Annotated in this window: 49 protein-coding genes and 2 pseudogenes (2 of these 51 only partly in view); 22 read left to right on the top strand and 29 right to left on the bottom strand. The window is 70.5% G+C overall.

Going from position 1 to position 57,216, the window contains the following annotated elements:
- The 4 genes from ACIRHA_RS05170 to ACIRHA_RS05185 form a co-directional block, all read left to right on the top strand.
- Positions 1–141 carry the final stretch of a DUF3289 family protein gene (locus tag ACIRHA_RS05170; RefSeq protein WP_403839989.1) on the top strand. Its footprint begins 2,334 nt before the window's first position, so only the last 141 of its 2,475 coding nucleotides appear in the window; the start codon falls outside the window, past its left edge; its stop codon occupies positions 139–141.
- On the top strand, positions 128–730 hold the full coding sequence (locus ACIRHA_RS05175) for a hypothetical protein (RefSeq protein ID WP_403839991.1): 603 nt from the start codon (positions 128–130) through the stop codon (positions 728–730). The genes ACIRHA_RS05170 and ACIRHA_RS05175 overlap by 14 nt, the downstream gene beginning before the upstream one ends.
- A gap of 320 nt (positions 731–1,050) precedes the next feature.
- A complete protein-coding gene (locus tag ACIRHA_RS05180; protein ID WP_403839994.1) occupies positions 1,051–4,023 on the top strand; it encodes a glycosyl hydrolase in 2,973 nt (990 codons plus the stop codon).
- A gap of 199 nt (positions 4,024–4,222) precedes the next feature.
- Positions 4,223–4,855, top strand: a complete 633-nt coding sequence (locus ACIRHA_RS05185; RefSeq protein ID WP_403839997.1) for a hypothetical protein — start codon at positions 4,223–4,225, stop codon at positions 4,853–4,855.
- Between the two features lie 469 nt (positions 4,856–5,324).
- On the opposite strand, the pseudogene ACIRHA_RS05190 reads toward ACIRHA_RS05185, so the two are convergent.
- A pseudogene (locus tag ACIRHA_RS05190) lies at positions 5,325–5,465 on the bottom strand (ectoine/hydroxyectoine ABC transporter ATP-binding protein EhuA); the annotation flags it as partial.
- A 191-nt stretch (positions 5,466–5,656) separates the two neighbouring features.
- A complete protein-coding gene (locus ACIRHA_RS05195; protein ID WP_403839998.1) occupies positions 5,657–6,682 on the bottom strand; it encodes a LacI family DNA-binding transcriptional regulator in 1,026 nt (341 codons plus the stop codon).
- A 177-nt stretch (positions 6,683–6,859) separates the two neighbouring features.
- Between ACIRHA_RS05195 and ACIRHA_RS05200 the strand changes: the two genes are divergently transcribed.
- The 4 genes from ACIRHA_RS05200 (at position 6,860) to ACIRHA_RS05215 (ending at position 12,701) form a co-directional block, all read left to right on the top strand.
- A complete protein-coding gene (locus ACIRHA_RS05200) occupies positions 6,860–9,934 on the top strand; it encodes a glycoside hydrolase family 2 TIM barrel-domain containing protein (RefSeq protein WP_403840000.1) in 3,075 nt (1,024 codons plus the stop codon).
- Entirely contained in the window at positions 9,931–10,380 is a 450-nt protein-coding gene (locus ACIRHA_RS05205) for a hypothetical protein (protein WP_403840003.1), read from the top strand. Before ACIRHA_RS05200 ends, ACIRHA_RS05205 begins: the two co-directional genes overlap by 4 nt.
- 42 nt (positions 10,381–10,422) lie before the next feature.
- On the top strand, positions 10,423–11,937 hold the full coding sequence (locus ACIRHA_RS05210) for an amino acid permease (protein WP_403840005.1): 1,515 nt from the start codon (positions 10,423–10,425) through the stop codon (positions 11,935–11,937).
- Positions 11,938–12,089: 152 nt separating this feature from the next.
- Positions 12,090–12,701, top strand: coding sequence for a dihydrofolate reductase family protein (locus tag ACIRHA_RS05215; RefSeq protein ID WP_403840007.1), 612 nt, complete (start codon positions 12,090–12,092; stop codon positions 12,699–12,701).
- A 61-nt stretch (positions 12,702–12,762) separates the two neighbouring features.
- On the opposite strand, the gene ACIRHA_RS05220 is transcribed toward ACIRHA_RS05215, so the two are convergent.
- Together ACIRHA_RS05220 and ACIRHA_RS05225 are read right to left on the bottom strand one after the other, a co-directional pair.
- Positions 12,763–13,506, bottom strand: coding sequence for a GntR family transcriptional regulator (locus ACIRHA_RS05220; RefSeq protein WP_403840009.1), 744 nt, complete (start codon positions 13,504–13,506; stop codon positions 12,763–12,765).
- 56 nt (positions 13,507–13,562) lie between these two features.
- The gene (locus ACIRHA_RS05225; protein ID WP_403840011.1) at positions 13,563–15,041 is read right to left on the bottom strand and encodes an MFS transporter; all 1,479 of its coding nucleotides are present in this window, start codon (positions 15,039–15,041) and stop codon (positions 13,563–13,565) included.
- Between the two features lie 157 nt (positions 15,042–15,198).
- Between ACIRHA_RS05225 and ACIRHA_RS05230 the strand changes: the two genes are divergently transcribed.
- The 3 genes from ACIRHA_RS05230 to ACIRHA_RS05240 all read left to right on the top strand — a co-directional run bounded on the left by ACIRHA_RS05230 (position 15,199) and on the right by ACIRHA_RS05240 (position 19,519).
- Positions 15,199–16,716 carry a sulfatase-like hydrolase/transferase gene (locus ACIRHA_RS05230; RefSeq protein WP_403840013.1) on the top strand — a complete coding sequence of 506 codons (1,518 nt, stop codon included), beginning with the start codon at positions 15,199–15,201 and terminating at the stop codon, positions 16,714–16,716.
- On the top strand, positions 16,703–18,904 hold the full coding sequence (locus ACIRHA_RS05235; protein ID WP_403840015.1) for an arylsulfatase: 2,202 nt from the start codon (positions 16,703–16,705) through the stop codon (positions 18,902–18,904). The genes ACIRHA_RS05230 and ACIRHA_RS05235 overlap by 14 nt, the downstream gene beginning before the upstream one ends.
- A gap of 216 nt (positions 18,905–19,120) precedes the next feature.
- Positions 19,121–19,519 (top strand): hypothetical protein, encoded by a 399-nt coding sequence (locus tag ACIRHA_RS05240; protein WP_403840018.1) that lies wholly within the window; start codon positions 19,121–19,123, stop codon positions 19,517–19,519.
- Between the two features lie 379 nt (positions 19,520–19,898).
- On the opposite strand, the gene ACIRHA_RS05245 is transcribed toward ACIRHA_RS05240, so the two are convergent.
- Together ACIRHA_RS05245 and ACIRHA_RS05250 are read right to left on the bottom strand one after the other, a co-directional pair.
- Positions 19,899–20,336 (bottom strand): cytidine deaminase family protein, encoded by a 438-nt coding sequence (locus ACIRHA_RS05245; protein WP_403840021.1) that lies wholly within the window; start codon positions 20,334–20,336, stop codon positions 19,899–19,901.
- A 21-nt stretch (positions 20,337–20,357) separates the two neighbouring features.
- Positions 20,358–21,491, bottom strand: a complete 1,134-nt coding sequence (locus ACIRHA_RS05250; RefSeq protein ID WP_403840023.1) for an IS630 family transposase — start codon at positions 21,489–21,491, stop codon at positions 20,358–20,360.
- A 165-nt stretch (positions 21,492–21,656) separates the two neighbouring features.
- Here ACIRHA_RS05250 and ACIRHA_RS05255 point away from each other — a divergent pair, with 165 nt between their 5' ends.
- Entirely contained in the window at positions 21,657–22,283 is a 627-nt protein-coding gene (locus ACIRHA_RS05255; RefSeq protein ID WP_403840025.1) for a hypothetical protein, read from the top strand.
- 163 nt (positions 22,284–22,446) lie between these two features.
- Here the strand turns inward: ACIRHA_RS05255 and ACIRHA_RS05260 are convergent, their stop codons facing one another.
- Entirely contained in the window at positions 22,447–23,181 is a 735-nt protein-coding gene (locus tag ACIRHA_RS05260; protein ID WP_403840027.1) for a family 16 glycosylhydrolase, read from the bottom strand.
- 587 nt (positions 23,182–23,768) lie between these two features.
- On the opposite strand from ACIRHA_RS05260, the gene ACIRHA_RS05265 reads away from it, so the two are divergent.
- Positions 23,769–25,133 (top strand): MFS transporter, encoded by a 1,365-nt coding sequence (locus ACIRHA_RS05265; RefSeq protein WP_403840030.1) that lies wholly within the window; start codon positions 23,769–23,771, stop codon positions 25,131–25,133.
- 495 nt (positions 25,134–25,628) lie between these two features.
- Positions 25,629–27,551 carry a sulfatase-like hydrolase/transferase gene (locus tag ACIRHA_RS05270; RefSeq protein WP_403840033.1) on the top strand — a complete coding sequence of 641 codons (1,923 nt, stop codon included), beginning with the start codon at positions 25,629–25,631 and terminating at the stop codon, positions 27,549–27,551.
- A gap of 1 nt (position 27,552) precedes the next feature.
- Here ACIRHA_RS05270 and ACIRHA_RS05275 read toward each other — a convergent pair.
- From ACIRHA_RS05275 to ACIRHA_RS05315, 9 genes and pseudogenes are all read right to left on the bottom strand, one after another.
- Positions 27,553–27,722: pseudogene (locus tag ACIRHA_RS05275) on the bottom strand (ABC transporter ATP-binding protein); the annotation flags it as partial.
- A gap of 241 nt (positions 27,723–27,963) precedes the next feature.
- The gene (locus ACIRHA_RS05280) at positions 27,964–30,279 is read right to left on the bottom strand and encodes a protein kinase (protein ID WP_403840035.1); all 2,316 of its coding nucleotides are present in this window, start codon (positions 30,277–30,279) and stop codon (positions 27,964–27,966) included.
- Between the two features lie 430 nt (positions 30,280–30,709).
- Entirely contained in the window at positions 30,710–31,555 is an 846-nt protein-coding gene (locus ACIRHA_RS05285) for a M23 family metallopeptidase (RefSeq protein WP_403840038.1), read from the bottom strand.
- A 20-nt stretch (positions 31,556–31,575) separates the two neighbouring features.
- Complete coding sequence (locus tag ACIRHA_RS05290; protein WP_403840041.1) at positions 31,576–32,082, bottom strand: ArsR/SmtB family transcription factor; 507 nt, start codon at positions 32,080–32,082, stop codon at positions 31,576–31,578.
- A 110-nt stretch (positions 32,083–32,192) separates the two neighbouring features.
- A complete protein-coding gene (locus ACIRHA_RS05295) occupies positions 32,193–32,540 on the bottom strand; it encodes a GntR family transcriptional regulator (RefSeq protein WP_403840044.1) in 348 nt (115 codons plus the stop codon).
- Positions 32,541–32,542: 2 nt separating this feature from the next.
- On the bottom strand, positions 32,543–33,514 hold the full coding sequence (locus ACIRHA_RS05300) for a DUF1648 domain-containing protein (protein ID WP_403840047.1): 972 nt from the start codon (positions 33,512–33,514) through the stop codon (positions 32,543–32,545).
- A 128-nt stretch (positions 33,515–33,642) separates the two neighbouring features.
- Positions 33,643–34,530 (bottom strand): GNAT family N-acetyltransferase, encoded by an 888-nt coding sequence (locus ACIRHA_RS05305; protein ID WP_403840049.1) that lies wholly within the window; start codon positions 34,528–34,530, stop codon positions 33,643–33,645.
- A 242-nt stretch (positions 34,531–34,772) separates the two neighbouring features.
- On the bottom strand, positions 34,773–36,263 hold the full coding sequence (locus tag ACIRHA_RS05310) for a carboxylesterase/lipase family protein (protein WP_403840052.1): 1,491 nt from the start codon (positions 36,261–36,263) through the stop codon (positions 34,773–34,775).
- Positions 36,260–37,222 (bottom strand): MBL fold metallo-hydrolase, encoded by a 963-nt coding sequence (locus ACIRHA_RS05315; RefSeq protein ID WP_403842110.1) that lies wholly within the window; start codon positions 37,220–37,222, stop codon positions 36,260–36,262. Before ACIRHA_RS05315 ends, ACIRHA_RS05310 begins: the two co-directional genes overlap by 4 nt.
- Before the next feature lie 203 nt (positions 37,223–37,425).
- Here ACIRHA_RS05315 and ACIRHA_RS05320 point away from each other — a divergent pair, with 203 nt between their 5' ends.
- On the top strand, positions 37,426–40,212 hold the full coding sequence (locus ACIRHA_RS05320; protein ID WP_403840055.1) for an AAA family ATPase: 2,787 nt from the start codon (positions 37,426–37,428) through the stop codon (positions 40,210–40,212).
- A gap of 55 nt (positions 40,213–40,267) precedes the next feature.
- On the opposite strand, the gene ACIRHA_RS05325 is transcribed toward ACIRHA_RS05320, so the two are convergent.
- On the bottom strand, positions 40,268–41,107 hold the full coding sequence (locus tag ACIRHA_RS05325) for an SDR family oxidoreductase (RefSeq protein WP_403840058.1): 840 nt from the start codon (positions 41,105–41,107) through the stop codon (positions 40,268–40,270).
- Positions 41,108–41,205: 98 nt separating this feature from the next.
- On the opposite strand from ACIRHA_RS05325, the gene ACIRHA_RS05330 reads away from it, so the two are divergent.
- Positions 41,206–41,577 (top strand): winged helix-turn-helix transcriptional regulator, encoded by a 372-nt coding sequence (locus ACIRHA_RS05330; RefSeq protein ID WP_403840061.1) that lies wholly within the window; start codon positions 41,206–41,208, stop codon positions 41,575–41,577.
- Positions 41,578–41,721: 144 nt separating this feature from the next.
- Entirely contained in the window at positions 41,722–42,699 is a 978-nt protein-coding gene (locus tag ACIRHA_RS05335; RefSeq protein WP_403840063.1) for a TIGR01777 family oxidoreductase, read from the top strand.
- A gap of 58 nt (positions 42,700–42,757) precedes the next feature.
- On the opposite strand, the gene ssuE is transcribed toward ACIRHA_RS05335, so the two are convergent.
- From ssuE to ACIRHA_RS05385, 10 genes are all read right to left on the bottom strand, one after another.
- A complete protein-coding gene (ssuE, locus tag ACIRHA_RS05340; RefSeq protein WP_403840066.1) occupies positions 42,758–43,312 on the bottom strand; it encodes an NADPH-dependent FMN reductase in 555 nt (184 codons plus the stop codon).
- 11 nt (positions 43,313–43,323) lie between these two features.
- Positions 43,324–44,709, bottom strand: a complete 1,386-nt coding sequence (locus ACIRHA_RS05345; protein WP_403840069.1) for an FAD-binding oxidoreductase — start codon at positions 44,707–44,709, stop codon at positions 43,324–43,326.
- A complete protein-coding gene (locus tag ACIRHA_RS05350) occupies positions 44,706–45,869 on the bottom strand; it encodes an acyl-CoA dehydrogenase family protein (protein ID WP_403840072.1) in 1,164 nt (387 codons plus the stop codon). Before ACIRHA_RS05350 ends, ACIRHA_RS05345 begins: the two co-directional genes overlap by 4 nt.
- Positions 45,866–46,864: an ABC transporter substrate-binding protein gene (locus tag ACIRHA_RS05355; protein ID WP_403840074.1), complete on the bottom strand. Its 999-nt coding sequence runs from the start codon at positions 46,862–46,864 to the stop codon at positions 45,866–45,868. The genes ACIRHA_RS05350 and ACIRHA_RS05355 overlap by 4 nt, the downstream gene beginning before the upstream one ends.
- Positions 46,861–47,964: an LLM class flavin-dependent oxidoreductase gene (locus tag ACIRHA_RS05360; RefSeq protein WP_403840077.1), complete on the bottom strand. Its 1,104-nt coding sequence runs from the start codon at positions 47,962–47,964 to the stop codon at positions 46,861–46,863. Before ACIRHA_RS05360 ends, ACIRHA_RS05355 begins: the two co-directional genes overlap by 4 nt.
- Before the next feature lie 8 nt (positions 47,965–47,972).
- The gene (locus ACIRHA_RS05365; protein ID WP_403840080.1) at positions 47,973–48,971 is read right to left on the bottom strand and encodes an ABC transporter substrate-binding protein; all 999 of its coding nucleotides are present in this window, start codon (positions 48,969–48,971) and stop codon (positions 47,973–47,975) included.
- Positions 48,968–49,705, bottom strand: coding sequence for an ABC transporter ATP-binding protein (locus tag ACIRHA_RS05370; protein WP_403840082.1), 738 nt, complete (start codon positions 49,703–49,705; stop codon positions 48,968–48,970). Before ACIRHA_RS05370 ends, ACIRHA_RS05365 begins: the two co-directional genes overlap by 4 nt.
- A complete protein-coding gene (locus ACIRHA_RS05375) occupies positions 49,702–50,607 on the bottom strand; it encodes an ABC transporter permease (RefSeq protein ID WP_403840085.1) in 906 nt (301 codons plus the stop codon). Before ACIRHA_RS05375 ends, ACIRHA_RS05370 begins: the two co-directional genes overlap by 4 nt.
- Before the next feature lie 78 nt (positions 50,608–50,685).
- On the bottom strand, positions 50,686–51,537 hold the full coding sequence (locus ACIRHA_RS05380; RefSeq protein WP_403840088.1) for a sulfurtransferase: 852 nt from the start codon (positions 51,535–51,537) through the stop codon (positions 50,686–50,688).
- A complete protein-coding gene (locus ACIRHA_RS05385; RefSeq protein ID WP_403840091.1) occupies positions 51,534–52,265 on the bottom strand; it encodes an alpha/beta hydrolase in 732 nt (243 codons plus the stop codon). Before ACIRHA_RS05385 ends, ACIRHA_RS05380 begins: the two co-directional genes overlap by 4 nt.
- Positions 52,266–52,704: 439 nt before the next feature.
- On the opposite strand from ACIRHA_RS05385, the gene ACIRHA_RS05390 reads away from it, so the two are divergent.
- The 4 genes from ACIRHA_RS05390 (at position 52,705) to ACIRHA_RS05405 (ending at position 55,493) form a co-directional block, all read left to right on the top strand.
- Complete coding sequence (locus ACIRHA_RS05390) at positions 52,705–53,583, top strand: LysR family transcriptional regulator (RefSeq protein WP_403840093.1); 879 nt, start codon at positions 52,705–52,707, stop codon at positions 53,581–53,583.
- A gap of 654 nt (positions 53,584–54,237) precedes the next feature.
- Complete coding sequence (locus ACIRHA_RS05395; RefSeq protein ID WP_403840095.1) at positions 54,238–54,552, top strand: LysR substrate-binding domain-containing protein; 315 nt, start codon at positions 54,238–54,240, stop codon at positions 54,550–54,552.
- 88 nt (positions 54,553–54,640) lie between these two features.
- On the top strand, positions 54,641–55,171 hold the full coding sequence (locus ACIRHA_RS05400) for a hypothetical protein (protein ID WP_403840097.1): 531 nt from the start codon (positions 54,641–54,643) through the stop codon (positions 55,169–55,171).
- On the top strand, positions 55,158–55,493 hold the full coding sequence (locus tag ACIRHA_RS05405; protein WP_403840100.1) for a winged helix-turn-helix domain-containing protein: 336 nt from the start codon (positions 55,158–55,160) through the stop codon (positions 55,491–55,493). The genes ACIRHA_RS05400 and ACIRHA_RS05405 overlap by 14 nt, the downstream gene beginning before the upstream one ends.
- 58 nt (positions 55,494–55,551) lie before the next feature.
- Here ACIRHA_RS05405 and ACIRHA_RS05410 read toward each other — a convergent pair whose 3' ends face one another.
- Positions 55,552–56,004, bottom strand: coding sequence for a Rid family hydrolase (locus ACIRHA_RS05410; protein WP_403840102.1), 453 nt, complete (start codon positions 56,002–56,004; stop codon positions 55,552–55,554).
- Positions 56,005–56,055: 51 nt separating this feature from the next.
- Complete coding sequence (locus ACIRHA_RS05415; RefSeq protein WP_403840105.1) at positions 56,056–56,733, bottom strand: HD domain-containing protein; 678 nt, start codon at positions 56,731–56,733, stop codon at positions 56,056–56,058.
- Positions 56,734–56,804: 71 nt separating this feature from the next.
- Between ACIRHA_RS05415 and ACIRHA_RS05420 the strand changes: the two genes are divergently transcribed.
- A protein-coding gene (locus ACIRHA_RS05420; RefSeq protein WP_403840107.1) for a GlxA family transcriptional regulator crosses the window boundary here: on the top strand, positions 56,805–57,216 show its 5' portion. 539 nt of this gene lie beyond the right edge of the window; only the first 412 of its 951 coding nucleotides appear in the window; it begins with the start codon at positions 56,805–56,807; the stop codon falls past the right edge of the window.

The following is a 57,216-nucleotide window of genomic DNA, read 5'->3' on the forward strand; positions in this document are numbered from 1 at the left end:
GGTCTCGACCCGGACGACGAGATCACCACGTACGGCTTCATCGACTGGTTTACGCTGCAGCACTACGACAGGTTCGACGGGAAGTACACCCCGCCGATCGCCCAGGCAGACGTCGAGGTGCCCATCAGTGGGTCGTTCTGACGCCCTCGAGCTAGAGCGGCGCGCCAGGCGGCGCTCGCCGGGCCGGATCCTGCTCGTCACACTGATCGTCGTGGCGGCAGCAGTCCTGGCCTGGCGGGTCGCCGTCTTCGGCATGCTGGGGTGGCACTTCGGCAGCGGTTTCGACGAGCGGCGCTTCGACAAGCTGGAGCAGCAGATCGACCACCGGCAGTCCGCCTTCGCCAAGGCCGACGCCCGGATGCGACAGCTGGCGGCCGCCCATCCGAAGGCCGAAGTGATCACCTGGATCCAGGCCCGCATCTGTGTCCGTGAGGCCGGACGCCCCGAGGAGTGCGACCCGACGTCTCGGAAGGACAAGGCCACGTACGACGCCCTCTGGGGCACCGACGTGATCCTGCATCAGTCACACGACAAGAACCGCGTCTTCTTCCGCTTCTACGGAAACGACCCCCCGATCTACACCCTCATGCACGCCCCCGCCGACACCGATACCGAGTCGTACGCGGACGCCCACGGCTTTCGCACCAGCCGCTCCCTCGACCCCGGCTGGACCCTCCTGGGCCCCATCCCCGACCTGGATCAAGAGAACAGGCAGTGGCAGTACGACTGAGCCGGACGCCCATGGCGGCACGGCCGTCCATGCCGGATCGCTCGGCGCGGGTGGCGACGCCGAGCGAGGGGTGGTCATATACGTGATCCGTCTTCACGGCATCGAACCTTGAAGGCGGTGGGCGGCAGGCGGATGCGGCGTGTGGAGAAGTCAACTCGCCCTGGTCATTGGCCTCCTGTACGTATCGGAGGTCACTCCGCGGCGACATGCCGCGGCCGATGAAGCGGCCGTGCGTTCACGTTCATGGCCGAGCCGACGGCTGCACGACCATTGTGGCCGCCGGGCCGGGTCTGCGAACATCTGCGGGCGATCTTCGATCCGTGGCCGCGCCGGCGAGCCGGCCCGGACGGTACGACGGCCCGCGCGCCCCGGCGCGGCCGACCTTCGTCGAGGAGGACGAGCACATGATGCGCCGAAGAGATGTCCTGCGTGGCACCGTCGCCCTGGGAGCGTCCGCGGTCGCACTGCGTGCCACCTCGGCGGCCGCGGCCCTGCCGATCGAGTCCGCCCCCACCGCCGGGAACGGCCTCGACTGGCCGCGGTTCGCCCGTGAGACACGCCCCTGGACCCGCTGGTGGTGGCTCGGCAGCGCCGTCACCGAGGCGGGCCTCGCGCGCCACCTGGAACAGTTCCGGCAGGTCGGATTCGGCGGCGTCGAGATCCAGCCCATCTACGAGGCCCAGGGGTACGAGGACCACGACCTCGCCTACCTCGGCCAGGGCTGGCTCGCCGCGCTCGACGCCACCACCCGGCACGCCCGCCGACTCGACCTCGGCGTGGACCTCACCACAGGCTCCGGCTGGACCTTCGGCGGACCGTGGATCAAGCCCGAACAGAGCGCGGGCAAAGTCCTCGTGGAGCACTGGGAGTTGGGGCACGGCGAGCGGCTCGGCGTCCCGGTGCGCACCACGCAGCCGCCGCACCCCGGCCTCGTCGACGAGGAGAAGCTCGCCCGGCCCGACCTGCGCCCGCCCATGGACCCGCTGCCCGAGCCGCCGCTCGCTGCCCTGGTCGCCCGGGAGGCGGACAGCGGCGACACCGTCGACCTCACCGCGCGCGTGCACCCGGACGGCACCCTCGACTGGACCGCACCGGAAGGGAGTTGGCAACTCACGGGTGTGTTCAGCGGCCTGGTACTCAAGCGGGTCGAGCGGGCGGGCCCCGGCGGCAAGGGCCTGATGGTCGACTACTTCGACGGCGATGCCGTGCGCCACCATCTCGACCACTTCGGCAAAGCCATCGGCTCAGGACGCGGGATACGCGCCCTGTTCCACGACTCGTTCGAGCTGGAGGCGACGGACTGGACACACCGGGCCGTCGCCGAGTTCACCCGGCTGAGGGGCTACGACCTCGTCCCGCGCCTGCCCGAGGTGTTCACCGACGCCGGCACGCCCGAGGTGCGCTCGCGTGTCCTGTCCGACGTCCGCGAGACACTCTCCGACCTCTTCCTCGAGCAGTTCGCCGAGCCGTGGGACGCCTGGAGCGCCGAGCGCGGCTGGCTCACCCGCAACCAGGCGCACGGCTCGCCCGCCCACCTGCTCGACATCTACGGCGCGGCGGACATCCCGGAGACCGAGTACGCGGGCGCCGAACTGATCCCGATCCCGGGCCTGCGCCAGGGCGCGGGGACCGCCCACGCACCCAAGTCCCTTGTCTGGCGCTTCGCTTCGTCGCCGGCCCATGTGCTGGGCAAGCCCCTCGCCTCGGCCGAGACACTCACCTGGCGCGACGAGCACTTCCACGTGGCGCTGTCGCAGGCGAAGCCCACCGTGGACCTGCTGTTCGCCGCCGGCATCAACCATCTCGTCTTCCACGGCACGGCGTACTCGCCCGAGGAGTCCCGGGACATCCCCTGGCCCGGCTTCTCCTTCTACGCGGCCGCCGAACTCCAGCCCGCCAACACCCTCTGGGGCGACCTGCCCGAACTCACCGGCTACATCACCCGATGCCAGTCGGTGCTGCAGTCCGGAGAGCACGGCAACGACGTCCTCGTCCACTTCCCCCAGCACGATCTGTGGGCCCTGCCCGACGGCGGGGTCGGCGACGGCGCCGAGGACATCGAGCTGTCCCCGGACTACAAGTGGGAGGGCACCGACTGGATGTACGGCCACCCCAGCGGTGTCGGTGACATCGCGACGGGCCTGGAGGCGCGCGGCTGGCAGTTCGACTGGGTCTCCGACCGGCAGCTCGCCGACTTCCGCGGCTCCGCCGCCGGTGTGTCCAACGGCCACAGCAGGTACGCGGTGGTCCTCGTGCCGAACGCGCGGCTCATCCCCTTGGAGACCGCCCGCAAGCTCCGCGACCTCGCTGCGGCGGGAGCGACCGTGGTCTTCGTCGGCGAGCTGCCCGAGGATGTGCCGGGGCTGGCCGAACTCGACCGCCGCCGGGCCGAGTTCAAGCGGATCATCGCCGAACTGCATGGTCAGCGGGTGGGGCGCGGCCGCGTCGTACTCACCGATCGCGGGGCAGGACTCGACGCGGCCCTCGCCGCGGCGGGCGCGGTACGCGAGCCGGTCGCCGACTCGGGTCTCCGCGTGCTGCGCCGCCGCCACACCGAGGGCAGCCACCTGTTCGTCACCAACGTCACCGCGCAGCGCATCGACGGCTGGTGGCCACTCGGCTCGGACGCGGCATCCGTGGGGGTCCTCGACCCGTTGCACGACACCCGGGGGCTCGCGGAGACACGGCGCGGCGGTGCGACGGTTGAAGTGCGGCTGAGGCTCGAACCCGGCGAGTCCCGCATCCTGCGCACCTTCACCAAGCGCGCACTCCCCGCGGCACCCGCTCCCACCTCGGCGCCCACGGGCCGCGAGCGCGACCTGACCGGGCCATGGACGCTGACGTTCCGCGAGGGCGGCCCCGACCTGCCGCCGTCCAGGACACTGGACAAGCTGGTGTCCTGGACCGAACTGGGCGACCGGGAGGCGGAGTTCTCCGGATCGGCCCGCTACACGCTCCGATTCACCGTCTCCGAAACGGAGCGTGCGCGCGACTGGCTGCTCGACCTCGGCGACGTACGCGAGAGCGCCCGGGTGCGGTTGAACGGCCGTGCCGTGGCCACAGCCTGGGCGCTCCCGTTCCATGTGCCGCTGGGGCGCGCGCTGCGCGAGGGGGAGAACGTCCTGGAACTCGACATCACCAACCTCGCGGCGAACCGCGTCCGTGCCCTCGCGCGACGCGGTGAACTGACCCTGCACCACTACATGCAGTGGCGCTCGACCCCGCCGCAGGACTGGGACCCGATGCCGTCCGGTCTGCTCGGGCCGGTTCGACTGGTGGAAATGGGGCGCTGAGCCGACCGGGCTGGATCAAGTCCGGCCGTAGCGGGTTCCGGCCTTGCCGGTTGGTCAGGCCTTCGCCGGGAACGTGGCGCGGCAAGGCAATCGCCGTCGCGTGTGTCCCGTGTGAGTGAACTGTGCGCTCGTTGCCGGTGGTTGGCCTGCGTACGATGGGAGGAGCGGGGTGATGTCGTAGGGGAGCAGGGGCGGCCGCATGCAGTACGTGATCATCGGGCTGGGCAGCTTCCTGCTGACAGCGCTCGTGATGGCGGGGGTGCTCGCCCGTCGCTTGCGGCGTCGGAAGGCCGCGCGCGGGACGAGCGCTGCGGAGGCCGTCGCGCCGGTGTCGGCGGGGGACGCGTACGCCACCGATGCTGCCGAACGCTGGGCCGGACCGACACCGTACGACTACAGCAGCACGGCGACGGCTGCCGTTGTGCCGCGTCGTGTCCGGCTGGTGTTGGTGCTGGCCTCCGGGGGCGTGGTCGTGGTCGTCGGGGGTGCCGTGCTGTGGGCCTCGGGGGCGTCGGAGGACCGTCCCGGTGGCCAGTTCCCCACCGCTTCCGCGACTCCCTCCACCCGGCCCACGGAATCGGGCCACGGCCGCACCCCGCCGCCCAGCGGCGACGGCAAGAGCAGCTCCGGTGGCACGGGCGCCACGGGCGGAGGTGACGGCGACGGATACCTGCCCCTGTTGTCCGCGGACAACCTCGCGGCCTTCGGCTCGGCGATCGGTGGCATGGCCGCCGCTGCCGCGGTGTGCGTGAGCATGTATCAGATGCGGCTGAGCCGGAGCACGGCGGAGGCTCCGCCGAACGAGCCTCCGCCGAGCGACGGTTATCTGTGACCGGCAGCCGATCACGCTCACACCTGCGCGCGAAGTAGCCGGGAGTGTCCGCGCCGTCGAGCAGCTGCCCCACCGACGTCCGTGCGGCCAGCGGACCCACCAGGTTGCCCGAGCCCGAGCAGCCGCCCACCGCCATGACACCGTCGTGCACGGGTACGCACAGCGCCCGCTGGTCGGGGGTGTAGCCGACCGACGCCGCCCAGCAGTGGGTGACCCGCACGGGTTCGCCCGCGGCACGTTCGGCCTGCTGGTCGATCCAGCGCTGGACCGGGGCCGTGGGGTGGTCGTCGAGGGTGTTCTCCGCGGACTCGTACTGGTCGCGGCCGCCCCCGATGAACAGGCGTCCTCCGGCGTCCTGCTGCATCCACTCGAAGCCGTCCCGGCAGCCGAGCGGGCCGTCGTAGCTGCCGTCGTGGCTGCTGGCGCCGCTGTCATGTGTCACCACTGCTCCCGCCTGCTCAGACGTGGTCTACAGCACCTTCGAGAAGAAGGCGCGGGTGCGTTCGTGTCGAGGGTTGTCGAGGACCGCTGATGGTGTGTTCTGCTCGACCACCCTGCCGTCGTCCATGAAGACCATGCGGTCGCCCACCTCGCGCGCGAAGCCGACCTCGAAGCGCAGAGTTGCTTAGCCTGGCGAGCGCTTGCGCCGCCGCTGCGTTTCGCGGGCCGAACCGCCGGCCCCCGTCCCACGAGCACGTCGAGGGCATCAGGGGGGAAGGGGCGTTCGCGTGGGCAAAAGTGGCCGTTCACGACGACCGATCCCACCATGGCCGGGCGCGCGGCGTACGTGGTTCGCGGCTGTCAGGCGGACACGCGGGACACCAGGCTCATCTCGAGCACTTCGGTGCGTGGCGCCGCGCCGCCGATCATGTCGAGGGCGAGGCGGGCCGCGACGTGGCCCTCCTCCACGAGGGGCTGCGCGACCGTGGTCAGCGGTGGGTTGGAGTTCTCGGCGATGGCGTGGCCGTCGAAGCCGACCACGGCGACGTCCTCGGGGACCTGCCGCCCGGCGGCGCGCAGGGCCGCGAGCGAACCGACGGCGATGCGGTCGGAGCCCGCGAGGATCGCGTCGATGTCGGGGTGCGACTCCAGGAGGCGGGCCGTCGCGGCGCGGCCGGCCTCGGTGTCCCAGCCGGTGTGCACGACGAGCGCCTCGTCGAGGCGGGACCCGAGCACCTCCGCGTAGCCGCGCCTGCGGTCGACGGTCGCCGGGTTGTCCGCGGGGCCGAGGACGACGGCCACCCGCTCGCACCCGTCGGCGAGTACCCGCTCGGCGGCGAGGCGGGCGCCGCGCACGTCGTCGGAGTAGACGGTCGAGAAGATCCCCTCGTACGGCGAGTCGTCGAGCTGCCCGCACAGGACTACGGGAAGCCCGGTGCCCGCGAGGGATTCCAGCAGGTCACTGCCCCGGTACGGGGTGAGGTGGACGACCGCGTCGACCGAGCGGCGGCCGAAGCTGCGCAGCGCGAGCGCGCGCTCCGACTCGCTGGACGCCTGGATGATCACCGGCAGGAAGCCGCTGCCCGTCAGGCCCGCCGCGACGCCGCGCAGCACCCTGCCGTACGTCGGGTCGTCGAAGAGCTCGTCCAGCGGCTCGGTGACCAGGACGCCCACGGTCTCCGCGCGCCCGGTGGCCAGGGCACGGCCCCGCGCGTTCATCACGAAGCCGGTGCGCTCGATCGCCTCCTGCACGGCGCGCTTCGTCTCGGCCGTGACGAGGTCCGAGTCGTTGATCGCGCGGGAGGCGGTCGCACGGGAGACCCCTGCCTCGCGGGCGACATCGGCGATCGTCACGGAGCGCGGGGCGCCGGGCTTGCCTCGAGGCATCGGTGACCTTTCCGCACGGGCCAGAGGCCCGTGACCAGGACGAACGGTGAAGTGCGGTGTTCAGTATCGCCCAGGTGACTCGTTGTCAGGGCGCCGCGGGCAGGCGTGCGAGGTGAGACCTAGGTCACGTTTGGGCAGTGTTGTGGCACAGGAATGTAACCGGTTACATTCCGGAACATGACTCTCCACCTCACGGACCCGGCCGACCGGGACCCCGCCGATCGGGACCCCGCCGACCGGGACCCGGCGGACTGGGAGAACCCCGCCCTCACCGGGCGGGGCCGGCTGCCGGCGCGGGCGTACTTCTTCGGTTACGACTCGGCCGAGCTCGCCCGCACCATGGACCGCCGCCGCTCGCGCGGGTTCGTCGACCTCACCGGCGACTGGCGGTTCCGGCTCTTCGACCACCCGGCGCGCGTCCCGGCCGCCGCGCTCGCCGAGGAGTCCGAGGGCTGGGACACCGTGCGCGTACCGCACCTGTGGCAGATCGACGGGTACGGGCGGCTGCAGTACACCGACGAGGGCTACCCGTTCCCGGTCGACCCGCCCCGCGTGCCCGCCGACGACCCGACCGGCGTGTACCAGCGCACCGTCGTGCTGCCCGAGTCACCGGCAGGGGAGCGCACCGTGCTCCGGTTCGACGGGGTCGAGAGCTACGCCGAGATCTACTGGGACGGCGCCTACGTCGGCATGACCAAGGGCTCGCGGCTCAGCGCCGAGTTCGACGTCACCGACGTGGCACACCCCGGCACCAACCACCTCGTCGTCAAGGTGCTCCAGTTCTCGGACGGCACATACCTCGAGGACCAGGACATGTGGTGGGCGTCCGGGATCTTCCGCGACTGCTACCTGCTGAGCCGGCCCGCCGCACACCTCGCCGACTTCTTCGTACGCGCCCACCGCCTCGCGGACGGCCGCGCCGAGGTCACGCTGACCACCAGCGCCGCCGGGCGCCCAGACGTCACCTGGGAGGTGTACGACGGCGAGCGCCTCGTCGCCTCGTGCGCCGTCACGCCGGGCACCGACGCCACGCTGGTCGTCGAGGGCGCGCGGTTCTGGAACCCCGAGGACCCGTACCTGTACGACATGCGCCTGATCGTGCGTGGCGCCGACGGAGGTGTCGAGCACGTGCCGCACCGCCTCGGCCTGGCGGAGGTGACCATCGTCGACGGCCGACTGCTGCTCAACGGCACGCCGTTCACTATGCACGGCGTCAACCGGCACGACCACGACGACCGGCACGGGCGCGCCGTGGGCATGGCCCGCGTCGAGCGCGACCTGCACCTGATGAAGCAGCACAACATCAACGCGGTGCGCACCGCGCACTACCCGAACGACCCCCGCTTCTACGAACTGTGCGACCGCATCGGCCTGTTCGTCCTCGCGGAGACGGACCTGGAGACGCACGGCTTCGCCAACGTCGGCGACCTCTCCCGGATCACGGACGACGCGGCGTGGCAGACCGCGTACGTCGACCGGATCGAGCGGCATGTGCTCGCGCAGCGCAACCACGCCTCCATCGTCATGTGGTCCCTGGGCAACGAGTCCGGGTACGGGTGCAACATCCCCGCCATGTACCGGCGTTGCAAGGATCTCGACCCGACACGGCCGGTGCACTACGAGGAGGACCGGGACGCCGAGGTCGTCGATGTCATCTCCACGATGTACTCGCGTGTCTCGCAGATGAACGACATGGGGGAGCACCCGCACCCCAAGCCGCGCATCATCTGCGAGTACGGGCACGCCATGGGCAACGGACCCGGCGGACTCGCCGAGTACCAGCGGGTCTTCGAGGCCTGGGACAGCATCCAGGGGCACTTCCTGTGGGAGTGGTGCGACCACGGCCTCGTCGACACCACGGACGAAGGACGCGAGTACCACTCCTACGGCGGCGACCACGGGGACTTCCCGAACAACGGCAGCTTCTGCGTCGACGGCCTGGTCTTCCCGTGGCAGGAGCCGAGCCCGGGCCTCGTCGAGTACAAGCACGTCATCTGCCCCGTGCGCGTCGACTACGCGGACGGTGTGTGCACAGTGACGAACGGGCGCTGGTTCACCGACCTGTCCGACGTGGTCGTCGTCCTCGAAACGCTGCACGACGGGCGCGTGGTCGGATCGCGCACGCTCACCCCGGGACCCGTGCCGCCCGGCAAGGCGTGGAGCGAGGTCGTGCACCCGGACGTCGCGGCGCACGGCGAGACACATGTCACCGCCCGCGTCCTGTCCACCGCGGCGCACGAATGGGCCGAGCCCATGCGCGAGTTGGGCCGCTACCAGACACTGGTCGCCGACCGCCCGCGCCGGACCGAGGCGGCCGTGCCCCGCGCGTCCGTCGTCGCCGTATCCCGCGCGTCCGTCGCCGCCGAGGCCGATGGCACCTCGCTCGTCGTCACCACCCCGGCCGCCGACCGGTACACGGTCGACCTGCTCACCGGCGACCTGTCGTGGCGCAGCCGCGGGCGCGAACTCCTTCAGGAACCGCCCCGCGTCGGCTTCTGGAAGCCGCTCGTCGACAACCACCAGCAGGAGAACGACGAGCTGTGGGCGCCCCGGTTCCTCTCGCTCATGCAGACCTCGACGCGTGAGGTGGCGTGGCGGGAGCAGGACGGCGCCGTCGTCGTGGAGGTGTCCTCGCGCGTCGCGCCGCCCACCCTCGACATCGCCATGAAGGTCGCCCTGACCTGGACCCTCGCGCACGACGGCGTACACCTCGCCGTCGCGGGCGAACCCGTCGGCGACTACCGCGACATCGTGCCCCGCATCGGCCTGTCCTTCGCGGTCCCGCGCGAGCTGCGCTCCGTCGACTGGTACGGCCTCGGGCCCGGCGAGAACTACCCGGACTCCCGCGCCGCCGCCACCCTCGGCCGCTGGCACAGCACCGTCGACGACATGTTCACCCCGTACGTCGTGCCCCAGGACTGCGCCAACCGCGGCGACGTGCGCTGGGCGGCCCTCACCGATGCGCACGGCGACGGACTCGCCGTGCGCGCGGCGGACTCGGGCCCCTTCGCGTTCTCGGCGTGGCCGTACTCCGCAGCGGCCATCGACGCCGCCCGGCACCGCACCGACCTGGCGCCGGAGGACCGCGTGACCGTCAACGTCAACCACCGCGTGCTCGGCCTCGGGTCCAACTCGTGGGGCAGCGAGGTGCTCGACACCTACCGGGTGCGCTTCGAGCCGTTCCGCTTCGCGCTCGACCTGCGCTCCGTGTCCGCGGCCGCGCCCCACCACGACGAAGGGATCGCCTCGTGAGGATCTTCCGCGACCACGCCCACCTCGAAGAGGTCCTCGGCGGCGTCACCAAGTGGCAGCGGACGCTCCAGGCGCTGCGCGCCGAGGGACGCCCCCTCGGCGTCATGTACTCGGTCGGCGACTCGCTCACGACGATGCGCGAGCACACCGACGCGCTCGCCACGGACGACCTCGTCGCCCGGCGCCGATACCTGTACGTGCTGTCGCCGGTGGACGGTGACGCCGAGATCGAGACGGCGCCAGTGGCCACGCTCGACGAGGCAACGCCGTACAGCGACCTGACCGACCGTCAGCACTGGCGCGGCGAGGGGGAGCGGCACACGCTCGCGCGCGGCGCCGTCCTCGTGGCCGGACCCGACGAGGCGGTCCGGATCCTGCCCGCACCCAGGACGACGGCGGTTGTCGCCCACGTGACCGTGGAGGGCGCCACCTTCCACAACAAGTAGCCGCACCAGCCCCACCCCTTCCCGACATCAACGGAGCATTCAATGACGAATCGCCGGTCGATCGGTGCGGTGATCCTGTTCAGCATGGTCATCGCGGCGGTCTTCAACTTCCGCAACGTGGTCAACAACTACGTCGCCATCGGGACGCTCGCGGCCCCGATCTTCCTGATCGCCACGATCCTCTACTTCGTGCCCTTCACCCTCGTCATCGCCGAGATGGTGAGCCTCAACCGCCGCTCGGAATCCGGCGTCTACCAGTGGGTGAAGTCCTCGCTCGGCGGCCGCTGGGCGTTCTTCACGGCATTCTGCTACTGGTTCGTGAACCTCTTCTACTTCATCTCGCTGCTGCCGATCGTCCTCGTGTACGCGGGCTACATGATCCTGGGCCACGAGTGGGCCATCCAGCCGTGGCTCATCGCCGTGCTCTCCGTGGTGATCTTCTTCGTCGCCACCTTCGTGTCGACGAAGGGCGCCCGTTGGATCGGCAGTGTCACGTCGTTCGGGTCCACCCTGATGATGGTCATGGCGCTGCTGTTCATCGTCGCGGGCGTGGGCGCGCTGCTCGGCGGCATCACCCCGGCCAATGACATGTCGCCCGGCGGGATGCGCCTCGACCCGGGCTCCGGCATCACCGCGTGGGCGTTCCTCGGCACCCTGGCGTGGATCATCCAGGGCGTCGGCGGCGCCGAGTCGATCGGCGTGTACCTGAACGACCTCAAGGGCGGCGTGCGCGCCTTCGTGCGCACGATCATCGTGGCCGGCGTCGCGATCGGCCTGCTCTACTCGGTCGGCACGTGGTTGATGGGCGTCTTCGTGAAGAAGAGCAGCGTCTCGTACAGCAACGGCATCTTCGTGACCATGCAGTCGGCGGCCGGACACTTCGGCCTGTCGGGCGACCTGGTGGTGCGCGGCGTCGGCCTCATCATGCTCGTCGCCACCCTGGGCGGCCTGCTGATCTGGACCTCCGCGCCGGTGAAGATCTTCTTCTCCGAGATACCCGACAAGGTCTTCGGCAAGCGCGTCGTGGCGCTCAACGACCAGGGCGTGCCCGTCGTCGGCGCCTGGATCCAGTTCGCGATCGTCGTGCCGCTGCTGTTCATTCCGACGCTCGGCGCGGGCAGCTCGATCGACGACCTGCTGAAGATCGTCACCAACATGACGGCCGCCACGGCGCTGCTTCCGCCGGCCCTCATCCTGGTCGCCTACCTGGTGCTGCGGGCCCGCTTCGAGGGCGCGGCGCGCGAGTTCCGGTTCGGCTCCCGGGCCGTCGGCCTCGGCATGTCGGTCTTCCTGCTCGTGGTGTTCGCGGTCGCCTTCGTGGCCTCCACGTTCCCCGAGGGACAGGCGCTGTGGCTGACCCTGGCCTACAACGTCGGCGGCCTCGTCGTCTTCCTCGGCGCCTCGCTCCTCTGGTACGAGCGCTACCTGCGCCGGCTGCGCGCCACCTCCCCGGAGGAGGCCGCGGCCGAGCTCGCGCCGTCGGCCCCGGTGCGCTCGGAGGAGAACGCGCGGGCGCTGCGCGAGGGCGATGCGGAGGGAGTGGCGACTTCGGCGTAGGCCGACGACGCTACGGGCGGGCCGTCGCAGGCAGGCCTTCAACGGCTTCGCGAAGTCGCGATGAGTCCGGTCGCCTCTGCCAGTCTGTACGTGTGTCGTGCGGTCCGATGACCTCACGACACCCCGCAACTGCTGCTCTCAGAGAGAAGCTGATGACCGACACCACCTGCCACATGTCGATCTCGCTCGACGGCTTCGTCGCCGGACCCGAGCAGAGCCGCGACAATCCGCTGGGCAAGCGCGGCCAGGAACTGCACGGCTGGCACATCGGCGACCCGCGCGCGACCGAAGCCGACAAGGCGGCCCAAGGCTGGCTGATGCGCCCGCGTGGCGCCTACGTCATGGGCCGCAACATGTTCGGGCCGATCCGAGGCGAGTGGAACGAGCCGTGGGACGGCTGGTGGGGCGCCGAGCCGCCTTACCACGCCCCGGTCTTCGTGCTCACCCGCTACGCCCACGAACCGATCAAGATGGAGGGCGGGACCACCTTCCACTTCGTCACCGAAGGCTTCGACGCCGCGTACGCGCAGGCGCTCGAAACCGCCGGCAGCAAGGGTGTGGACATCGCCGGTGGCGCTTCGACGGTTCGGCAGGCACTCAACGCCGGCGTGATCGATGAACTCGCCCTCGACATCGCACCCGTCCTGCTCGGCAGCGGCGAGCGCATCTTCGACGACGTCGAGACCTTCGATTTCGAGCCCGTCGAGGTGCTCCACTCACCACTGACCACTCATATCCGCTACCGCAAGCGCGACGGCGGCTGAGCGGCAACTGGGCCTTCGCCGGGGCCAGATGAGGAGCGGACGCGAACGGAGGGTTTCCTGCCTATGTCTGCGCGCCGCCGAAGGCGCGGCGGATCGTCAGATCGACGACCTCGGTGTCGAACTGCACGATCGAGTAGACGACGGCCGACCCGGCGGTGGTGTAGCAGGTCTGGGTGATCTGGACCAGGGGGACGGGCCGCGCCGCATCCTCGGAGGCGAAGGCCTCGCCGGAGAGCGCCGCCTGGATCTTGCCGTCCATCCGGTGGAGCGTCTCGTTGGACTGCTCCCTGACGAGGCCGATGAAGTCAATCTCCACGTCGCGCAGGGGAGTGAGGTCCACCGGGCGTTCGCCGATCGTCTTGAGACACCAGTCGCGCAGATGGACCGCGGGCTTACCGTCGATGGTGAAGACACGCTCGACGTACCAGACTTGGGTGTCGTCCGCGGGCAGGTCCAGTTGGGCCGCGACGTCCGGGTCGGGCCGGACCGAACGGTGGTGCCAGTGGGAGAGGCCGGGTTCGTGTCCGGCGTTCTTGATGATCTCCTTGACGGGAATCACGTCGGTGACGCTGAAGGACGCCGGCGGCGCGGGGGCGAGCACGGTCGTGCCCACACCCCAGCGCCGCTGGACGAGCCCTTCCGACACCAGGAGCGCCACGGCCTCGCGGACGGTGTTGCGGCTCAGGCCGATCCGGCGGGCGAGTTCGGCCTCTGGCGGCAGTTTGTCGCCGGGCCGGTAGTCCGTGGTGATCAGCGTGCGGAGTTCCTCCGCCGCCTGCGCTCGGAGCGTACGTAGCCGTGTCAAGGGATCTCCATTGTCGTGAGCCGCCCGCGCTCGGTCGTTCGGTCGTCGGATGAAACTTAACGGGCGCCGGGTGACGTTGTATCAGCGCCATCCACGACCGGTTCGGCGGCGTCGCCCTCGACCTCGCCGACATCGGTCCTGGGAATGAGGAAGGAGACGAGCAGTCCGAGGAAGGCCAGGCCGGTGCACGTCCACAAGGCGGTGGCGTATCCGTGCTGGGTGGGTGCTCGGCCCACTTGGAGCCGGGTGATGATTCCGCCGCTGACGGCGATGCCCAGCGAGGCGCCGATGCCGAACGCGGCGGTGTTGAAACCGGTCAGGGCGCCGGGCGCCTCGGACGACGACAGGAGAACTCCCAAGCCGTCGAGGGCGGTGAGGACCAGGCCGGTGTAGCAGGCGCCCAGTACCAGCGTCATGGCGAAGGCGACCTCGGGGCTGTCGCTGAACGCGGCGAGCACGAGCAGGCCCGCGACCGTCACGACGAGCCCCACGTTCAGGATGGCGCGCCAGCCGACCTTGGGGGCGAACGATCCGGCGAACGGCGCGAAGGCGAAGCCGACCACCGAGACCGGCATCGTGTACAGCAGCGCCGCGGTGGTGGCGCTCATTCCGAAGCCGCCGCCCGCGTCCTGGGCCATCAGGGGCAGTACGAACAGGGTGGCCGCGCCCGCTCCGGCGAGCGTGAGGACGTTGGTGAGCAGCAGCGGCCAGGCCCGCCGTGAACCGAGCTCGCTCGCCCGGATCAGCGGCTGTTCGACCCGCTTCTCGACGAGCGGGAAGACGGCCAGGAATGCCAGTCCGCCGAGGAGGGCGACCAGCGTGCCGGGGCTGGTCCAGCCCCACTTGCCGCCCTGGGAGAGGGCCAGCGAGAGCCCGGTCAGGCCGAGGGCGATGACGAGGGAGCCCTGCCAGTCAAGGCGCCGCTTCTCGGCCGTGGTGATCTCGGGGATGACGAAGTGCACGCAGACGGCCGCGGTCAGGGTGAAGGCGACCATGCACCAGAAAACGGCCCGGTAGCCGAAGGCGTCCACGATACTTCCGCTCACGACGGCCTCGACGCCGCCGAGGCCCGCCTTGACGGCGGCGATGATCGCCAGCGCCTTGCTGAAGGTCTTGAGGTCGAGCAGGTCGTGCAGGATCAGAAGGGCGAAGGCGAAGACGGCGCCGCACATGCCCGACAGGGCACGACCGGCGAGATACACACCCGGCCCCGGCGCGAGCGCCACGATCACGTTGCCGACCACGAGCACGCCGAGGCTGAACAGCAGGGCCTTGCGGCGGCCCGTCCAGTCACTGATCCGGGTCACGACGATGGCCGAGATGGCCCCGATCATCGCGAAGAGGGTCTGCGCGAGGCCGACGGTCGCGGTGTCGGTGTGCAGGCTCTCGATGATCTGCGGATTCGCGGGCGCGACCATCGTGTTGTTGAGCTGATAGCTGCCGACGGCGAGCAGGAGAGCCGTCACTAGCCAGATGGTGGCCGGGTTCTGTCTTCCCGAGGTGCGGCGTCCGGACGGACGGTCGACGGGGGTCATCGAGGGCTCCCTCAGAGTCTGTCTGCACGAGATTGGACCTCTGGTCGTCAAAGGTTCGCCTCATGAAATGACCGGAACGAAGTCCTGTCAAGGGATGGACATCCAGAGGTCCAATCTCTAGCTTGTGAGGGCGTTCAACAGAGCTGGAGCCCCGCACATGACCTCGAACATCCTCGTCTTCCTCACCGACGACCACGCCCAGTGGGCCGCCGGCTGCTACGGGAACTCCGAGGTGCACACGCCCAACTTGGACCACCTCGCCGACACGGGCGTGATCTTCGACAACGCGTACACGCCTTCCCCGGTCTGCTCGCCGGCCCGCGCCTCCTTCTTCACCGGGCGGCTGCCCTCGCAGCACGGCATGCACGACTACCTCGCCGAAGGCGACCCCGAAGTGCGCTCCACCTCCTGGCTCGCCGGCGAACGCCTCGTCAGCGAGGTGCTCCAGGAGCGGGGCTACGTCACCGGGCTGAGCGGCAAGTGGCACCTGGGGCACGGTGAACGCCCGGCGAGAGGATTCGACTTCTGGTACTCGCGCAGCGCGCCCGTCTCCGAGGCGGAGGGCTACCACACCCCCTGGCAGCGCACCGAGCCCGTCGAGAAGCGCTACGACCGGCACGCCATCACCGACCGCGCCATCGAGTTCCTGCGGGGCAGGGCCCGCGAAGCGCAGGACGAGCCGTTCTTCCTGTTCGTCGGCCACCTGGCCACGCACAGCCCGTGGACAGGCGCCCCCGAGAGGCTCGTGAACCGCTACCGCCGCGCCACGTTCCGTGACATCCCCGACGACGTCACCCACCCCTTCGGGCGCCTGCGCTCCGAATCGCTCTATCCCACGCGCAACGATTCACGCGAGGCCCTCGCCCAGTACTACGCGGCCGTCACCGACATCGACGAACAGGTCGGCCGCGTCCTGGACGAACTCGACTCCCTGGAACTGCGCGACGACACCCTGGTGATCTACACCAGCGACCACGGCCTCAACATGGGGCACCACGGGATCTGGGGCAAGGGCAACGGGACCCTGCCGTACAACGTGGTGGACGAGTCCATCCGGGTCCCGCTCATCGTCAACCACCCCGGCTCGATCCTCGGCGGCCAGCGCCGCCGGGAGAATGTCAGCCACGTCGACACCTTCCATACCCTCCTCGACGTCGCGGGGGCCCCGGAGCCCGAGACACCCACGACACCGTACCCGGGCCGCAGTTACCGCGACGCCCTGCTCGGCGCCCCGCTGCGGGACGCCTCCGAGCTGGTCTTCGCCGAGTACGGCACCCTGCGCATGGTGCGCTCCGACCGCTTCAAGCTCGTCCGCCGCTTCCCGGACGGACCGCACGAGATGTTCGACCTGCGGCAGGACCCGCGCGAGGCCGTCAACGTCATCGACGACCCCGAGCTGAGCGAACGGCGCGCGACCCTCGACGAGGCGCTGACCAGCTACTTCGCCACGTACCAGGAAGTCGGCAGGCAGGGCACCAACGTACTGAACCAGCCACGCCACAACGGCGACGAGGCCTGGCGCGACAACCGGCCGCCGGTCCTCGTCGAATCCAGCGCGTGGCTCGACCGCCTGGAGGAGAGCATCCAGGAGCGGCGCAGACAGCAGCGCGAGAAGACGGCAGGCATCCACGACACCACCTCGAGCACCGGCGGGAGCCACCATGACGACAACTGACCCCGTACCGGCCCGCACCGCCGCCGAATCCACCCCGTGGTGGCCGACACCGCCGCCGCCCGGACGTCCCAACATCCTGACGGTGGTCCTGGACGACACCGGCTGGTCCGACTTCGGTTGCTACGGCTCCGAGGTCAGCACCCCCACCATCGACGCACTCGCGGAGGGCGGGCTGCGCTTCACCAACTTCCATGTCAACCCGATGTGTTCGCCCACCCGGGCCTCCCTGCTCACGGGCCGCAACAACCACCGGCTCGGCATGCGCTTCATCGCGGACACCGACACCGGGTTCGCCAACTCGCGCGGCCGGATCGACCCCGACACCCCGCTGTTGCCCGACCTCCTGCGTCCGCAGGGCTACGGCTCCTACCAGGTGGGCAAGTGGCACCTGGCCCCCGGTCACGAGATCGCCCCCGCCGGCCCGTTCGACAACTGGCCGCTGCGCCGCGGCTTCGACCGCTTCTACGGCTTCATGGGAGGCGCCACCGACCAGTTCGCCCCCGAACTCTACGAGGACCATCACCCGGTCACGCCGCAGCACGACCCGGACTACCATCTCTCGGCCGACCTCGTCGGCCGTGCCATCTCCTATCTGCGTGAACACCGCACGTACCGGCCCGGCAGCCCCTTCTATCTGAACCTGGCCCTGGGCGCGACGCACGCACCGCTCCAGGCACCCCGCGCCTACATCGAGCGCTACCTGGAGGTGTTCACCAAGGGCTGGGACCGGACCCGCGTCGACCGGCTGCGGCGGCAGACGGAGGCGGGGCTCGTCCCGGAGAGCACCGAACTGACCGAACGCAACCCCGGTGTCGCCCCATGGGACGAGCTGAGCGAGGATCAGCGGACCCTCTACTCCCACCTCCAGGCCGTATACGCCGGCTTTCTGGAACACGCCGATGCCCAGATCGGCCGTGTCATCGACACACTCCGGCAGTGGGGCGAGCTCGACAACACCATCGTCATGGTGCTGTCCGACAACGGGGCCAGCCGGGAGGGCGGCCCGCAGGGAGCCGTCGACGTCAACGCCCCCTACAACGGCATCCCGCAGACCGTCGAGCAGGAACTTGCCCGCCTGGACCAACTCGGAGGCCCTCAGGGCCCCGCGCACTACCCCGAAGGGTGGGCGACCGCGAGCAACACCCCCTTCCGCCTGTACAAGCAGTACACCGACCTCGGCGGCGTACGCGTGCCGCTGGTCGTGCACTGGCCGCGCGGCATCACCGAACCCGGCGGCATCCGCGACCAGTTCGTGCACGCCGTCGACGTGGCACCCACCCTGCTGGAATCTGCCGGAGTCACCTTCGACGAGGCACGGTTCGACGGCCGCAGCATCGCCGCCGTCCTCGGCGACGGCGGGGCCCCCGCGCCGAGGAACACTCAGTACTTCGAGATGCTGGGCCACCGGGCCCTGTGGCACGAAGGCTGGAAGGCCGTCACCACCCACGTCCCCGGCAGCCCGTACGAGGACGACGTCTGGCGGCTGTACGACACCCGCCGGGACTTCTCCGAATGTCACGACCTGGCGGCGAAGGAGCCGGAACGGCTGGCTGAACTCCGCCGGATCTGGGAGCACGAAGCCGAGCGCAACGACGTCTTCCCGCTCGACGACCGCCCTCTGAAGGAACTGCTCGCCCTGCGCACCGGCCAGGGCATGCACGGCGCGGTGCGCGTGCGCCTGGAGGCCGGCGCCGCCCATGTGCCCGCTCCCACCCGCATCACGGGCAGCAACAGGTCGGTGCGGGCGACGGCCGTCCTGCGCCGCACGGCGGACGGTGTCCTGCTCGCGGCGGGCACCAGCGCGGGCGGCTACACGCTCTACATCCAGCACGGCCACCTGGTCTTCGAGCACAACCTGCTCGGCGACCACGTCGTCTGCTCCTCGCCGCGGCCGCTGCCGGCCGATACGGAAATGGTGGGCTTCCGCCTGCACTGCCGCGACGACCGCTCGGCGCGCGTCACCCTGGAAGCCGGAGCCGCGCCGCTGGCACACGCCGAGATTCCCGTCACGGCAGGGCGTCTTTCGGGATACGGCCTCGATGTCGGGAGGGACACCCTGAGCCAGGTGTCGGCCGCCTACACCGGTGAATTCCCGCAGCCCGAGGGCGCGTTGACCCATGTGGACCTGGACTTCACGGGCTCCGAGGACTTCGGTGAACTCGCCGATGCCCTCGAAGCCGTCGAGTGAGGCTGTACGCACTCCTGGCGGCGGAGTTCCCCGAGCGCGTCGGCATGGACCGTTCAGCAACACCACGACGACCACGACGGGGGTTCGCAAGAGCCGAACCCCCGTTTCCGGGGGTGGCCGACCAGCAGGGGGAGCGACCGTCGTGCTGGCCTGCGGGCAGCACGCACCCGGCCCGCGGCGGCGCTCGCCGAATCCTCCGTGCTGGGCGGTGAACACGTGGGCGTCGTACGGGGGTTGATGTCACTGGTCGCGCTTGCCGGTGCGGTCGCGCTCAGCGTGGTCGCGTATGTGGGCCCCGTCGAGAACGCGGTCGTGGTGATCCCGCTGGTGATGCTCGCGTACCTGGTCGCCATCGGCCTCGCCGGGCCGTGGATCGGGCGGTGCGTCATCGCGCTGTGCGCTGTGCCGCTGCGGGTGTTCGGCGGCGCACCGGGGGAGTTGACGGTCGCCGGATCCCGGGCGCGGGCGCGCAGGCTGTCCGCGCGCCGCTCGTCCGAGGCGCTGGCCGCGCTCACCGGACGGGAACGCGAGGTGCTGTCCGCCATGGCCGAGGGGCGCACCAACGCGGCCATCGCGACGCAGGCCGGCAGACCGAGCGCTTCGTCGAAGGCATGAAGGCGAGCCCGTTCTTCTACTCCCAGGAGATCGCCCAGGTATGCACCGACACCTGGTCCAAGGGGCGAGTGGTCCTGGCCGGTGAGATCAGCCGGCACTCCCTCCGAGGACCTGTCCACCGTTCTCGCCTGCTTCTTCCGCATCCCCCCGGCGTACACAGTCCAGGTCGCCGCCTAGGCGCATTGCCCACGAACGTTGTCGACAGTCCGGCACGGGACTCCGGGCCGGGGCGAAGTCCCCTCCGCGGCCGGGTCTTCTGTCGCGACCAAGGCATGATCGGGGCTTTGTCATCTGTCTGTGACATTTCATACGGAATGCCTTGATGTGGGGTCCCTAGTGCCGCATCAGGCAACGTTCGCCCTGTTTATGTCTGGCGTTGTTAGCTCGTACTGAGTGGTTCGGTTTCCTCAGTGTCGAGCTGGTGGTCGGCCCAGATGTAGCTTTCGGGAAGCAGATCGGTGATGGAGACGGTCCGGAGCCGCTCACCGGCCCCGACGATGACTTGCAGAGCCGGGAAGTAGTCGAGAAGGACCTGGCGGCACCGTCCGCACGGGGGAACGACCCCTCGGCCGCGGTCGCCCACGGCAACGATCGTGTCCAGCTCGTAGGCACCCTGGGCGGCTGCCGTGCCGAGGAGAACCAGCTCTGCGCAGGGGCCGCCGGTGAAGTGGTAGGCGTTCACCGCGGTGACGATCCGGCCGTCCTGGGCGCGGGCTGCGGCCGCCATGGTGTGGTTGTCGCCCCGGCAGCGAGTGCGCGCGACGTGGGCCGCGGCCTCGATGAGTTCGTGGTCGACGTGTGGGGTCTGCGTGGTCATCTTCTCCGCCTTCGTGAGGTGTCAGGCGACGTTGACCCGCGTGACGATGGCGCGCAAGCGAAAATCGGCTGTGTGCTTGTTCCGCCAGATGATGTAGCGGCGGATCATGCTGCCTTGCTCTTTGTGGTCGGCGTGGTCGGTGCCGTCGAGGGTGAAGTAGCGCAGGGCGGTGAACTGGGCCTCGATGCGGTTCAGCCAGGAGGAGTTGGTAGGGGTGTAGGCGATCTCGACGTTGTTCGCTGCAGCCCAGGTGCCGACCCGCTGGCACTTCTTCGTGGTCAGGTGGGGTGAGAAGTTGTCGCAGACAATCGCGATCCGCACCGTCGGTGAGTAGAGCGAGCGCAGGTAGCGGCAGAACTCCAGGAACTGGGTGCGCCGCTTGATGGGCTTGATGTGGCCGTAGAGCTTGTCTTTGGTCAGGTCGAGTGCGGCGAACAGGTGTCGTACTCCGCCGTAGCGGTTGTAGGTCGCCCGCCGCCGTCGGCGCGGTTCGCGGTCGGGGTCCTTGTGCCTGCCGCTGCGCTCGGCCCACTGCCGGCCCGGGTGGGGCATCAGATTGAGCGGGCCGAACTCGTCCATGCTGAAGATGACTTCGGGCTCGTCGGCCTCGGGTATGACCTCTCTGTCAGCGATCGCATACGGGTGCTCCACCCGTGCTTTCTTGGCCGCATAGTCAGGGTCGCGGGAGGTCTTCCAGGTCTTCAGGCGTTGAAAGGAGACGCTTTCCTCGCGGAGCAGGATGCGCAGGCCCTCGTGGCTGATGTCGTCGACCACCCCCTCGGTGACCAGGAAGTCCGCCAGCTTGGTCAGACTCCAGGTGGAGAACGGCAGGTCGTGCTCGGTCGGCTTCGACTTCGCGATCTTCTTGATCTCGCGTCGCTCGGGCAGCGTGAACGTCTTGGGCCGGCCACCCTTGTACTTCGGATAGAGCGAGTCGAAGCCGTCGGCGTTGAAGTTGTGGATCACGTCGCGAACCCGGTCGTCGCTGGTGAACGACACCTCGGCAATCCTGGCCACCGGCATGCCCTGCGCGGACAGCAGCACCATCTGGGCCCGCCGCCAGGTCACCACCGACCCGGTGCCCCTGCGGATGATCCGCAGCAGCCGTCTGCCCTCGTCGTCATCGATCTCACGCACGTGTACTCGATCTGCCACCCGCACAGCCTGACGGCCGTGGGCCGCCCAAGGCCAGGACCCGGGCGGCGCGTCACATCACAACAGGGCGAACGTTGCCTGATGCGGCACTAGCTTCATGAGTACGCGGTCCACACGACGCGTTCAACCAGCCAACCCGCTCGACTCATGGAAAGGGGCCGGCGCATGCAGACCTCTCGTATTCTCCGCACGTCTGTGGCATCCGCCGTTCTCGGCCTCGGCGCCGTGACCGCGTTCGCCGCCACCGCGGAAGCCGCTCCGGCGGCCACTGCTCCGGCGGCCACCGCTCCCGCGGCCGTCGCCCAGCACAGCACCGCGGCACGCCACGCCCAGACCCTGCCGCTCAGCGACGGCAGCACCGCACACGTCACCAAGCTCGCGAACGGCACGTACCAGGCCTGGATCACGCACAAGGGTGTGCGCATCGCGGCGCTCGACTCCGCGCACAAGACCCAGCGCGTGCACGGCTACACCTACGCGCTCAACCAGGCGAACGGCTTCGTCGGCGTGGTGCACCCCGGCGGCTGGCACAGCGAGCAGAACGTGCCGCAGCACCAGGGCAAGCACCACAAGAAGAAGCACCACACGAGCCAGATCGGCAAGACCCACGACGTGCGTCTCGCGGACGGTGGCATCGCCCACGTCACCAAGTTGCCGAACGGCACGTACCAGGCCTGGATCACCCGGCACGGCGTGCGCGTCGCCGCTCTGGACGCCGGCCACAGCACGGCCCGTGCGCACGGCCACCACTACACGCTGAACGCCCACACAGGAGCCGTCCACGTGCGCTGACTCCGTCACCCGCCCTGTCCTCTGCGCTGCGACTGCTGAGCGGGTGCGCTCGCGCGGGAGTTCGCACACCACGACGCCGCGTTCAGCCATTGGATGCTGATGATTGGCAGATGACCGGCAGGTCTCCCCGGCGTTGTGGCCGGGGAGACCCGCCGTGCCTATGTCACGGGTAGTACGGGGTGTGCGTGATGGAGGAGACCTTGAGGTAGCGGGCGCCGTCGGCGGTGGCCCAGGTCGAGGCGTCCGGATTTCCCGGCCAGTCTCCGCCGACCGCGACGTTGGCGATGAAGCGCATGCCGGTTCCGGCCGGGGTGGTGTACCAGGTGGTGCCGGTGATGGCGCCGTCCACCGCGAAGTCGATGTGGTCGGGGAACCAACTGAACGAGTAGGTGTGGAACGCGTTCGTCCAGCCCGCGGAGTTCGTCTTGGAGAACTGCTGCTGGGCGTTGTTGGCGTCATGAGAGGTCTGGTACACGACGTTCGGGTTCTGTCCCACGATCTCGGCCGCGTCGAACTCGGGCAGCCACGGATTCAGGTAGGCGGCCCACACCGCGGGCAACAGGCCCTGCCCGCCCGGCATGTTGGCGGTGAAGCTGTACGTGCCGTACCCGTACAGTGCGGTCGACTCCACGCGGCCCGAGTAGTAGACACCACCCCCGGCGTTGTACGCCTTGATCACCAGCGTGCCGCCCTCGTACCAGACACAGTCCGGCGTGTACGTCTCCAGCTCGTTGTTGGCAGTCCACCTTCCGCTGACCTTGTTCCAGGAGTTGACCGTTACGGGGGTGCCCCACGAATCGGCTCGTGCGGTCTGTGCGCCCAGCATCAGCGCAGGCGGTGCGGCCAGGGCGGCGCCCAGTATGCGGCGGCGGCTCGGTGTGCGCGGTAAGTCGGTCATCGCGGCTCCATTGCTTGGATGAACCAAGAGACGTGGGAGCGCTTCCATGTCCCACGTGTCGACGGACTGTAGGAGTCCGTTCGCCACTTGACAAGATGCGCCACACAAAGCGGCACATGCCTTTGAGGAGTGAACTGACCGGCCGGTCCCCGACGAGGTGCGGAAGCGCGGCGAGCTTGGTTCGACCGGCCGCGTAGGATGGCGGGCGCGGTGGCAGCCGGGGGCCTCTCCGGCGCCTCCGACGTGACTGCTCAGCAGGCGCAGGCCGTGCTGGTCGGCGGAGTCGGGATCCACGACTTCGTACCGGTTGGCGCCGACGCCGGTCGTGCGACCGTGGGCGGCCCACTTCTCCCCGATGTCCCGTGCGAGCGCGTAGGTTTCGCCTGCCCATTTTTGGGCGGTGGCGTCGAGCTCGACGGCGGTGGGGCGTCGTGCGGTGCCGGTGACGTCGGCGCATCTCGGGTGTCGACCGTCGATGAGTATGCGGTCGCCGGTGATCGCCACCAACCCCTTGACATAGATGTATTCACATCAGAGGCTGCATGAAATCGCTTATTCATGATCTTCGCAAGGCTCAGGAGGACGCCGTGGAGCAACCGCCGTCTGTGGAAGTGACCACGCCACCGGGCACCGGGACAGCGACGGCCCCTGGGACCGCAACGACCCTGGATGACGCCCCGCTGAACCGCTTCCACCTCAAGATCACGGCGCTCACCTTCGGTGCGAACTTCTCGGACGGATACCACCTGGGCATCATCGGTATCGCGCTGACACTCATCGCGCCGCAGATGCACCTCGGGCCCGCCTGGCAGGGTCTGCTGGGTGCCTCGGCGCTCATCGGCATCTTCGCCGGCAGCATCGTGCTGGGCTGGGCCGCGGACCGATGGGGACGGCAGCTGCTGTACACCCTCGACTTCCTTCTCATCGCCGTCGCCTCCGTCGCCCAGTTCTTCGTCACCGGGCCGACCGAGCTGTTCGTGCTCCGCCTCCTCATCGGATTCGGAATCGGTGCGGACTACGCCCTGGGCCCCACGCTGGTCGCCGAGTTCTGCCCGCGCCGCTATCGCGGCGGCTTCCTCGCCTCGCTCACCGCCATGTGGACGATCGGCTACATCGCGGCGTACTTCATCGGCAACTACGTGATCGGATTCGGCGGGGACAGCTGGCGATGGCTGCTGGCCAGCAGTGCGCTGCCCGCTGTCTTCGTACTCCTCATGCGGATCGGGACACCCGAGTCGCCGCGGTGGCTCATCAGCAAGGGGCGGATCGAGGAGGCGAAGGCCGTCGTCGCCAAGCACATCGGCCCCCACGTCGATGTCTCGAACCTGTTGACCCGGGGGCAGGCGGAGGAGTCCTACGACTACCGCGAGCTGTTCCGCCGCCGCTACCGCCGCAACACGCTCTTCGGCGTCCTCTACTACAACTGTCAGGTCATCCCGTACTTCGCCATCTACACGTTCCTGCCCGTGGTGATGGAGCGCGTGGGGCTGGCCGACGAGGAGTTCCTCAGCAACGGTCTGCTCAACCTGTTCCTGCTGCTGGGCGGGCTCATCGGGTTGTGGTTCGTGGCACGCTTCACGCGGCGAGGCTTCCTCATCACCTCGTTCTTCGTGATGGCGCTGGCCCTCGGCACGATCGGGGTGTGGCCGAACGCGCCGACGCTGCTGCTGTTCCCGCTGTTCCTCGTGTTCACCTTCACGATGTCGGCATCCTCCAACCTCGACCAGGTCTATCCCCCGGAGCTCTTCCCGACCCAGGTCCGCAGCTCAGGCGTTGGCCTGCTCAACGGGCTCAGCCGGGTCGGCTCCGCGATCGGGACGTTCCTGCTCCCGATGAGCCTGTCGGCGTTCGGGTTCTCCGCCTCCATGATCACCCTTACGGTCCTGCTGGTGCTGGGGGCCGTGGTGTCTCTGGCCTGGGCGCCGGAGACCAAGGAAGTTCAACTGGACTGACGTCGGGCCCGGCAAACGGACTGGCGGAACGGACTGGCGGAACGGGCTGGCGGAACGGGCTGGCGGAACGGACTGGCGGAACCGACTGGCGGAACGGGCTGCTCCGCCAGGACCGGGCGTCCGTCGTCGGCCGTGGGCCGGCGGCGGACCGGCAGGCACCTGCCGCAGACCTGGGCACGTCGATCCTCCTCCCGGTGACATGCGTCGAGATGCGGCCTGCCGGCCAGGGCCTTGATCACGGAGAGGGGGGGCGCGTCGCCGAAGGGGCGGTACCCGCGCAAGGCCGAAGCCCTGCACACGTTGACACCTTTCAGACACGTCCGGCAAGATCGCGTGCCATGCACCCTGCCGCCCGCCACTTGATGAGCGTCCTCGTCGAGCGCCGCCATGTGGATCTGGCGCGGCAGTCCAGCGCCCTGTGTCTCTCCCCTCGCTGAACAGCGCCTGCAATCAACGAAGTTGCCGCCCTGCACAGTCGTATACGGGAGTTCCGTCGTGCCCACACCCACGTTTGACGCGCCCGTCAGCCGTCGCGCCTTCACCGCCCTTGCCGGGGCAGTGGCCGCGACAGGCGCCACCGCATTGACTGCCACCGCTTCAGCCGCCGCGCCCGGCCGCGCCCCGGCCGAGCGCCCCAACATCCTGTGGCTGGTCGCCGAGGACCACTATCCGTTCGTCGGCGCATACGGCGATCCCGTCGCCAGAACACCCACCCTGGACCGGCTCGCCGGCGAAGGCATCCGCTATGAGAACTCCTACTCGACGGCGCCGGTCTGCGCACCGTCCCGCTTCGCGCTGCTCACCGGCGTCGCACCGCAGAGCGCCGGGCCCGCCGAACACATGAGGGCGCTCGGCCGAACTCCGGCCTTCCTCAAGGGATTTCCGGAGTACCTGCGCCGGGCCGGCTACTACACGACCAACAACTCCAAGACCGACTACAACACCGTCGTCGACATGGCGGCCACCTGGGACGCGTCCAGCGCGAGTGCCCACTACCGCGACCGCCCGGCCGGAGCCCCGTTCTTCGCCGTCTTCAACGACATGACCACGCACGAGTCCGCCCTGTTCACCGCCACGGACGGGCGTACGCGACGCGCGGATGTCCGACTGCCCGCCTACCTGCCCGACACCGACGACATCCGCGGCGACTTCGCGCACTACTACGACGCGATGGAGGCCATGGGCGGCCATGTCGCCCTGAAGCTGGCCGAGTTGGAGTCCGCCGGGCTCGCCGACGACACCATCGTGTTCTTCTACTCCGACAACGGCGGCGTCCTCCCGCGCAGCAAGCGCCACTGCTACGACGAGGGCATGCGCACCGCGCTCATCGTGCGCTTCCCGGCGAAGTGGGCACACCTCGCACCACGTCCGCCGGGTGCCGTGGAGCGCCGGGCGGTGACATCGGTCGACTACGGGCCGACCGTCCTCGCGCTCGCGGGGGTCGACATCCCGGAGTACATCCAGGGGCAACCGTTCGCCGGAGTGCGCCAACTCCCGCCCTCCCGTTACGCGTTCGGCGGCAGGGACCGGATGGACGAGCGCTACGACATGGTCCGCACGGTGCGCGACGAGCGCTACCGCTATCTGCGCAACTACGCACCGCACCGCCCCTGGGGCCAGCACGGCGCGTACGCCTGGCAGGCGCGCGGCTACCAGTCGTGGCAGCAGGCCCACCTGGACGGCACCCTCGATCCCGTACAGGACAGGTTCTGGGGAACCAAGCCCGCCGAGGAGCTGTACGACCTGCGCACCGACCCCGACGAGGTCCACAACCTGGCCGCCGACCCGGCCCACGCCCACACGCTCACCCGTCTCTCCCGCGCACTGGACGAGCACCTGGTCGCCGTGCACGACAACGGGTTCATCCCGGAAGGCAGTCCGCTGGAGGGCTGGGAGGCGAGCCGCCGCCCCGGCGCCTACCCGCTGCGCCGCGTCATGGCCCTCGCGCAACGGGCCATCCAGCGTGACACCCGCCATCTCGCCTCCCTGATACGGGACTTGGGCGACACGAACGAGGTCGTACGGTACTGGGCCGCGCAGGGACTGCTGATGCTCGGGCGTCCCGCCGCGTCGGCACTGCCCCGACTGACCCGGGTGCTGCGCACCGACACCTCACCCCAGGTGCGGGTAGTTGCCGCGGAAACGCTGATCCGGCACGGCCACCTGGTCGACGAGGCCGTCGCCTTCCTGGGCCACACCCTCGCTGAACACACCGACGTCCGCGTACGACTCCAGGCGATCAACGCCCTCACCTTCATCGCCCCCGACCTCGCCCGCCCGGCACGGTCCGCGATCGAGGCCGCCGCCACGGACAAGGACGAGTATCTGCACAACACGGGCCGCTACCTGCGCTTCGTGCTCGACGGGACCTACACACCGTCCTCGCCGGTCTACGAACCGGTGCCCACGCAAGCCTGAGCGCGAGTGCCATGGCGACGACGGCGCGCCGGCGCATGCCGCCGGAGAACCGGTGCCGACAGTGGCGCGCGCGGCGGGCCGCGTCGGGGATGCGGACCCGGTCCAGGCGGTCCACCGCGTGCCGGGCCGCCTGCCATGCACCTGGAACACCGCAGCGATCTGCGCGCCCACGACAAGGACATCGCCCCGCGCATGCCGGGAGAGCTGACCGCATCGGGCGAGGACTTCCGGTCGAGGCCGCCCGGATCCAGGTATACGTCCCGGTGCCCCACGTGGCCGTGCCCGGCGCGCAGGACATGATCGTCGCCACCTTCGGCACCCCCCCAGTACGCGGACCACTGGGAGGACTACTGCGAGATGGTGGCAGCGCTCCTGAGGAGCCTCACGTCCACGCCGGACGAGGAACCTTTGGTCAGCCGGTGAGGCGGATGCCGCGCAGGGTTTCCTGAGGATCCAGGAAGGCGAGTACTCGGCCCGCGGCCAGCGGGGCGCTGTTGCCGATGCTCGCCGTGAACTCGCCCTTCCACAACGTGCGGCCGTCGGCGGAACGCAGGACGCGTACCGTTTGCCGCTGTTGGAACAGCCGGGCCGTGCGGGTGTGCCGGACCATCGTGCAGGCGCCCGCGGAGGCGATGTCGAGGTCCGCGCCGCCCTCGGTGCGCCAGCGTTCCGAACCGTCGTCGGCGTTGAGACAGACGACTCCGTCGGGGGTGGGCAGAACGAAGCCGTCGGGGGTGGACACCGGGTCGGGAGCGCGGTCCGCGGAGGCGCTCGCACCCTTGAAGGTCCACTTCTGCTTGCCGGTACGGACGTCGACGGCCGTGGGCCTGCTGCGCTCGCCCTTGAGGCGGGGGAGCAGGAGGGTGGTGCCGGCGAGCGGGGCCGCCGGGGGACCCTCCTCTTCGAGGCCGTTGCTGCCGGGTACCGTCGTGACCTTGGCCAGGGGGATGCGCCACTTCTCCTTGCCCGTGCGGGCACCGAGCAGGACGAGATCGATGCGCTTCTTGTCGACCTTGTCGTGGAAGAGGATGGCATCACCCGTGCGCTGAGGCGCGAAGATGCGCTGCCCGGGCTCGGTGTACAGGTTCATGCCGGGCCGGTCCCACAGCTGCTTTCCGGTCGCTCCGTCGAGTGCCGTCGAGCCCACCAGGGCCAGGTCCCCGATCCCCGTGATGGTGCCTGAACTGTCCAACTGTTGGGTCCAGCGTTCCTTCCCCGTACGTGTGTCGAAGGCGGTGACCGTCTGCCGGTTGGGGTCCCCGCCGCCGAAGAGCACCAGTCCGCTGCGTTCGAGGACGTGCAGCTCGTAGTCGTCCTTGTCGTACAGTTCCCGCTTCCAGCGGGTCCTGCCGGTGGCGCCGTCGAGTACGTACAGCATCGCGATCAGGTCGTGGGGCAGCTGCACCAACGCGAGCACGGTGTCGCCGTCGTCGACCACGGCCGCCTGCGAGGATCCGGACAGGGGCCATTCGAAGCCCAGGTCGCGCTTCCACAGGAGCTTGCCGCCGGCGAGTTCGAACGCCTGGATCGCCGCGCCGTCGTGGGCGGGGACGAAGCAGCGTCTGCCGGACCGGATGGGCTGGTCCCAGCCTCCGCGGCGCGAGCCGAGGCCGTGGGACCAGGCGAACGCGTCGTGTCCGGGGTCGGCGGAGAGATAGACGCCCGCCGAAATGCCGGCCGTGGCCACCGCGGCGAAGCCGGCACCGCCCAGCAGAAGCCCACGGCGGCTCAACGCGGGGCGGCCGCTCTCTGCCTGGGTGCTGTGCCGTGTGGCCGTGACGGTGAGGGCGGCATCGAGGGGTATGTCGGCGGGAGTGGCCTCCCGGTCGACCACGGTGGGCGGGTGTTCGGGGCGCGGTGCCGGCACCGGTGCCGCGGGGGCGGCCTGCCCCTCGAGTTCGCGCAGCGCTTCGCCGAGTTCGGTGGCCGAGCCGTACCGGTCCCGAGGGTCCTTCGCCAGCAGGCGCAGGATCAACGAGTCCCAGGCGGGCGAGAGGTCCGGTGCGATGCTGCTGGGCACCGGCGGTGCATCGTTGAGGTGCGCTGTCAGGAATCCGAGGGTGTCGGGTGCGGTGAACGGCAGCCTGCCGGTGCGCAGTTCGAACAGGACACAGCCCATCGCGTACAGGTCGCTGCTCTGCTCCGGATAGCTGCGGGCCTGTTCGGGTGCCATGTACGCGGCCGTCCCGATGACCAGTCCGGTGCGGGTCAGCCTGCCGTCGGTGGCCGAGGCGTCGGCGGCCCGCGCGATCCCGAAGTCGAGGACCTTGATCCGGTCCGATGGCGTGACGAAGAGGTTGGCGGGCTTGATGTCACGGTGCAGCACACCTGCGGCGTGCGCCTCCGCGAGCGCCTCGCAGATCTGCCCGCCCCACCGGGCCGCCTGCGCCCCGCCCACCGGGCCTCGGCGGACGGCGGCCTCCAGGCCCTCGCCGCGCAGCAACTCCATGACCAGGAATGGTGTGCTGCCCTCGGGGGTGACGGCCGTGCCGACGTCGTGCACGGTCACGATGTGCGGATGCTGCAGCGCGGCGGTGATCCGCGCCTCGCGCAGGAAACGGGCGCGCGCCTCGTCAGCGGTACTGCCGCCGCCCGCGAGCATCGAGATCACCTTGACGGCGACCGGGCGCCCAAGGATCTCGTCGCGGGCCTCCCACACTTCCCCCATCCCGCCCTGGCCCAGAGGCCTCACGAGCCGGTATCGGTCGGCCAGTATGCGATCCGCCACGTCTCAAGTCCCCCAGATTGCACCGTGGTTCCAGCAAAGTGGTCGCAGCGTAGCCCTCTGGTGCGGGGCGTGTGTACGGTCGGGTGTATGGCGAAGCCATGGATGCCGGGGTTCGCACACGTCCGATACCCACTGGATGTGCGCGTGACTGCCTCGGTGCGCGACGAACCGGATCGGATCACGGTGTACCGGGGAGTGGCAATCAGCCGGGTCACCGCGCGGACCATGTCTACGTCCTCGCGCACGCCGCCAAGCTCGACCGGCGGCCCTTCCACGCCTGGGCCCAACTGCCGCCCGGCTGGACCCTGATCACGGATCCGGAGGCGGAGCAGTCGGCGGGATCACGCGCGACGCTCGACCGGCTGCGGGAACACGGGGTGACGGTCGTGACGGAGGAGCTCCCGCAAGGGCTTGGTGCATCCCACGCCGTTCATTGATGTGCCGAGGTGTGCTCGTCGACGGTGAAGGACGTGCCGGTGGCGGGTACTCCGACCTCGTGCCAGCTGAACGGGATGCCGCGTGCGGTGTCCAGGTCCGGTCCGTCCATCAGCTGGAAGTGCACATGCGGTTGGGTGGAGTTGCCGGAGTTGCCGCAACGGCCGAGCAGTTGGCCGGCGACGACCTTGTCGCCCGTGCGGATGTCCAGCGAGCCCCGTTGGACGTGTGCATACACGGCGTATGTCGCTTCGCCCAGGTCGAGGATGATGTGGTTGCCGATGACCCGGCGGCTCCCGCCGAGTGTGCGGCAGACACCCTCGATGAGCCAGAAGTACAGAACTCCCGCAAGGGAGCTGCGACTGAGGTGGTCACGTTGGCCGTCTTCGGCGTGAACGACGGTGGCATCGGCAACCGCGTACAGCGGTGCCTCGAAGGCGGGGTAGTCCCGGTTGCGGTGGGCAACAGGCCAGAACCACACGGGGGCAGGACGCGCGGGACCCCCCGCCGGCTCCGCCACGATGTCGATGGCGTAGGTCTGGGCGAACTGGTGCGTTCCGTGGCTCGGCACCTTGTCCGCGGGGCTGTTGAGGGCCGACCAGCGGCCGGTGACCGGGGGCGCGACCTCGACCGGCGCCGGCGGCCCCGTCTCGATTCGACGCTGGGCGGAGCGCGAGGTCACCAGGCTGATCCCGATCGCGCCGAGCGCGGGCAGCCAGCTCACCCAGTAGTTGTAGGGAAGCTCCACGAAGAATCTGATGACGATCTGCGCGAAAAAGATCAGCCACAGCGCGTATTGGACCCTGGCGGCGGCTTTGCGTCGACCTACGGACACGGACATGGTTCCCCCTCGGAAAGTGGTCAGGTCACGGGGCGCGCGGCGGTGAGTGCCACGAGCAGCGGTACCACTCGTCCCACAGGCACTTCGTAGCGGCCGCGCTCCGGAGCGTGGAGCCAGCCCGCGCCGGTGAGTTGGCGCAGGTGGTGATAGATCTGGCCGGTCGTGCCGATGTCCTCGAGCGCGGCCAGTTCGGCGGCGGTGCGCAATCCGCCCAGGATCTCCCGCAGCAGCCTCAGCCGCACCGGATTGCCGAGCGCGGCGAACGACTCGGCCACCTCTGACCAGTCGTCGTCGAACAGCGTCTGCGTGAGCAGGCCGTATTGCCACTCATAGCGATGCCCCGTCGGCACGCGCACCGCTCCGGTGAACAGGACGGCTCCGTCCGCGTCCTGAGTTACCGGGTGACGCTCCTTCAGTGCGTCGAGGGCCCACAACTCGCTCTCTCCCACGACCGGCGCGGCAGGGGCGTCGGTCTCCAGCTCCGCCACGCGCCGCTCGAGCTCGGAGACACGCTCTTCCAGATCCATGGAACGAGATTACGTAATTATGTAATCCCGTGCAAGTGTCGCGCGCCCGTGATGTCGCGATGCCGTGTCTCTGGTGTCCTCTCCGGTGTCTCCGACTTCTCCGGTCTCGGTCAGTACGCCTCCTCCACCAGGTCGATCAGCGCCTGCCGTGACACGCCGGCCTCGCGGGCTCGCGTACACAACTCCCTTACTGTGTCCGCGATTTCGCTGGCGCCACCGCCAGTGGCGACGACCACGGCGCCGCGGCCGCGGCGGAGTTCGATGACACCTTCTTCGCGCAGGGCCTGGTAGCCGCGCAGGACGGTGTGGATGTTGACGTCGAGGGAGTCGGCGAGGGTGCGGGCGGCGGGGAGGCGCTCGCCGGTCGAGACCTCGCCGGCGGCCACGGCGCGGCGTACGCAGGCGGCGATCTGTTCGCCGAGCGGGGTACGGGCGGCCGGGTCCACGCGGAAGAGCACCGTCAGCTCACCTTCTCGCGCCGGGCGAGCGCGTTGAAGAGGGCGGCGCCGGTGCGGGCGTCGTCGACCGTCACGCTGAACTCCCGTCCGGAACGCCGCTTGACGGCCAGCGCCTCACCGCCGCGCACCACGACACCGGAGCGGGCGGGGCGCACCCGGTAGCCCCAGCCGCCGAAGTCGCCCAGCGGGCTGATCTCCCGTACCAGGGCTTCGCCCGCGTCGAGCGGCACCCGGGCCTCGGGCCAGGGCAGCACCCCGAACCGCACCCGCAACCCCCGCGCGTCGACCCGTACTCGTACCCGACCGAAGCAGGTGAGCAGCGCTCCGACCGGAAGCGTGAGCACGAACGGGGACCAGCCGTAAAGGCCGAGCCGGGCCGCACCGACCGCCGCGAGCGCGACGCCCGCGGTCAGGACGACCTCATTGACGGCGGTACGGGTCCACACCGCGCGTTCGCCCGCACGAAGTTCCATGTACGGAGGTGTGTCGCGAGGACTCATGCCATCCCCCTCCGGGACCGGCACTCGCGCGATCAGCAGCCGGCCGAGCAGTGCGGACAGCAGGCCGACCCCCGCGGCCGTGCCCATCTGCCACAGCGGGAAGGACGCCGCCGTGCCGTCGGACAGGCCGCGGTTGACGATCGCGACGGCGGTGAAGATGTAACCGATGAATCCGGCGACACCCCAGCCCAGGACCACGGTGAACCGGGTGGAGCGCGCCTCGCGGCCACGGCGGGCGGCGACCGCGAAGAGAGTGCCGAGTCCGGCGAGGGGCACCAGCGCGCCCACGGCGTACGCGGTGAGCGAGGTGGTCCCGTCGACGTCCCCGCCGAGCCCGAAGTGGGTGCCGAGTTCGTCGGGCAGATCACCCGAGACGACGGCGACGACCACCGCGAACGCGATGAGGGCGAGCACGTACGGCGCCGCGGCGACGGCGGTGAGGGAGCGGGTTCCGCCCGCTCGCGGTGTTCCCATGACGACCCTTCGCAGTAGTTCCACTTGTTCGCATTGTATGCGAACAAGTGGATGGGATGGAACACCGCGCCGTACCGGCCGACGGCCGAGCCCCCCACCTGCCCGCCGCCCGCCCCCGGAACGGCCCCTCACCCGCCTCGTGGTGCGCCGCAAGAAAATCTGTACCCGGCGAAGTCTGCGACGTGGACGTACCCCATGCGCTGGTAGAGGGCATTGCTGGTCGGATTGCCGGGGTCCGTGAACAGGACGACATCCGTCGCGCCCGCGGTCAGTGCTGCTCTGCTCGCCGCGACCGTAACGGCGCCCGCGTAGCCGCGGCCCCGGAGGTGGGCCGGTGTGTAGACGGGGTCCACCCGGACCATGCCGCCGACCATCGAGGTCGCGGCCGCCATTGAGACGGGGGTGCCCTCCGGGGCCTCCCAGAACGTGAAGTGCCTGTCGCTGAAGCGCGAGTTGTCCCAGGAGCCGGCGTCGATCAAGTCGATGGAACGCTGTTCCCCGACGTCGACGCAGAACTCACGGCACCAGCGCACGATGTGCGCGCGGTCCTGCCGATCCGTGATGCGCCCACGGCCGTCCGGGCGCGGCTGCGGTGGTGTGAGCTTGCCGAGACGGTAGAGATGCGTCCGCCAGAAAAGTTCCGGCGCCGCACTCGTGTGCCGCTGCCATGACGTGGCGAAAGCGCTGGCAGTGTCGTGGTCTGCGATGACGTTGGAGGGCGAGTGCCCGAGCCCGGCCAGATGACGAGCAAGGGCGCCGGTCTGCTCGACAGAGAGGGGGGTGAGGACCAGGCGACCGCGCGGAGTGAGATAGAAGATCGCGCGAACTTCGCCTCCTGACTCAAGCCGACCTAAGACGGAAGTTTCCGCGTCATGCTCGGCTGTCCCGCGTATCCGCAGTTTCTCGATGTCCGTCAGTGGTGTGTTGTGCAGAGCGGGGCGCGAGCGCAGGAAGTCCCCGGCTCGGGCGAGGAAGTCGTCGACGTTTTTGGTGAGGTGCCAGGCATTCGGGAGCATGCTTCATCATCTCGGACGACGTCGACTCGGGTGCTGTCGAGTGGTCCCGCGACCGCGAACGGACCCGTGAAGCCGTCCGGCGCGCCGTTCGCGTCCTGCCACCGCACCGTCGATGCCCGAGGTGCCTTGGGCATGATCTCGTCGAAGCCCGAGGCATGGAGGTTGCTGCCGACGGCAACCGCGTGTCGTTCGTAGGCGGCGTCCGCGTCCTGGGGCGACGACGGTGTACCCGGGCGGTCGGGTCAGCTCCAGGCCCGGCGTTCCTCGCTGTGTGGGTCGTCGGTCTCGGACCACTCGGCATCGATCCGCATCGTCGTCCTGCGCTCGTGCTCGTACGCGGCCCAGCCCGGGTCGCCGGTCGTGGCGAAGCGGATCCAGGTCTCGTGGACTCGGGCGGCCAGGTCCGCGGGCGGCTTTCCGGGGCCGAGCAGTGCGTTGGGGCCGTGCAGTTGGGGGAGTCCGACGAGGTCGAAGACGAAGGGGAGCTCCATCGTGTGGGTGGCGCCCAGCTCTCCGTTCAGCGCCTGCGAACGCCATGTGAACTCGTAGGCATAGGTGGCCGACGCGGGGTGTGCGGCGTGGGCGGCGGCCAGGGCCCGGCTGCCGGCGCCGAACAGGGCGTCGCCCATGATCGCGGAGCGGAGTGCGCCGGAGGACGCCTCGGGACGTGCCGCCCGGTACGCCTCGACGAGTTCGGCCGGGCGGGAGTGGGAGGCGCGTGCGGCCGCGTGGACGTCGGCGTCGGTCGAGGTGGAGTACCTGCCCATGGGGGCCAGATAGAGGTTGCCCTCCTCGGAGTTGGCGCCGATGAGCAGGTCGACGTCGGCGCTCAACCCGGCGGCGACGGCTTCGGCGGGCTGGGTTTCCAGGACCAGGCCGAAGGGGCTGAGCCCGATCAGTGGGTCGCGGTGTGTCCCGGTCCTGAGGTCGAGCCCCGCGAGTGTGGAGGAGACGTCGACGAGACGCTCGTCGGGGATCTCCGCGAAGGCGGCGAGGCGGGGCTCGATGCCGAGTGCGTCGGCAGCGGCCCGAGTGACGCGCGCGCCCTGTTCGGGCGTGAAGGCGCCCAGGCCGTTGCCGCTCTGGACGATCGCCCGGTGGAACAGGCCCGATGTGTCGGGCGTGGCGAGGATGCCGCCGACGAGTGTGGCGCCGGCCGACTGGCCGAACAGTGTCACGTTGCTCGGGTCGCCGCCGAACGCGGCGATGTTCTCCCGCACCCAGCGCAGCGCGGCGACGACGTCGAGCAGACCGCGGTTGGCGGGCGCGCCCGGGACGTCGAGGAAACCGCTGATGCCCAGGCGGTAGTTGAGAGTTACGAGCACCACGCCGTCGCGGCCGAAGGCGCTGCCGTCGTACATCGGCGATCGCGTCGATCCGGCGGCGAATCCGCCACCGTGCACGAACACCATGACGGGCAGTTCGCCGCCCGGGGCCTCGGGCGTCCAGACGTTCACGGTGAGGTAGTCCTCGCCCCGGCTCCAACCGGCGCCGAAGTAGGGGGTCATGTCGAGGCCGCCGAGCCTGCGCTCGAACTGCGGCGCGTTCGGCCCGTGCGCGGTGGCGTCGCGCACGCCCTGCCATGCCGCGTGCGGCCGTGGCGGCCGGAACCGGGCGGCGCCGGTGGGCGCGGCGGCGTAGGGGATGTTCAGGAACGCGGTGCTGCCCACTTGGCGCAGGCCGCGCACCGCGCCCTGGGCGGTGGTGACGATGGGGTCGTGGTGGTGGTTCACAGTGGTGGCCTCTCTGAGGATGTCGTCTCCGTTCGGAGTGGGGGGCAGCGCTGTTCGGAGTACGGGGTGAACGGCGCCCAGCCCTTGATGTCGAAGGTGTCTCCGTGGCGTGTCACCTCGGCCGCGCCGTGACCGCCCAAGTGGGCGGGAATCACCAGTGCGTTGTTGTCGGCCGCCCAGCCCAGAACCCTGCGGCGAGTGGCGATGGCCCCGGCCGGGTCCTCGCAGAAGCAGCTGTTCGCGTCCGGGTGGAGGATCTGCACCGGGTTGTGGAGCAGGTCGCCGACGAAGACGGCGCGGTCGGAGCCGGATCCGAGCGTCAGCACGGAGGAGCCGGGGGTGTGCCCGGGGGCCAGGTCCAGGCGCAGGCCGGCGTCGATCCGGTGGCTGTTCTCCCACAGGAGCGTGCGGCCGGCCGCGTGCACCGGGGCGACGCTGTCCTCGAACACGTTCTGGTTGCCGCGGCCGAGCAGCGGCTTGTGGCCGTTCTCGGGGTTCCAGAAGTCGAAGTCGTCCTTCGGTATCAGGTACGTGGCGTTGGGGAACGTGGGCACCCAAGTGCGGTCGTCCAGGTAGGTGTTCCAGCCGACGTGGTCGACGTGCAGATGCGTGTTGATCACGATGTCGACGTCCTCGGGTTCGACACCGGCACGGGAGAGGTTGCCGAGGAAGTCGGTCTCGAGGTGACTCCAGACCGGCGAGTAGGGGCGTTCCTTGTGGTTGCCGACGCCGGTGTCGACGAGGATCGTCCTGCCCTCACTGCGCAGTACCCAGGTCTGGATCGCGGAGTTCACGATATTCGTCCCGGAGCCCAGGAAATGTGGCGTGAGCCATTCCGGGCCATTTTCCCAGGTGTGCCCGGGGCTTTCCGGGAAGAAGGTTTCAGGGGTCATTTCGACGGAGCCGTAATATTCCCGTACGCGGGTGATGGTGACGTCGCCGAGTTTGATCTGGTTGATGTGAGGCATCGGAATTCCTGGATTGATGGTTCGACGTATCTTTCGACGTATCTGAGGGGCTGGATCGAACCGTACGAGGAGCTGGAAACCGGCGGTATCAGTCACATGACTGCAGTCGAGCGGGGGAGGCAGGCGAGGGGCGTTCCTCGACACCACTTCGGCGCTTGTATTCTGGGCGCGCCAAGGTGGGCCGAAGGAGGAACATGATCGTCGGCCGCGAGGCGGAGCTCGATCGCCTTTTCCGCATGGTGAATCGTGCGTCCGCGACCGAGCGGGTGCTCGTGCTCCGCGGCGACGCGGGCACGGGAAAGAGCGCGCTCCTTGATGCCGCGCTGCGAAGGGCTCGGGTGAGCGGTGTCCGAGTGCTCCGTGCGGAGGGGAGCGAGTCGGAGGCGAGCCTCGCGTTCTCCGGTCTGCATCAGTTGCTGCGGCCGGTCGCTGCGGCCGTGGACCGGCTGCCCGAGCGGCAGCGCACGGCACTGGCCGGTGCGCTCGGCACTGGCCCCGCTGTCGAGGGAACGCCCGACCTCATGCTCGTCGGCGTCGCCCTCCTGAGCCTCCTGTCGGAGTCGGCCGACCCGCAACCGCTGATGTTGGTCATCGACGACGCCCAGTGGATCGACCGGGCCTCCCTTGATGCCCTGGCCTTCGCCGTCAAGCGCCTGGACGCCGAGCCGCTCACCCTGCTCATCGGGGTACGCACCGACGATCCGCTTCCCGCGTTCGACCGGCACTGGCCGGCCCTCACTCTCGCCCCGCTCGACGCCGCTGCCGCGGGACGCCTCCTCGACCGGCAGCCGTACGGCCCCACCGGACGCGTCCGGGGCCAGGTCCTCGAGCAGGCGGCCGGCAACCCCCTGGCCCTCGTCGAGTTGGCCAGGGCCGCCACTTCCCCGGGCGGCAGCCCCAACGGGCCGCTGCCGCTCCCCGGGCGACTGGAGCACATTTTCGCCGCTCGGCTCGCCGAACTACCCGCCTCCACCGCGCAGTTGCTGCTTCTCCTGGCAGCCATGGACACGGCCGACTCGGCGGTCCTCGCGGTGGCCGGGCTGCCCGGCGTCGAAGACACCGCGTGGCGGCCCGCGGAGGAGGCCGGACTCGTCCGCCGCACCGGCCGGGCCGTCCGCTTCGGCCACCCCCTCATGCGGTCCGCCGTCTACCACGCGGCCTCCCACGACGCCCGGCGCGCCGCCCACCTCGTACTGGCCGACGCGCTCGGCGACGCACCGGACCGGTGCGCCTGGCACCGCGCGGCCGCGGCCGGCGGTCCGGACGCGGGCGTCGCGGCGGCGCTGGAGCGGACCGCGGACCGGGCCCGCCGACGCGGTGGCCACGCGGCGGCGGCGCGGGCACTGCAGCGGGCGGCCGAGCTCGCACCGAACCGCGCCGAAAGCGCCCGACTGCTCGTCGAGGCCGCCGCCGCGGCCGTGTTCACCGGCGACATCACCTGGGTCGACGAACTGGCCACCGCAGTACGGGAACGCACCGGCGACGCAACGCTGTTGGCCACTGCCGCGGTGCACGCCGGCCGCCTCGCGGTGCTGACCACCCGACACACCGTGGTGTTCTCCCGCCTGAGGCGCGCCGCCCGGCAGTGGGCGGCCACGGACCCCGACGTGGCCCTCGACATGCTCGCCGGCGCCGCGGTCGTCCGCTTCTACTCCGGAGAGGACACTCAGCGGCAGGAGATCGACGACGTACTGGCGCGGCTTCCGAGGAACGCATCGAGTGTCTGGCGGCGCGCCTGGGTGCGAGCCGTGTCCGACCCGGCGAACGGCAGGGCCGAACTCGCCGCCCTGCTCCCGCAGTTGTTCGCGGAGGCGGAGGCGGAGACGGAGACGGAAGTGGGGGCGGAGGCGGAAGTGGAGGCGGAGACCGTGCCCGAGCGGCTCGCCACCCTCGCGATCATGGCCTGGCTCCTGGACGACGCCCCGCGCGCCGTCAGCGCCTTCGACACGGCCTTCGACACCGCCTTCGACGGCCGGCGGGCCCGCGGACCGCTGCCGCAGGGTCTCGGCGGCGCCGTCGCATGGGCGTACGTGGAGTGCGGGCGGTGGGAGCAGGCGCGCGAGGCCTGCGCGCAGATCATCGCGCACGCCTCCGGGCTCGGCCTCGACCATGCCCTGGCGTGCGCGACCGCGGTGGACGCCTCCGTCCTGGCGTACCAGGGCGAAGCGGCCCGAGCCCGCTCGCGGGCCGCGGAGGCGCTCGCCCTGATCGATCCGCTGGAGAGTCGCTCGGTCGCCGTGTACGTCCGCCGTGCCCTCGGCGCCGCGGCTGCCGCCGAGGGCGCCTACGAGTCCGCGTACGACCAACTCCGCCTGGCCTTCACGGCAGAGGGCGATCCCGTGCACTACCACGCGTCCTGTCCCGCCCTCGCGGAGCTGGCCGCCGCCGCGGTCCGCTCCGGGCAGCGCGGCGAGGCGTCCTCGATCGTGGAGCGCGCCGCCCGCCGGCTCGGTGACGACGCGTCGCCCCGGCTGAAAGGGCTGATCAGCCGGGCCCGCGCGCTGCTCGCGGACCCGGAGGACGCCGAGCCGCACTTCCGGGCGGCGCTCGCCCAACCGGCGCTCGAACGGTGGCCCTTCGAACACGCCCAGACCCTCCTCGACTTCGCCGAATGGCTGCGCCGGCGCCGGCGCATCACCGAGGCGCGGCCGCTGCTCACCACGGCCCTGGAGGCCTTCCAGCGCCTTGGGGCCCGCCCGTGGGTGGAGCGCGCTCGGGCGGAATCGCGGGCCGCGGGTCTCGACGTCACCGACTCCACCCCCGACGCACTGGCCGAGCTCTCTCCCCAGCAACGGCAGATCATCGGTCTCGCCGCCCGCGGCCTGACCAACAGGGAGATCGGCGAGAAACTCTTCCTCTCGCCGCGCACGGTCGGCTCGCATCTCTATCGCAGCTTCCCCAAGCTGGGCATCAACGCTCGCTCGCAACTGCGCGACCTCATCGAGGGGACGCTCGTGGCGGCCACGGGCAACCAGGAGTGACCGGGCGCCGGGCGGCGCCTTCGCGGCATCGCACTCAGAGCGGTGCCGGACTGTCTCAGTGGAACGCGGCGACGTTGCGGGCCACCCAGTCGGCGAAGGTGCGCGGGGGACGGCCCAAGACCCGCTGGACGTCCGGGCTGACGCGCAACTCGGCCTGGCTCGGGGACCCGAGGATGTCCAGCGTGTCATTGGCGAGCTCCGCCGGCATGCTCCGGGTCATGGCGGCCTTGGCCTCGTCGCGGGTGAGTTCCTGGAACCTGACGGGCGAGCCCAGTGCGGCGGCGATGGCCTCCGTCTGCCGGCGCGGAGTGATCACCTCCGGGCCCGTCAACTCGTAGGCACGGCCGGTGTGCCGGTCCTCCAGCAGGCAGGCCGCCGCGACCGCGGCGATGTCCGCCGGGTCGATGATCGGCACTCCGACATCGCCGAAAGGCGCGGCGACGACCTGCTGGGTGCGGACGGAATCGGCCCACCACAGGGCGTTGGAGGCGAAGCCGCCCGGCCGCAGGATGGCCCACTCCAGGCCGGACTCCCGCAGGGTGTCCTCCAGCGAGCGCATCGCGATCCGCGTGGTGCCGAAGGGCCGGGTCACCACCCCGAGCGTGGAAAGCAGCACGACACGGCGGACCCCGCAGGCCGCGGCTTCGCCGATGATGTGTGCGGGGTTTGCCCCCGTCGCGTGCAGGTCGCCTGACAGCAGCAGGAACAGCGACTTCGCACCGGTCAGCGCGGGCCTGAGGCCGGCGGGTTCGGCAAGGTCGGCCACCACATGGCGGACGCCCTCCGGTACCGACGCCGTGTGTCGTGACACCGCCGTCACCTGCTCGCCCGATTCGGCGAGCATCCGCGTCAACGTCCGCCCGATGTTCCCGGTAGCTCCGGTCACCACGATCATGTTCGGCTCCTTGATGTGTTCTCTGGCGTTCTGTGGTCTGGACGCTAGGAGTACGGGCTAACTTTTGGTAAGGGCATACCTGGAGGTAAGCTCATGACATGGAGGAAGGCGCGCAGCCCAGGCAGGCCGAGACAGGCAAGAGGTATGACGTGTTTCACACCGACTGCCCTGCCAGTGACGTGGTCGACCATGTGACCAGTAAGTGGGGCATCTGGGTGCTGATCGCTCTGCGAAGCAATGACCTCCGGTTCTATGAGCTGCGTGAGAGCATCCAGGGCATCAGCGAGAAGATGCTCGCCCAGACCCTGCGCGCGCTGGCCCAGGACGGGCTGGTCTGGCGGGAGGTCGAGCCGACGGTGCCGCCCCAAGTCACCTACGGGCTGACCGAGTTCGGCGGGGATGTCGGCGAGCCGCTGACGGAGCTTTTCGACCGGATCACGCGGCGGCTGTCGCCGGGGAGTGAGCGATAGCGTGGGGTGTACCACCGGAGAACGTCCCCTGTGAACGGGTCACGGGCGCTCCGCGCCGCCAGGTGACAGGCCCCCTCCGCTCCCGATCCGGGCGGGTCGTACGCTGGCTGTGCTGTGCGACGCCAGACGTCAGGGGAGAGACCAGTGAAGATTGTGCTTCCTGGAGGGACCGGTCAGGTCGGCGGTGTGCTGCGGCGGGCGTTGACCGCTGCGGGCCATGAGGTTGCCGTTCTGACCAGGCATCCCGTGCGGGACGGCGATGTCCGGTGGGACGGCCGGACGCTCGGCCCCTGGACCGAGGCGGTCGACGGCAGTGACGTCGTGATCAACCTTGCGGGCCGCAGCGTCAGTTGCCGCTACACCGACGAGAATCTGCGCGCCATGATGGACTCGCGCGTCGACTCCGCACGTGTCGTGGGCCAGGCGATCGCCGCCGCCCGGAAGCCGCCCCGCGTCTGGCTCCAGATGAGCACCGCCACCATCTACGCCCACCGTTTCGACGCACCGAACGACGAGGCGAGCGGCGTGATCGGCGGAGCTGAGCCCGGTGTTCCCGGCTACTGGGCGTACAGCGTCGAGATCGCGAAGAACTGGGAGCGGGAGCAGGAACGGGCCGAGACCCCGCACACGCGCAAGGTGGCCCTGCGGTCGGCGATGGTGATGAGCCCCGACCGCGGTGGTGTCTTCGACTACCTGCTGTGGCTGACGCGGCTCGGCCTCGGCGGGCCGGTCGCGGGTGGGGCCCAGTACGTGTCCTGGATCCACGACCGTGACTTCGTGCGCGCGGTGGAGTTCCTCATCGACCGTGACGACATCAGCGGGGCGGTCAATCTCGCGGCTCCGGGCCCGCTGCCCCAGAGGGAGTTCATGCGCGCGCTGCGGGCCGCGTGGGGCATGCCGGTGGGGCTGCCCGCGACGCGGTGGATGGCCGCGGTCGGAGCCTTCGCTCTCCGTTCGGACACGGAACTCCTGCTGAAGAGCCGGCGGGTGGTGCCCGGGCGGCTGGAGGACGCCGGGTTCACGTTCGACCACGGAGCCTGGCCGCAGGCGGCGGCGGACCTCGTGGGGCGAACGCGCCGTGAGCGGTCCCGCATCCGACGCACGGCCGACGCCCACCCGTGAGGCCATCGGCGGCCCGTTGGCCGCCGGGATGCGGCCTCCGGACCGGCGTGGCCGCTCCTCACGCCGCTGTCCGCAGCGGACGACGAGAGCCGAGGGCAGCGGAGAACTGGTCGGTGATCTCGTCCAGTGCCCGCCTCGTGTCCGTCTCGAGGACGATGCCGCCGTCGTCCCGCACCTCGATGTGCCGGTCGAGCACGAACCAGCCGGGAGTGATGTGCGCGGGTCCCATCGAGGCGAGGACGGGGCGCAAGGCGTAGTCGATGGCCAGGACGTGGGCGGTGGAGCCGCCGGTCGCCAGCGGCAGGACCGTCTTGCCCTTCAGGGCGTACTGCGGCAGGAGGTCGAGCAGTGCCTTGAGTAGCCCTGAGTAGGCGGCCTTGTACACGGGTGTGCCGATCACGATCCCGTCCGCCCGGTCGAACAGGGCGGTGGCCTCCACGATGGCCGGGTGGCCGAAGTCCGCGTGCAGCAGGGCTTCGGGAGGCAGGTCGCGGACATCGAGGGGGACCACCTCGTGCCCCTGCGCGGTGAGCCGCGCATCGAGGTCGCGCAGCAGTCGGGCGGTGCGGGAGGTGGGGGAGGGGCTTCCGGAAACGGAGAGAACGGTGGTCATGAGGGGCTCCTTCAGAGGGCTTTGCCCGGGTTGAGGATGAGGTGCGGGTCGAAGGCCGCCTTGATGCGCTGCTGCAACGCGTGTTGCTGTGGGCCGAGTTCGTCGGCGAGCCAGCGCCGTTTGAGGGTGCCCACGCCGTGTTCCCCGGTGAGTGTGCCGCCCAGACGCAGTGCGGCGGTGAAGATGTCGCCCGCCGCCTGCCAGGCCGCGTCCGGGATGCCGGGAGCGTCGGGGTCGAGGACGAGGATGGGGTGGAGGTTGCCGTCGGCGGCGTGCGCGAAGGTGAATATCCGTACGTCGTGACGCTCGGCGGCCGCGGTGATCTCGCGGACCGCGTCGGCCAGCCTGGACCTGGGCACCGCGATGTCCTCGATCAGCACTCGGCCAAGGCGTTCCAGGGCGGGCAGGGCTTGCCGGCGGGCCGTCAGCAGCCGGTCCGCCTCTGCCGGGTCGGCGGTGGTCTCGACCGATCCCGCGCGTTCCCGCAGCAGCGTCACCGCCGCTTCCGCCTCGGCCGCCGCCGCACGTCCGTCGCACTGGAGCAGCAGCAGCGCTCCACCACGGGATCGCAGGTCCGAGCCCTGTGCCTCGTCCACGGCCGCGAGCACCGGCCCGTCCAGCAGCTCTGCCATGGACGGCTCCAGGCGGGCCGCGGTCAGTGCCGACACGGCCTCGGCTCCCTCGGCGAAGGAGTCGAAGTGGGCGGCGACGGTGACCGTCGACGCCGGCCGCGGGCGCAGCCGCACCGTGGCGGCGGTGATCACGCCCAGCGTGCCCTCGGAGCCGGTGAGCAGGGCTGTCAGGTCGTAGCCGGTGACACCCTTGACGGTGCGTCGGCCGGTCCGGATCGGTGTGCCGTCCGCGAGCACCACGTCGAGGCCGAGCACCGCGTCCCGGGTCACTCCGTACTTGGCACAGCGCAGTCCTCCCGCATTGGTGGCGATGTTCCCGCCCACGGTGGAGATCGCCGCGCTTGCCGGGTCGGGAGCGTAGCGCAGGCCGAACTCAGCGGCGGCGCGGTCGAGTTCAGCCGTGATGACACCCGGTTCGACCACCGCGATCTGGTCGTACGGGTCCAGGTCGAGGATCCGGTTCATCCGCGACAGGTCGAGCACGACCGCGCCCGTGCCGGCGTTCGCACCGCCGGACAACCCGGTGCCGGCGCCGCGAGGCACCACCGGCACCCGCAGCGCGTGCGCGTGCCGCAGCGTCGTCCGCACATCTTCGGCGTTCGCCGCGTGCACGACCGCCAAGGGCACGCCGTCCGGACGGCTGCCGGAGCGGTCGGTGGCATACGGGGCGGTGGCCTCGGGGGTGGTGGCGAGGGCATCGCGTGACAGGTCGCGGCGCAGCGCATCCAACAGGGCGTCGTGCACGGCGAATTGAGTGACCGTCATCCGATGTCCTCCAGTGCGCGGCCGCCGATGGTGAGCAGGGCCGTGTCCTCCTGCGGGGCGTGCACCGGGGCGCACTGGACGTCGCGGAAGTGGCGCTCCAGCGGGTTGTCGCGGCTCAGCCCCGGATTGCCAAGCAGTCGAACGGCGAGGCCGACCGCCTCGACGGAGTGCCGGTCGGCCAGAACCCGGGCACCCAGGGCCCGTTCGGGGGTGTACGTGTCGTCGGCCGCGTCCACCCGCTCGGCGCCGCCGAACACCAGCTGTTCGGCGGAGTCGAGGCGCAGCGCGATCTCGCCTGCGGCCCGGCGGAACCGGTCCGTACGGGCGACCGGATGACCGAGGTTGGCGGGGATCCGGTCGTGCGCGAAGCGGTGGAAGTACCGCTGGGCCGCGCGGGCCACGCCCAAGTACAGGGCGGCGAGCGGCAGATGGAAGGCGGCGCCCGCGCGGTTGTCCTGCTCGGCGCCGGGCCCGTGGGCGGCGATGTCGACCACGTTCCCGTCGGGGATCTCGACGTCGTGCAGTGCGATGTCGTGGCTCCCGCTGGCCCGCAGGCCGAGGTGGTCCCAGCGGTGGGTGATCTCGATGCCGGGGGCGGCGGCGGGCACGGCGAACGTGCCGACCCGCGGGGCGAGTTCGTCCGTGGTGGCCCACACCAGCAGCCAGTCGAGCCCCTCCACGCCGGTGGCGAACCGCTTGCGGCCGGTGAGGGACCAGCCGCCCGCCGTACGACGGGCCACCGTCGCGGGCAGCCCGCCGCGCGCGGGCGAGCCGAGGTCGGGCTCCACCCGTACGTGGTTGAGCAGTACCGGCCGCTGTGCGGAGTCGGCCAGGACCTGCTCGTACAACTCCTCGGGCCAGTGCGGCCGTACGGCTTGCCGGTGGTGGACGCCGAGGCTCATCGCCGCGATCAGTGCCACCGAGGGATCGCCCTCCCCGAGGGCGTGCAGGATCCGCGCGGTGGCCGCGACGCCGAGGCCCGGACCGCCGTGGCGCCCGGCGACGGTGGCGGTCAGTAGTCCGGCCTCGTGCGTGGCGCGGATCCCGTCGGCCGGGAAGGCGCCGGTGCGGTCGTGTGCGGTGGCCGTGGCGGCGAGCCGTTCGGTCACCCGGGCCAGGCCCGTGAGATCGGGCGCGGGCAGCCGTAGTGCCGTTGTCATGAGGAAAGGGCCTTCCGCAGTGGGGTGTTGAGCCGGTCGGACCAGAACGCCGAGACCTTGAGCGGCTGTTTCAGCGCCCCGAGATCCCCGAACGCGTCGGCGACCTTCTGCTGGGATGCCGTGGCTTGCGCGGTCACCGTCCGCAGTTCGGTCCTGCGCTGCTTCTCGCCGGCCCGGAAGTCCTCAAGCGCCTGCTTCACCGGCTGGTGTGTGGCTGTGGCGAGGGTCTTCGCGAACGTCTCCTCGCGCCCGGCACGGACGTACGCGTAGGCCCGGTCGAGCCGCGCGAGCAGATCGGCCAGCGCCTCGCGTTCGGTCGCGGAGCCGAGCGTCTCGTCGGAGGCCGTCCACAGGAAGTTCCCGGAGAGGATGTTCTTGGCTGAGCCGACGGTGCGGGCGTCCTGCTGGTGGGCGGCGATGACCGAGTTGCCGTATCCCGCGAAGGCGTCGATCGACCCGCCGTTCAGCGCGGCCAGTGCCTTGTCGGGTTCCAGCGGGGCGGCGGTGATGTCGTCCCAGCCGAGCCCGGCCCGCTTGAGCAGTTCGTAGAGGAAATAGTGGGCCGTGGTGTTCTTGACGTAGCCGACCTTCTTGCCCTTGAGCCGCGCCATCGAGGTGATCCCGGAGCCCTTGGGCGCGACGACCTCCTGGTTGAGCGTGGTGCCGCGTTGCACGGCGACGACCTTGAAGTTGGGCCTGCCGTCGGCCGCCGCGAACACCGGGGGAATCTCGCTGGAACTCGCCACGTCGAGCGCCCCGGCCCGCAGCGCCTCCAACTGCTTGTCACCGCCCTGGAAGAGGCTCCACTTCACCTGGTACGGAGTGTCGTCGAGGTGGGCGAACTCCAGCAGGGCCTTCTCGCGCTGCCAGCCCGTCGCGCCCACGCGCAGCGTCACCGTGTTGCCACCTTCCTCAGCGCCCGCGGGACCGCCGCAGGCGCTGAGGACGGCCACGAGGAGCCCGGCGACGGCGAGCGCAGGTCCCACCCGCCTCATGCGGCGGCTCCCGCGGTGGCGCGGTGCGCCAGCTCCTGGCGGACCAGCGGGAGGACGTAACGGGCGTAGTCGATCGCGTCGTTCAGTGGGTCGTAGCCGCGCATGGACAGCAGTTCGCAGCCGATGTCGACGTAGTCGAGCAGCGCCTTCGCGACCGTCTCCGGGGAGCCGACCAGGGCGGTGGAGGCGCCGGCGGCGTTGGTGGCGGCCGCGGGCGCGGTCCACAGGCAGCGGTCGTGGACCTCGCCACGCTCGGCGACGGCGAGCAGCCGCTGGGAACCGACGTTCGTGGGAGCGCCCTGGCCGAGCGCCGGGTAGTGGCGCTGCTTGGCGCGCTCGGCGTGGTGGGCCTTGATCGAGCCGAGCGTGCGGTGCGCCTTCTCCCAGGCCAGCTCGTCGGTGGGCGCGATGATCGGACGGAACGACACCCAGATACGGGGCCGGGGCCTGCCTGCGGCGTCGGCGTGCGCGTGTACCGCGGCGATCTGCTCGGCGGTCTCCTTCAGCGGCTCGCCCCACAGCCCGAAGATGTCGCCCTGCTGCCCGCCCACCCGGTAGGCGTCCTCGGAGGAGCCGCCCACGGAGATCGGGATGGTGCCCTGGTACGGGGTGACATCGGAACGGAAGCCCTCGAAGCGGTAGTACGGGCCCTCGTGCGAGATCGGGCCCTCGGCCGCCCACACCTCGCGCAGGATCCGGATGTATTCCTCCGAGCGCGCGTACCGTTCGCTCTTGCTCAAGTAGTCGCCCTCGCGGCGCTGTTCCTCGTCGCTGCCGCCGGAGATGATGTGCACCGAAAGGCGCCCCTTGCTGATCCGGTCGAGGGTGGCCAGGGCACGGGCCGCGTGGGTCGGGAAGATGACTCCGGGGCGGTGGGCGAGGACCGGTTTGATGCGCTCGGTGTGCTGGGCCACGAACTGGGCCAGTTGCAGGGCGTCGGGCGAGGCGGAGTGGTAGGTGACGAGGGTGTGGTCGAAGCCGCCGTCGTCCAGGGCGCGGGCGTAGCGGCGGGCGTAGTCGACGTCGATGCCGCTGCCCGCGGTGGGGTCGCCCTCGGTGGCGGGGTTCGGGTGGACGGCGCTGATGAACTCGACGGGCATGGTGGGGTTCACTCCTTGATGAGGCTGGTGTCGACGTGGTCGGTGACGGTCGGGTTCGGGGTGAGGACACCGATCCCGTGCATGGTGTCGCCGACTTTCTGCACGGACTTGACGGCACGCGAATCCACCGGCAGCAACTGGCTGTTGGCCTGACTGACGAGGGTCTTCGCGACCGCGGCGGAGGCGCCGTTGTTCTCCTGGATGGCCTCGGCGTAGTCGTCCGGGTGCTCCCGCGACCAGGCCAGTGCCTTGTCCAGGCGGCGCAGGTAGTCGGCGACGGCGGCCTTCTTGCCCTTGTCGGCCAGCGCCTTGTCGGAGGCGCCGATGAAGCCGTAGCCGCTCACGCGCCCGTCGGCGCCGTTGACGAGGAGGCGCCCGCCCTGCTGTTCGGCCACGGCCTTGTAGACCCCGAAGGTGGCCCAGGCCTCGACCTTGCCGGAGGTGAACGCGGCCTGCGCGTCGGTCGGCAGCAGGTACTGGACCTTGACGTCGTCGTAGTGCAGCCCCGCCTGCTGGAGCACGTGCGCGAGCAGGTATTCGGCGATGGACCCCTTGGCCGAGGAGACCACGACCTTCTTGCCCTTGAGGTCCTTGACGCCGCGCACCGACGAGCCCTTGCGGACCACGATCCCGGTGTGGGTGCCGTCGTTGTGCAGCGCACCCACGGCCTTGACCGGCACACCGCCGGAGAGGGCCTGGAGGGTGGGCAGATCGGCGGCGTACGAGGTGTCCGCGGCGCCCGCCTGCACCGCCTGGAACAGCGGCGCCGCACCCTCGAACTCGGCCCACTTCACGCGGTACGACGTCCCCTTGAGGGCGCCGGATGCGTCGAACAGGGTCTGCAGGTTCTTCGCCTGGTCGCCGATGGTCAGGGTCACCCGCGACGAGGAGCCGCCGGAGGAGGCCTCGCTGTTTCCGCCGCAGGCGGCGGTGGCGAGGAGAGCGGTGAGGGCCAGTGTGCAGCCCAGCGAACGGCGTACGCGGCCGGTGCGGGGGACAGGAGTCATGCGGGTGCCTCTTCCAGGGGATGTGCCGAGGCGTCGTGGACGCCCAGCCGCCGCAGCAGTTCGCCGCGGAGCCGTACGAATTCGGGGGAGCCGAGGTCGCGCGGCCGCTCCAGGCCGACCTCGGCCTCGTACGCGATCCGACCGTCGTCCATCACCAGGACCCGGTCGGCCAGCAGGAGCGCCTCCTCCACGTCGTGCGTGACCAGGAGCACCGTGCAGCCGTGTCGTTGCCACAGATCCGCCACGAGCCGCTGGGCCTTGACGCGGGTGAGGGCGTCCAGGGCGCCGAACGGCTCGTCGAGCAGCAGCAGTTCGGGTTCGCGCACCAGCGCGCGGGCCAGTGAGACGCGTTGTGCCTGACCGCCGGAGAGTGTCTTGGGCCAGCGGCCCGCGTACTCCTCGATGCCGACCTCGGCCAGGTAGCGCCCGGCGAGTGCGGGGTCCGGTGAGCCGGGCAGGCCGAGCACGACATTGCGCCACACGCGCAGCCAGGGCATCAGGCGTGGCGACTGGAAGGCCACCGAGCGGCGCTCCGGCACGCTCACCTCGCCGTCGGTCTCGCTGTCGAGCCCGGCGAGGATCTTCAGCAGCGTCGACTTGCCGCAGCCGCTGTGGCCGAGCAGGGCGACGAACTCGCCCCGGTGCAGGGCGAGATCGAGCTCGTCGATGACGGTCTTGTCGTCGAAGGCGCGGCTGAGCCCACGCACCTCCACATGTGCGGTCGCCTCCGTCATGCTCCCTCTCCTTCGAACGAGGACCGCCAGGCCAGCAGGAGCCGCGAAAGGAGTCGTACGGCGAAGTCGCACAGCAGCCCCAGGACGGCGTAGACGGCGAGGCACAGGACGATGACGTCCGTCTGGAAGTACTGCTGGGCGTTGCTCATCAGGTAGCCGATGCCGGCGTCCGCGTTGACCTGCTCGGCGAAGACCAGGGCGAGCCAGGCCGTGGACAGTGCGTAGCGCAGGCCCACCAGCGCGCCGGGCAGCGCGGACGGCAGGATCACGTACCGGATCAGACCCAGGCGGCCGAGGCCCACCATCCGTCCCGCTTCGATGAGTTGGGTGTCGACGGAGCGGATGCCTCCGTAGATGTTGAAGTAGAGCGGGTAGGTCACGCCGAGCGCGACCAGTGCGATCTTCGGGGTCTCGTCGATGCCGAACCAGACGATGAACAGCGGGATGAGACCCACCCAGGGGATGGCCCGGAACATGCCCACCGACGCGTCGATCACATCCTCGCCGAGGCGGAAGAGACCCGCGGTGAGCGACAGCGCGAGAGCGACGGTGGCACCGATGAGGAATCCGATCGCCGCCCGGCGCCCGGATGCCGCGATGGCCTGCGGCAGTTCACCGGTCCCGGTCAGGGCGACGGCCCGCTGGACGACGTCGACGGGGGAGGCGAGGACGGACTCGGGCAGCACACCGGTGGTGCTCGCCAGGAACCAGACCACCACAAGGCCGACGGGGCCGGCCGCCCGGCGCACCGCGCGCGGTACACGGAGGCCGGGGCGGTTGCGCCGCCGCGGGGTGGCGGTCGGCTTCGCCGGGGTCGGAGTTTGTTTCGGCGTCGAGTCCGGGCGAGCGGGCGGGGGTGTCGGCGGGGATGCGCCGGAGACGGTCGTGTTCGGGGAGGGCATGGCGGCCTCTCGTCGGGAGGGGGCGATGGGGCGGTGAGGGTGTGTGCGTGGTGCGGTGACGGTGTGTGCGGTGCGGCGTCAGTACGGCCGGTCGCCCAGCACCGCCGGGCGGTCGGGATCGGCGGACCAGGCGGACCAGGAGCCGGGGTACAGCGCGGCGGGGATGCCCGCGTGGGCGAGCGCCGCGATCTGGTGGGCGGCCGTGACACCGGACCCGCAGTAGACGCCCACCGCGGTCGCGGCGTCGGCGCCCAACGCGTGGAAGCGTGCGGAGAGTTGCTTCACGTCTCGGAAGGTGCCGTCGGGATTGAGGTTGTCGCCGGTGGGGGCGGACAGGGCGCCCGGGATGTGTCCGGCACGCGGATCGACCGGCTCGCTCTCGCCCTGGTACCGCTCGGTGGCACGGGCGTCCAAGAGCACGCCGCGCCGGGCGACCCCGGCCGCCGCGTCCGCGTCGAGCACCGGAAGTCGTCCCGGCGTGAGCACGATGTCACCGGGCGCGGGCGGCTCGGGCTCCCCGGACTCCGTGGGCAGACCGGCCGCCCGCCAGGCGCCCAGCGCCCCGTCGAGCAGCGTCACCCGCTCGACTCCGGCCCAGCGCAGCAGCCACCAGGCGCGGGCGGCCGCGGTGTTGCCGTTGTCGTCGTACACGACCACCGGGCGGCCGGCGGTGAGGCCCCAGCGACGCGCGGCCGCCTGGAGGTGTGCCGGGTCGGGGAGCGGGTGGCGGCCACCTTCGGAGGTGGGCGGGGCGGCGAGTTCGGTGTCGAGGTCGACGTGTACGGCGCCGGGGATGTGCTCCTTGAGGTAGTGCGCGTGCCCGTGCGGGTCGCCGAGCCGCCACCGTACGTCGAGGACGACCGGCCCCGGACCGCCGCTGTGCAGAAGGGAGTTCAGCTCGGCAGCATCCGTCAGCACCTGGCCGGTCATGCGAGGTCCTCCCGTACGGCGATGGGCGAGAGTCCGGGTGACAGCCGCAGCCGCTCCAGGAACAGCACGGCGATGGCGGCGGCCGTGCGGTGAGTGACGTCGTTGAGGACGTCGTGCCGGGTGCCGACCAGGCTCACCAGTTCGGCTCCCGGCAGCGTGGCGTAGACACGGCGGGCATCCGGCAGCGGGCTGACCGTGTCGTCGGCGCCGTGCAGGGCCAGGACGGGCACCAAGATGCCGTCCGGGGCGGCCAGTTCGGCGGGGACGGTGTCTGCGAGTGCGCCGCGCCGGAACGTGGCGTCGGTGGCGAGCCTGCCGCGGTGCGTGGGGCAGGCGGTGCGCTGGTCGAGTTCGGCCTCCCAGCCCTGCGTTGCCGCTTCGGTGTGCGGTGCGGTGGGAAGCCCGGCGAGGATCAGCGCGTCCAGGCCGGGTACGCCGCGCGCGGCGAGCGCCGCCGCGTGCACGGCCCCGGTGTCGGATCCGACGAGCACCCGGGGGCCGGGCAGTGTCTCGTCGCGCAGCAGCTTGGCCGCCTCGTCGGTGACGGCCGACGGGTCGGAGGAGGGGGCCGCCACGGCCCGTACGCGGTAACCGTCGGCCGCGATGCGGCGGCCGAACCGCTCGTACACACCGCCGTGTTCACCGCGGCCGGGGAGAACGATGAGCGTGCCGCGCGGGGCGATCCCTTCTGGTTCGTTCCAGGCGTGGACGGACTGAGCAGAGCTCATGGTGACTCGATTCATCGCAGGGCTCAGGGGATGGGTGGGCACACCTGTGCCGTGTGCGGGTTGGGGAGGTGGCGCGTGCATGGGCGGAGGCCCCGCGCAACAGCCGGGCGTACGGCATCAGTTGGAGGCGTCCCGGCTCAACGGGGCATGACGCGTACGTTGGCCGGGCTGGTCGGACCGGTCAGCGACACCGCATGGTGACGGCACGGCCGAGGTCGACCACCCGTCGTCGCGTCAGCCGGGTACCCGCACCGCAGCACACCGCCGACCCTGCGGCCGACGGCCGGGGTCCGGTGCTGAGGGGGCGCGGCCCGGGGGCCGGCGCGTGGGCTTGACGCGACATGAGCACAGCATGCAGGAGGCAAAAGCCGTACGTCCAACGACGATTCGCCATCAAAACCGATCACGATCCCTGATCGAACGGTGCTAACCTGCGCTCATGCGACCGGTCCTGGACATCGTGGCGCTGCGCAGTCTGATCGCCGTCGCCGACTACGGCGGCTTCCACCGCGCCGCAGGCGCGCTCGCGCTCAGCCAGTCCGCGGTCAGCCAGCACGTGCGACGACTGGAGAAGACGCTCGCGCGCCCCGTCGTGGAACGCGACGGCCGCAAGACCCGGTTCACCGCGCACGGCGCTCAACTGCTGCAGGAGGCGCGGCTGATCGTGGGCGCGCACGACACAGCCGTACGAAGGCTGCTGGGCGAGGCCGGCGCACAGGCCGCGTTCGTCATCGGCGCCACCGAGCACGGCGCCGACCAGATCCTCCCCGTGCTGACCAGGACGGTACGGGAGGCGCGGCCGGGCGCCGAGGTGCGCGTGCGGGTCGACCGCTCCGCGCGGCTGACGGATGCCGTCGACCGCGGCGAGATCGACCTCGCCGTCTACGTCACCGAGGCGACCGAAGCGGCGGGCTCACCTGTGGGCGGGCTCCCGTTGCGCTGGTACGCCACCCCCGGTTGGCGGCCGCCGGCCGGGCCCGCGCCGCTGCCACTGGTCGCCATCGACGAACCCTGCGTCATCCGCCGCCGCGCCCTCGCCGCGCTGGCGGCCCACGACACCGCGGCCACCGTCGTCGCCGAGTCCGGCTATCTCGCGGGCGTCCTGGACGCGGCACGCGCCGGCCTCGGTGCCGCACTCCTCGCCGTACCCGGCGGCCAGCACCCCGAAGGGCTGACCCCGGTCGAGGGCCTGCCCGCTGTCTCCGCGGTCCGCCTCAGCGCGCGCCCCCGGCGGGGCGCGGACCCGTCCGTGACGGGCACGGCGGTCGAGGCGGTGCGCACCCTGCTCGCGGCGTGCGAGACCGGCTGCGCGGCATGACATCGCGGGCGGGCGAAGCACTGGGCGCTGTCCGCGGGGAACCCGGTCACGACCATGCGCCCGGCCGTTCGGGAGGTTCAGTGGCTGACCACGACCTTTCCGAGGCGCGGGAGCGACGCGAGGGTGAACGGCCGCTCGGTAGCACCCGGCGGTCCTGCCGGACGGCGAGTCACTGTCGATCGTAGGCAGCCCCGCGCCTCGTCGGTCAGGGCAACTCCCCTTCTGCAACACGCTGTTCACAACGTCGGAGGAAGTGTTGCCCATGAGGCAAGACGTGGTTGACAACAAATCCTGGTCCCGCAGTTCGTCCTGATGAACACGGCAGGGTGTGTCCGTGACCCGTCGCGGACACACCCTGCCGTGTTCAGTTGCGCCGTGGCCCGGCGCAGGACCGACGTAATCCCCTCGCATCCGCACGGTCGTTTGCGGCCGCCGGTGTGCCGGTACGCCATGTCCGCACGGCGTACGGCCGGCGCAGGCGGAGCCATGAGTCACCCCCGGCCCTCACCGGGCCGCCAGACACCTTGTGGAGCACCATGAGCAAGGCGTCCATCGCACGGGACTTCGGGAACGCCCAGTCCGAACCCGCCGCCGCGGGGCGGGACTTCGACATCGCGACACGTGTGCACGAGGTGGGCGGCCGCAGGGTGGTCAGTGGCACCAAGTTCTACTCGACCGGTCGACGTCGGGATCGTCCGGGACGCCGAGAGGCGCGACGACATGGACCTTTGCCTTCTGGCGTCGGAACGGCTGGTGGCGGTCGCTCCCACCGGGCACCCGGCGGCCGGGAGCGGCCGGGTGGCGGTGAGGGCGCTGGCCGCTGACCCGCTGATCTTGTTCCCACGCTCCGCGGGATCCGAGGCGTTCGACCTGAACACGAAGCCATTGCGGAACGCCGGGATCGACGTCAACGTCGCGCAGGAGTTCCTCGCGGCGTCCGAATCCAGGACGGGCGCTGTCGGTGGGTGAGGGGCGGGCGACGCTTGACTCCTCGAGGGCGGGAAAGTACTTTCCTCTCAGGAAACAAGTTCTGCCGGAGCAACTGATGGAGGGTCCCATGTCCGAGCCCCGCGAGTCCGCTGAGTCCGCCGAGGCGGCTCAGATGCTGCAGAGCATCGAGCAGCGCCGCACCCAGGCCCACGACGGCACCGGCGCGTCGCGCTGGGTGGATGTGGTGTTCGGCGTCGCGACCTTCGCGGTGCTCGCCGCTCCCGACTTCTTCGGCTCCGGTGTCACGGGCTGGACCACGCCCGCGTTCTCGGCGCTGGCCGTCGTCTACGTCGTCATGCTGAAGACCCGCCGTGGCTCGGCGGTGCTCGGGCAGCGCGCCCGGCTGCGCAGGAGTGAGATCTCCGGACGCTACGCCCTGGTCTCGCGGGTGGTGCTCTGCGTGATCGCCGCGGTCGGCATCGCGCTGGCGCTGCTCCAGCCTGACATTGGAGTACATGTGCCGTACTGGCGCACGGTGTTGGGCGTCCTGCTGGGTGGTGCGCTGATCCTCTTCGGGGGACGGATGCAGCGCGCGCTGACCTCGATGGCGACAGGTGAGCGGCGTACCGCGGGAAGCGCCTTCGATGGCCGTGTTTGAGTATGACGCCGTCCTCCTCGACCCGACTCGGCTGACGATCGTGTCGTTGCTGGCGGGCGTGGACTGGGCCGAGTTCGGCTGGGTCCGCGAGGAGGCCGGTGTGTCGGCGTCCGCCCTGTCCAAGCAGGTCGGCACCCTGGAGGCGAAGGGGTACGTCGAGGTCAAGAAGGGCTACGTCGGCAAGCGGCCGCGTACATGGGTGAGCCTGAGCCGCGCGGGCAGGGGAGCGCTGGAGAGTCATGTCGCTGCTTTGCAGCAGGTCGTCGAGGCCTCCCGCAGACTCGCCGCCGACGACGAGAACGACGACGCCGCCGGCGGCTGACAGGGCGGAAGCTCCCACAGCAGGTTCAGGGTCTGCGCTGAGTCCGTTATGGGTGTTGTCAGTTGGCCGCGAGGGGCGGCTGGGCGCCAGGACTGTGCGTGTCGGGGTACGCGGCGGTCGCGCGGATCTCGACCAGGAGGCCCGGGCTGGCGAGGCCGTCGACGCCGATGATGGTCCAGGTCGGGTAGGGCGGTGTGACGAGGCGCTGCTTGGCCTCGCTGAAACCGGGCAGGTGGCGGCGGATGTCGACGTGGTAGCTGGTGACGTCGACGAGGGCCGAGAGGTCGAGGTGTTCCAGGCGCAGGATCTCCTCGATCTTCCGGATGGCGATCTCGGTCTGTTCCTCGATGGTGTCCGGGATGGTTCCGTCGGCGCGGCGGCCGATCGTCCCGGCGATGAACAGCAGGCCGTGCGCGCGGACAGCGGCGGAATAGCCGAAGCCCGCGAAGGCGGCGGTGGTGTCTCCGAAGACGGTGTTGCCCTCGGGGACCTCGACGGTGTGGATGGTCATCGTGGTGTTTCCTTGTCCTCGTAAATCAGTCGTGTCTGTCAGTCGTGTCTGTCAGTCGTCCCAGCGGGACGCGCGGCAGGCGTGTTCCATTCGGGTCCGGCCGAAGTCCTCGCGTTCGCGCAGGAATTCACCGGGGATCGTGTACCGGGCTGCGTTCTTCGGGTTCTTGGCGGCCTGCGCGACGATCGCGTCGGTGAGCGAGCGGATCATGTCGAGGCGTGGATACGCCGTGTGCAGCGCCTCGGCCTCTTGGTCGGTGACCGCGTCGAGGTGGTCGGATCCCAGTGGGCCGCCGAAGTCGAGTGCGACGCCCTGGCGTACCAGCACGCACAGTGTGCCGCGGCGCTCCGCGATGCCCGGGGACGTGTGCAGGGCGATCGCCTGCCAGACCTGGTCGGCGTCGGCCGTGGACCGCCCCCGGGCGACGAGGAACTCGGCGGCGCGGTCGGCGCCTTCGACCTCGAAGCGCTGGTTGTGCGGGCCGTCCGAGGCCACGCCGAGGTCGTGCATCGCGCACGCGGCGAACAGCAGGTCGTCGTCGTAGTCACGGCCGACGGCCAGACCGGTGCGGTCGGCCGCAAGCCGGGCAAACAGGTAGCTGCGGATGCTGTGGTGGAACACCGACGGCGCCTCGACCGGCCGGATGAGGTCTACGACGGCGTCGACGAGCGGTGTGGCGGGAAGCGCGGTCAGGTCGGAGCGCGTCTCGTGAGTAGGAGGTTCGTGCATGGCTTCAGCTTGGCTACCACCGCTTTGACCTGGCCATAGGCAAAATTCCCATAGTTCGTTAGGATATTGCCATGACGGTGCATCGAGTCGCGGTCCTGGCGCTGGACGGGGTCACACCGCTCGATCTGGCGATCCCGACGCAGATCTTCAGCGCCCGGCCGGAGACCTCCTACGAGATGACCCTGTGCGCGCTCGACGGGCAGGTGGCCACCACCGCGGGGTTCTCCCTCAACGCCGCCGGGGGCCTGGATCAGGTGCGCGCCGCCGACACCGTGGTCGTGCCGGGCTACGAGCTGCTTCAACGGCCGCCGGAGGCCGTGCTCGATGTGCTGGCCGAGGCCCGCGACCGCGGTACGCGGATGGTGTCGATCTGCACCGGAGCCTTCGCGCTGGCCGCGGCGGGTGTGCTGGACGGCCTGCACGCCACGACCCACTGGAAGCACCTCGACGACTTCGCACGGGAATTCCCGGCCGTCACGGTAG

The organism is Streptomyces sp. NPDC102360 (assembly GCF_044766085.1).
Taxonomy (GTDB): domain Bacteria; phylum Actinomycetota; class Actinomycetes; order Streptomycetales; family Streptomycetaceae; genus Streptomyces.

Excerpts from the sequence above, each read along its gene's own strand:
- ACIRHA_RS05330 (WP_403840061.1), top strand. The coding sequence starts at position 41,206 with ATGGAGGAAGGCGCGCAGCCCAGGCAGGCCGAGACAGGCAAGAGGTAT.
- ACIRHA_RS05325 (WP_403840058.1), bottom strand. The coding sequence starts at position 41,107 with ATGATCGTGGTGACCGGAGCTACCGGGAACATCGGGCGGACGTTGACG.
- ACIRHA_RS05195 (WP_403839998.1), bottom strand. The coding sequence starts at position 6,682 with ATGCCTCGAGGCAAGCCCGGCGCCCCGCGCTCCGTGACGATCGCCGAT.
- ACIRHA_RS05405 (WP_403840100.1), top strand. The coding sequence starts at position 55,158 with ATGGCCGTGTTTGAGTATGACGCCGTCCTCCTCGACCCGACTCGGCTG.
- ACIRHA_RS05385 (WP_403840091.1), bottom strand. The coding sequence starts at position 52,265 with ATGAGCTCTGCTCAGTCCGTCCACGCCTGGAACGAACCAGAAGGGATC.
- ACIRHA_RS05320 (WP_403840055.1), top strand. The coding sequence starts at position 37,426 with ATGATCGTCGGCCGCGAGGCGGAGCTCGATCGCCTTTTCCGCATGGTG.
- ACIRHA_RS05350 (WP_403840072.1), bottom strand. The coding sequence starts at position 45,869 with ATGACAACGGCACTACGGCTGCCCGCGCCCGATCTCACGGGCCTGGCC.
- ACIRHA_RS05300 (WP_403840047.1), bottom strand. The coding sequence starts at position 33,514 with ATGGGAACACCGCGAGCGGGCGGAACCCGCTCCCTCACCGCCGTCGCC.
- ACIRHA_RS05355 (WP_403840074.1), bottom strand. The coding sequence starts at position 46,864 with ATGAGGCGGGTGGGACCTGCGCTCGCCGTCGCCGGGCTCCTCGTGGCC.
- ACIRHA_RS05285 (WP_403840038.1), bottom strand. The coding sequence starts at position 31,555 with ATGTCCGTGTCCGTAGGTCGACGCAAAGCCGCCGCCAGGGTCCAATAC.
- ACIRHA_RS05345 (WP_403840069.1), bottom strand. The coding sequence starts at position 44,709 with ATGACGGTCACTCAATTCGCCGTGCACGACGCCCTGTTGGATGCGCTG.
- ACIRHA_RS05380 (WP_403840088.1), bottom strand. The coding sequence starts at position 51,537 with ATGACCGGCCAGGTGCTGACGGATGCTGCCGAGCTGAACTCCCTTCTG.
- ACIRHA_RS05260 (WP_403840027.1), bottom strand. The coding sequence starts at position 23,181 with ATGACCGACTTACCGCGCACACCGAGCCGCCGCCGCATACTGGGCGCC.
- ACIRHA_RS05185 (WP_403839997.1), top strand. The coding sequence starts at position 4,223 with ATGCAGTACGTGATCATCGGGCTGGGCAGCTTCCTGCTGACAGCGCTC.
- ACIRHA_RS05200 (WP_403840000.1), top strand. The coding sequence starts at position 6,860 with ATGACTCTCCACCTCACGGACCCGGCCGACCGGGACCCCGCCGATCGG.
- ACIRHA_RS05255 (WP_403840025.1), top strand. The coding sequence starts at position 21,657 with ATGCAGACCTCTCGTATTCTCCGCACGTCTGTGGCATCCGCCGTTCTC.
- ACIRHA_RS05225 (WP_403840011.1), bottom strand. The coding sequence starts at position 15,041 with ATGACCCCCGTCGACCGTCCGTCCGGACGCCGCACCTCGGGAAGACAG.
- ACIRHA_RS05365 (WP_403840080.1), bottom strand. The coding sequence starts at position 48,971 with ATGACTCCTGTCCCCCGCACCGGCCGCGTACGCCGTTCGCTGGGCTGC.
- ssuE (WP_403840066.1), bottom strand. The coding sequence starts at position 43,312 with ATGACCACCGTTCTCTCCGTTTCCGGAAGCCCCTCCCCCACCTCCCGC.
- ACIRHA_RS05400 (WP_403840097.1), top strand. The coding sequence starts at position 54,641 with ATGTCCGAGCCCCGCGAGTCCGCTGAGTCCGCCGAGGCGGCTCAGATG.
- ACIRHA_RS05235 (WP_403840015.1), top strand. The coding sequence starts at position 16,703 with ATGACGACAACTGACCCCGTACCGGCCCGCACCGCCGCCGAATCCACC.
- ACIRHA_RS05215 (WP_403840007.1), top strand. The coding sequence starts at position 12,090 with ATGACCGACACCACCTGCCACATGTCGATCTCGCTCGACGGCTTCGTC.
- ACIRHA_RS05360 (WP_403840077.1), bottom strand. The coding sequence starts at position 47,964 with ATGCCCGTCGAGTTCATCAGCGCCGTCCACCCGAACCCCGCCACCGAG.
- ACIRHA_RS05370 (WP_403840082.1), bottom strand. The coding sequence starts at position 49,705 with ATGACGGAGGCGACCGCACATGTGGAGGTGCGTGGGCTCAGCCGCGCC.
- ACIRHA_RS05210 (WP_403840005.1), top strand. The coding sequence starts at position 10,423 with ATGACGAATCGCCGGTCGATCGGTGCGGTGATCCTGTTCAGCATGGTC.
- ACIRHA_RS05230 (WP_403840013.1), top strand. The coding sequence starts at position 15,199 with ATGACCTCGAACATCCTCGTCTTCCTCACCGACGACCACGCCCAGTGG.
- ACIRHA_RS05375 (WP_403840085.1), bottom strand. The coding sequence starts at position 50,607 with ATGCCCTCCCCGAACACGACCGTCTCCGGCGCATCCCCGCCGACACCC.
- ACIRHA_RS05245 (WP_403840021.1), bottom strand. The coding sequence starts at position 20,336 with ATGACCACGCAGACCCCACACGTCGACCACGAACTCATCGAGGCCGCG.
- ACIRHA_RS05290 (WP_403840041.1), bottom strand. The coding sequence starts at position 32,082 with ATGGATCTGGAAGAGCGTGTCTCCGAGCTCGAGCGGCGCGTGGCGGAG.
- ACIRHA_RS05410 (WP_403840102.1), bottom strand. The coding sequence starts at position 56,004 with ATGACCATCCACACCGTCGAGGTCCCCGAGGGCAACACCGTCTTCGGA.
- ACIRHA_RS05390 (WP_403840093.1), top strand. The coding sequence starts at position 52,705 with ATGCGACCGGTCCTGGACATCGTGGCGCTGCGCAGTCTGATCGCCGTC.
- ACIRHA_RS05415 (WP_403840105.1), bottom strand. The coding sequence starts at position 56,733 with ATGCACGAACCTCCTACTCACGAGACGCGCTCCGACCTGACCGCGCTT.
- ACIRHA_RS05305 (WP_403840049.1), bottom strand. The coding sequence starts at position 34,530 with ATGCTCCCGAATGCCTGGCACCTCACCAAAAACGTCGACGACTTCCTC.